Below are 42,459 nucleotides of genomic sequence, written 5' to 3'. Positions count from 1 at the left end.
GACAAGCTCAAGCATAATGGCTGCAAGGTCTGTATTGCCTGCGAGACGTCGAATTCGGTGCAGGGGCAGGACGTGCCACTGAGCGAGAAGGCTGTTCTGAGCGCGGTCGAGATGGTGGCGTTCGGGGCGAAGATCGAGGAACTGGCGGCGTTCACCGCCGGGCAGGGCGTCGATCTGGTCTATCACCACCACATGGGCACTGTCGTCGAGACGCCTGTCGAGATCGACGCGTTCATGGCGGCGACCGGGCCTGCGACGAAGCTGCTGTTCGATGCGGGGCATTGCTATTTCGGCGGCGACGGGGTCGATCCCGCGCCGATGCTGCGCAAATATGTCGACCGCGTGCGCCATTTTCACGCCAAGAACGTTCGCCCCGAGGTGATGCGGCAGGTCCGCGACACCGGCATGAGTTTCATGGACGGGGTGCGCGCAGGTGTCTTCACCGTGCCGGGTGATCCCGAGGGCGGCGTGGAGTTCGGACCGCTCCTGCGGATTCTGAAAGAGGCGGGCTATGACGGCTGGATCGTGATCGAGGCCGAGCAGGATCCCGACCAGCGCAACCCGTTTGAGTATCAGTCCTTGGGGCTGAAGACGTTGAAAGGCGCGGCTGCCGAGGTGGGGTTGATCGCGGGTTGAGACCGGGAGGGGGCTCTGCCCCCGCTCCCTGACGGGAGCCCCCCGGGATATTTTGAGCAGTTGGAAGGAGAGAGACATGGCGGATCTGTTGCGCAAACCCTTTGGGACCCATGGCAAGGTGCATGAGATCACCCCGCAATCGGCGGGCTGGCGCTATGTCGGCTTCTCGCTCTACCGGCTGAGGGCGGGCGAGCGTGCGGCGGAGGCCACCGGTTCGAACGAGGCGATCCTCGTGATGGTTGAGGGCAAGGCGCAGATAACGGCCGCCGGGCAGGATTGGGGCGTGTTGGGCGAGCGGATGGATGTCTTCGAGAAGACGCCTCCGCATTGCCTCTATGTGCCCAACGATCAGGACTGGGAGGCCGTGGCCGAGACGGATTGCACGATTGCGGTCTGCCTCGCACCGGGTAAAGGCGGGCATGAGGCGCGCCGTATCGGGCCCGACGGGATCAGCCTGACCGAGCGCGGCACCGGCACCAACACGCGCTACATCAACAATATTGCGATGGAGGGGGAGGATTACTGCGACAGTCTGCTGGTCACGGAAGTCTTCACGCCTGCGGGCCATTGGTCGAGCTATCCCAGCCACCGCCATGACGAGGATGACTTCCCGCGCATCACCTATCTCGAAGAGACCTATTACCACCGCCTGAATCCCGCGCAGGGCTTCGGCATCCAGCGCGTCTATACCGAGGACGGCACGCTCGACGAGACGATGGCGGTCTCGGATGGCGACGTCGTGCTGGTCCCGCGCGGGCATCACCCCTGTGGCGCGCCCTACGGGTTCGAAATGTATTACCTCAACGTGATGGCCGGGCCGCGTCGTAACTGGCGGTTCCAGGCGGATCCGGCCGTGCAGTGGATCATGGAGCGCGATGCCTGAGGGCATCCCGGTGGAGAAGATGATGGAACAACCGTTTCAACTGGCGGCCTGCGCCGAGATGCTCTGGCGCGACCGACCGATCGAATGGCGCGCAGCGCGGCTGACCGAGATGGGCTTCGGCGTGGGGTTGTGGAACTGGCCGGATCACGACCTCGATAAGCTCGAGGCGGTGGGGGCGAATTACACGATCATGAACGGCTATCTGGAGGGGCGGCTGAGTGACCCAGAGGGGGCGGAGATACTGCTGCGCTCGGCGCGTGAGACCGCGGCGGTTGGCAAGCGGCTCGGCGTGGACCGGCTCAACCTGCATGGCACGGGGCTTGGGGACGGCGGCCTGCCGATCCCGCATTCTGGCAGCTTCGCGCCGGGCAGCTTCCAGCGGGCCTGCGATACGCTGAACCGGATTTGCGATCTGGCCGAGGAAGAGGGGGTGGTCTTCACGCTCGAGAACCTCAACCCGATCGATCATCCGGGCTGTCCCTTCGGCTCTACCGCGGATGTGCTGGCGCTGGTCTCCACCGTCGATCGTCCACAGCTGCGGATCAATCTCGACCTCTATCATACGCAGATCGGCGAAGGGGATCTGATCCGCTGGTGCAAGGCGAGCCTGCCCTGGATCGGCGAGGTTCAGGTGGCCGACAATCCGGGGCGCTTCGAGCCGGGCACGGGTGAGATCAACTATGCCGGTGTGGCGAAAGCGCTGCAGCAGATGGGCTATCGCGGTCCGGTCGCCATGGAGGCCTTCGCGCAGGGCGATGAGGAGGCGGCACTCGAGGCGTTTCGCGCGGCCTTTACGCTCTGAGACCCGTCGATATGCAAAGCGGTGTGCTGGTCGCGCTTCCGATCCGCATACTGTTCCGTTCCGCCACTGAAGTGGACCGTCGCGCCAGTGGCACGACGACACCAAAGACCACACGGTGCTTTGGGCTAACGTCCACCGGCCCCGGAATCCCTTGTCCCGATGGACCAGGGCCAGTCATGCCCTAACTGTCAAACCCGACCACTCAGGTGGGGCTGATCACCGGCCCGACCAAGTCGCTGGAACTGGGGCAGACCGAGACGCTGGAGAGCGGTCTCGTCTGGCTTCGGCATCGCGTGACCAAGGAACACTGAAATGCCCGTTACCTCCAAAGCCCCGCTCGCCATCGTGGCGCTTGCGACACTCCTGTCCCTCGTCGTTTTCACCCTGCCGCTGACCACGCTCGAGGCGATGACCGCCGCGCTCGGGCTTGGCCCGGCGCAGCAGGCGTGGATCATGTCGGGGATGCCATTGGGGGCGGCCTGCGGGCTTCTGATCGCCGGAGCCTTCGGCGATACGCTGGGGCGGCGGCGGACCTTCGTGGGCGGGCTGTGGCTTGCCGCGCTCGCTTCCGTTGCCGCTGCACTCGCGCCGACCGGTCTGTTCCTGATCGTCGCGCGTGTCGTGCAGGGCCTCGGCAGCGCCGGGATCATGGCCTGCGGCCTCGGGCTTCTGGGCCAGATCTACGAGGGCGAGCCGCGCCGCCGCGATCTGGGCCGCGGGCCTTGGCGCGGGCGTGGCGCTGGGGCCGATCCTCGCCGCGGCGCTGCTGCCGATTGGCGGATGGCCCGCAGGGCATTGGGCGATCGCGCTTGCCGCGACCATCCTTGCGCTGAGCGCCTCGGCCCGCCTGCCCGAGAGCCCGCGCAGCCCGCATAGGGTCGACCTCACGGGGGGCCTGCTTCTGATGCTCGGCCTCGGCTGCCTGCTCTCGGCGCTCATCGAGTTGCGGTTGAGAGCTTTCGGCGTGGTGGGCTTGCTCGCATTGGTCGCGCTGGCCTTTCTGGCTCTCTTTTTGCGCACCGAACGCCGGGCTCCGAACCCGATCCTGCGGCTCGATCTCTTTGCCCATGCGCCCTTCACCGGCGCAACACTCGCGGCTTTCGCCTCGGGCGCGGGCGTGCTCGCGCTGATGTCTCTGGTGCCAACCGTGCTGGTGCGCGGTATGGGGCAGACGCCACTTACGGCCGCTTTCGTTCTCCTCGCATGGTCGGCTTTGACCGCGATCGCCGCGCTCAACGCGCATCGCTTGCCCGCGCGCTGGACCTCGCGCCAGCGCGTGATCGGCGGGATCGTCGGCTGCGGGGTCGGACAGGCCCTTATGCTGCTTGCGACGCCTGCGGCGAGTTGGGCGATCCTCGTGCCGGGGCTGCTGATTGCCGGGGTCTCGAACGGTATCCTGAACGCCGCGCTAGGGCATGAGGCGGTGCAATCCGTCCCGCCCGAGCGCGCGGCGATGGGGTCGGCTGCCAATAATACCGCGCGCTACCTCGGCTCCGCCCTCGGGATCGCCTTGATCTCGATCCTGATTGCCGGACGCGATGGCGAGCGCTTCTTCGCGGGCTGGCACGACGCCGTGGTGATGAGCGCCTTGTTCAGCGGACTGGCAGTGTTTGCGATGCTCGGTCTCGCACGCGAGCGCGGTTCCCTCGGTGCGCGATGAGCGCAGTCCCGTGTCAGGCGTCGCCGCCGCATCGTCGGACCGCTCGCTGAGGATCCAGTGGCCGCACCCTGAACGTGCTGCGGCGTGCGACTACTGCCGGGTCAGCCTCACCGTGAACCCACCGCCACTCATGCTGAATGTAGCAAGCTTGCGTGCGTCATAGGCGGCATGCACATCGAACGACTTGAAGTAAAACGGCCAGACATATCCGGGCCCCAAGACAACGCGATAGGAAATGTCGCAGATTACCGTGTCGCCGTTTTGCTTCTTGGCTGTCGTTGCCATCTGCACCACGCGTCGACCATCATACATGGCCATTGGCGAAGGGCAGGTTTCACCGTTTGCCAGCTTTGCGAAGAATTCCGTGGGGAAGATCACACCGGCGGGGACTTTTCCGGCGTCCGTCATCTCGGTCATCTCAGAGCGCGGTGTAATCTTAACGGCCGTCACGGTGTCCGCGTCTCGGACGATCGCGATATCGCGCGTTTCGCTGCCCCGGCTCGTCCCGAGGTAATCGACCTCATGACCTTTGGCCTGCGTCACCGCCTCGAAGGTTCCGTCGTCCAAGCCGAACGGCGTGTTGTCGAGCGAGAGCAACAGTTTCGCATTTCTGCCTTGCCCCTCGAACTGCAGCATGCCCAGGGATCGGTGGCCCAGCGTGACCTTGTAGATTTGCTTTTCGGCCGCTGCCGGTCCCGCCAGCAGGCCGGAAAAAGTCGCAACGAGAAGGAGAATGCGTGTCATGAAAAATCCGTAGGCCAATGCTTTTTGTTATGCCTACTTCCTCCCACATAGCTGTGCGATATCCAACTCCGTGAAGGAGGGCCGACAACTGGACAAAATTGCAAAGATCTTTCCGGAAACAGGGTATTTGCGCGGTTCGACTTCTGCGTGGCCACAGGGCCTGTGGGGCGGCGCGCAATGTTGCGTGCTGTACGCTGAATTCGGTAGTAGATTCTGGCGAGCTCCAAGCAAAGCTTCGGGGGTCTTTTGCGCATAGGTTTGCGCAAATTTCGCGTAACTTTTCGTTTTAATTCAGCGTCTTACGAAGCGAATTCTTTCCGAGTCGACCCTAGCTTTTTCCTGTTTTTTGGAAAGAAAAACGAGCCCATATTCTTAGCAACTTTTTGAAACTGGGAAACTCGGCGGCTCCGATTCCGAGATTATTTTTCGCGCCAATTCCGAGAACGCCTGAAATCAAGATCGCTTGGTCAGCATTGCCGCGGAGGCACAGCTCACTGGAGATGCTGTCGGCCTCAAACCGGCCAATTCGCCCTGTCGCAGCTACCTACTGCTTGGGCTACGTTTCTGAAGGAGGCTCCTGCTGCCTTCCCTCCGAAGCATTGTAGGTGCCTTCACTTGTGTTCTCAGTCATGAAACGCTGGCTCACGGGTCGTTGGTTAGTTAAAGAGGCCAAATCCGGTTCGCGAATTTGCCATTACGGACAAGGAGCAGATTTGCCTGTAACTCTGTCGGGCACACTTCTGGCTCATCGTCGTCAAGGTCTGCCTTCGGAGGATTCCCCACGGGGTGGGTGCGGGCATAGGTAGCAGCGCCCTCGAATGCTTCTCTTGGAATCGAGGGATGCTCTTCACAGAGATCATCCAAGGTATCGCCGTCGCTAAGCCTGCCAAGCACAGATCGGCAAGTCATCCGCGTGCCTTTGATCAACGGGTTTGGGCGATACTGCGCCGCAGACATGGCTCTCAGATGGGCAGTCTGCACCGCTCCGCTTAGAAGGTGGCTGAGGTCTTCCAGAGGCCGAAAGGGAATGGTGGCCAACACTCTATCTTGGCGCACAGTACCCTAATACGCTCCCGGCGCGCGAAACAGGTGTGTCAGGGAGAGCGGATGCAATGCTTGCGAACCGCGTCCAGCGCCGCCGCAGTTGGGAGATAATCGCGGGCGACTGGAAGCTCAGGTCCGGTTCAGCCGCACGAACAGGAGCCAGAACATCGCGCTGAGAAGCGGCAGCGTCACCAGCAGAACGAGGGAGGACAGGGCGAAGATGATCGGCACCTGACTTTGCTGGGCTGCCGCCTGCACCCAGTTCCATACCGGCATGGTTTCCGATGTGCCACGCAGGAAGATCGTCCGCATGACCTCGTTGAAGGACATCAGGAAGCCGAAGAGGCCCGCACTGACGATGCCCGGCATGAGGATCGGAAATTCGATATCCTTGAAGACGCGCCAGTCGCTCGCTCCGAGGTCGCGTCCCGCCTCGATCAGGGTATGGTCGAAGCGCAGGGTCACGACGAGCACGATCAGGAGTGCGAAGGGCAGGGCCCAGACATAGTGCCCCACGGCGATCGACCAGAAGCCCAGATCTAGACCGAGCACGGACTGGCTGAAGATGAAGAGGGCCGCGCCCATCGACATCCCGGGCACGAAGAGCGGCAGGACGAAAACGAGGAGCATCGGGCCGGGGCTGGCCATGCGCGGTACTTCACGCCCGATCACTGTGGCGGTGACTGCGCTGACCAATCCGACGATCAGGCCAATCACGATGCTGGCGACGAAGGGCATGTGCCAGTCGCTGCTCGCGAACAGTGCCTGATAGTGGCGCAGAGAGAATGCGCCGGGGATGCCGGAGAGCGGGTCGCTCGAGATCGACAGCAGGACGAGCCAAAGCAGCGGGAAGTAGATCAGCGCGAGCATCGCGATGCCCATCCATTTGCCGAGCCGCTTCCAATTCGGGTTGTAGCTGGTTTCGAGCGAAACGGGGCCTGTCGTGGCGGTCATGTCGGTCATTGGTCTTTCCTTGTGCCCGTGGTCATCGGCGCAGCGCGAGTCTCGCGCCGCCGAGGTGGCGCAGGATGAGGGCCATCACCGCGAGGATCAGCAGCAGGAGGCCGATCACGAAAGCGGAGAGGGCGGCGACGACGGGATAGCGCAGGGCGGTGTAGGCGCTCTCGATCGAGCTCGATAGCAGGTTCACGAAGCCGCCGCCCAGCATTCCCGGCTCGACCCAAGCAGCCAGCGCGGGTCCGAGCGTGAAGACGAAGCCGGCCATGACGCCGGGCAGGGAGAGGGGCACGATCACCTTCCACAGGGTCTGTGCCGGGGTCGCCCCGAGGTCGTTGGAGGCTTCGATCAGGGTGTCGTCGATGAGGATGATGGCCATGTAGATCGGCAGGACCATCGGGGGGAACAGGGCCGGGATCATCCCGAAATGCACCGAGAATTCCGAGTAGAGCAGCCAGTCGAGCGGCGCATCCGTGATCCCGGTCGACATGAGGACGGTGTTGATCAGGCCGTTCTGGCCAAGGATCGCGCGCCAGACGATCGTGCGCGACGAAAGGTCGAGGAAGAACGGAATGGTCAGCAGCGCGAGGAACACGGCACGGGCCATCTGGCTGCGCGCTCCCTTGGCGAGCCAGAGCGCGAAGGGGAAGCCGATGGCGAGCTCGATCAGCGTCACGGTCAGCGCGATGCGCAGCGTGCGTAGCGTGACCTCCCAGCGCCCCGAGGCGAAGAGGCCCTTCCACGTCTCGAGGCTCGGCTCGTAGATCGTCTGGAAATACTCGGTCGAAAAGAAGCTGTAGACGAACAGGATGAGGAGCGGAACGATCACCAGCACGGTCCAGGCCGCGCAGATCACCCATAGCGCCACGGTTGCGACGGGGATTCTCATAGCGGGCTTGCGGCCTTTGTCCTTCGGTCTGGTCTGCGTCATGGGCGCATCCAATTCGGCGTTCATGGTCATCTATCTTCCTGTGGTGTTCGGCCCTTTGGCGAGGCCGGGTAGCGTCCCCCGCAGGCGCGGAGGACGCGAAGGGATCAGGCGTTGAGGAACCGCTGCCACTGCTCCTCGATGTCGGACGCGTTCTGCGGCGTCGTGGTCGAGGTGAAGGGCTTCTCGAACTTGCGGTTCACCTTGGCTTCGGTGGCGCGCAGGGCTTCGATTTCCGCGTCGCTCCAGCCGTTCTCTTCGGCATAGGCCACGCCGAGGTCCATGTTCGGGCCGGCATAGCCGCGATCGCGGGCCTGAAGCGCACGGTATTCGCCGCCGAGGAAGTAGTTCAGCATCTTGTAGATGTTGTCGACATTGTCGCGTTCCATCGCGGGGGCGGCGACATAGGCGCCGTGGCCCCATTTGAAGTAGCCCTCGACGGTGTAGGCGTAACGCGTCGCGTTCTCGCCCAGCACGTTGTTGGCTTCACGCACTGCCGGTTCCCAGCAGTTGATCACGTCGACTTCCTTGTTGGTCAGAAGCTGGATCTGCTCCTCGAAGGCACCGTAGAGCGTGCGGAACTGACCCGCTTTCTTGCGCTCGATGAGGAAGTCCGCGACCACCGCCGCTTCTTCGGCGGTCATATCCGAGACATTCTTAATGTCGGCTTTGCCGGTTTCCTTCAGGTAGAGCGCGGCGGAGGGCATCGAGTAGCTCCAGCCCTGCCCGTAGGCGACGCGGCCGCGGGTGGCTTCGTCTTCGAACATCAGCGACCACGAGAGTTCTTCCTCGCTTGCGGGATCGACGCCGATGGCCTCGGGCACATAGCCGAAGCTGTCGGCGTTGCCGATGACCGGAACGCCCCACTGGTTGCCCTCTTCGTCGGTGACGACAGGCGAGCGTTTCCAAGCATCCGACGTGCGCTCCCACAGGGTGAGTTCGGGGTGGTCCGTCTCGATCTTGGCATACATGCCGCGCGGGCCGAGAATGTCTTCGGTGCCGCTCTCGAAGATGTAGATGTCGGTGCTGTCACCGAGGTTCGACGCCATGATGTCGCGCATGAAAACACCGACATCGTTCGAGGTGCCGTTGAGTTCGCACTTGATGCCGAGGCTGGCTTCGAGCGGCGACCAATCCTTGAGCGCGGCGGTCGGAACGCCGTAAGCCCGCACGACGGGCATATCCTGTGCCATCGCACCACGGGGTGCGAGACCGGTAGCCGCGAGGGCTGCCGTGCCAGCAACCGCGCCCATGCCGCGAAGCATGTTGCGCCGGGTCAGTTCGATCTGATCGAACGTAGAGAACTTGTCCTTCATTTTTCCTTCTCCTGTTGGGGCTTCGCGCCGTCTCGAGCGGCTGCGTAAGCCAGTTTTCCCGAAGGTGGACCGATCGACGCGATCAGCCCTTGTGTTCGGGGAAAATCACGGCGTCCGAGAGCTTCCAGCCGACCCGCGAGATGGCGCCCTTCTCGTTGGGCGCACCGTGCCAGGACCGAAGACGCAGCGTGCCCGCTTTCGTCTCGACCATCATGTCGGTGTATTTCCCGCGATAGACGCGGTTGGACAGGGTGGCATCGAGCCCGTCCTCGTCGGCTGCGACCGGTCCGATCCGTTCGGCCCGGATGGCAAGGTTGATGGCGCCGCCCGGCTGAATGTCAGAGGTGGCGAGAGTGCCGCGCACGACTGCGCCGCCGACCAGTTCCACCTCGCCGATCTCGCCGTCCTTGCGCAGAAGCTTGCCGTCGAGAATGTTCTCGTAGCCCATGAAATCCGCAGCGAACCGCGTCACCGGGCGGTCGAACAGGTCGAGCGGCGCGCCGCTTTGCTCGATCCGGCCGTGCTTCATCAGAACGACGCGGTCGCTCATGGTCAGCGCTTCTTCCTGAGAATGGGTGATGTAGATGAAGGTCATGCCAAGCTTGCGCTGAAGCTCCATGAGTTCCAGTTGCATGTCCTGACGCAGGCGTTCGTCCAGAGCGCCGAGCGGTTCGTCGAGAAGCAGGATCGCGGGGCGGGTGACGACCGCGCGCGCAAGCGCCACACGCTGGCGTTCCCCGCCGGAGAGTTGCCCGATGGAGCGGTCGGCCTTGGCCCCGAGTTGCACCATCTCGAGCGCACGCTTCGCCTCGGCGGTCGAGTCCTGGGCCGTACGGCCGCGGATGCGCAGGCCGTAGGCCACGTTCTCGATCACGTTCATATGCGGGAACAGCGCGTAGTTCTGGAACACCGTGGTGCAGTTGCGCTTGGCCGCGGGCAGCCCCACGACATCTTCGCCCCCGATGCGCAGACGGTCGACCGAATAGGGAGTTTCCAGCCCGGAGATCACGCGCAGCATCGTCGTCTTGCCCGAGCCGCTGGAGCCGAGGATCGTCAGGAATTCGCCCTTCGCCGCTGACAGCGACACATCGGACAGCGCGGTGACCCTGCCGTACTTGTGGACGACATTGCTGACCTCGAGCATGGGTTCGCTGTGCATATCCTTCATTTCATGTCCTCAAGTCAGTCGATTAGTGAGAGTGATGGGGCGTGCGCAGCACGGCCGTCTCAAGTGTCAGAATGCGCAATGCGAGCGACAGCGCGAGGTCGAGCACGTCGCGCGAAAGCCGGGCCGGGTCCCGCACAGAGTCGGCAGGAAGGACGCCGTCGAGGGGCTCCAGTCCGGCGTTGCGTCGCAAGGCGCGTCCGGTCGCGCGCAGAGCCTCGCCAACAAGGGCCCGGGCGGCGCGATCGGTAGGGTCGGACGTACGTTCGGCCTCTAGGCGCGCGGCAATTTCGGTCAGGCCGACGCCTCCACCTGTCAGGGTACCGCCAGTTCGCGCCGAGCGGACCGAAGCAAGCGCACGTGCCATCCGTGCGCGCAAATCGGGTTCGGTCCTGTGCGGACCGATGAAAAGCTCGACCCAGCGTCCCGAGAGGCGGGCGTAGCGCCGTTGAGCATGTTCGCGGTCGAGTGCGAGATAGCGGTTGCGTTCGATTTCGTGGGCGATGTCTTGAAGCCGCAGCGCGATGGCCGCGGCGTCGCCGGCGGGGGCGGAGAAGGTCACGTGATCTCCGCTGCGCCGGAACGCCTCTGCCGCACCGAGATGCTCGGGCGTGAGTGTGTCGAGTGTCTGGCCGGTCTCGTCATCCACGAGGGCCGCGCCGGTCGCGACCGCGAGGTCCCGCAGGATTTCGGCGGCGCGCGGGCCCTTGTCGCGCGGCGTGATCGCGGCCACGCGCAGAACGCCGGCCTGCCGGTTGCGCTCCAGAAGCTGCTTGGCGGCGCCCTCGAGCCCCCGCGCCGCGATCAGCAGCGACTTGCCGCTCTGCGCGAAACCTTCGATCACGGGGGCGAGGCGTTTGAAATCGGTCAGGATGTCGTTGACCACCAGAACGTGGACCGCATCCATATGCGTCAGCACCCCCGACAGGAGCGGCTCCATATCGGCGGAAAAACCTTCGACATGATCGAGGCGCAGTCCGGGTTCCGGCTGGTCGCTCAGCTCGACATGACCCTCGGACCCTGCGAGTTCGAGCGCGCGGTGCAGGGCATCCGTCGCGTCGGGGGGAAGGGCTGCAGCGGCGAGGATGCCTTCGTTATCATCGACGTCTTCCGTGACGGCCTCGAAATGGCGCGTAATCTCGGGGCGCAACGCATCGACAGAGCGGATAAGGCGCGAAGGATGCACACCCGCGGCGACGGACCGACGTCCGGTCGCCAGCGCGGCGCCGGTCATCACGGCCATGCGCGCGGTGCCGTCGCCCAGATCGCGGTCCGCCGACACCAGCGCTTCCCGCAGAAGCACCTCGCTCGTCCCGTCCGCGCAGAAATGACGGGCGATTTCCGTGCCGGTGGTGGCGCGTCGCACGCGCGCGCCCAATGTGTAGAGCGCCGCGCGCCCGTCGGGGCCGAGCTTGGCTGCAATCGCGCGCAGAACCGGCGCGAGATCGTCCGTCAGCTCCGCCTGAAGCGAATTGCCCGATATGATGCGCACGGCGGTCATGCGGTGGTCAGCCTCGCCTCATCCATAAGAACCTGATGAACCGCCTTCGCGACGGCGATCGCGTTCGGGGTGTCGGAATGGACGCAGATGCTTTCGGCGACGACCGACACGTCCTTGCCGCTCACGGCGGTGGTCATGCCTTCGAGCACGGCGCGGCGGACCTTCTCGGCGACGGCCTCAGGCGCGACGCTCTCATGCTCGCGCGAAATGATCTGGCGTCCGTCGTCACCATAGTCGAGGTCAGCATAGAACTCGCAGCTGAAAGGGATTCCGCGGCGGGTGAACACCTCCGACATACAGCAGTCGGAATAGGCGATCACTGGCAGGCCGAGCGCTTCGGCCGCATCCGCAACACCTTCCGCCACGTGCATCTCGTTCTGAGCCATGCCGAAGAGCGCGCCGTGCGGCTTGATGTGCGAGAGCGCAAGACCTTCGGCCGCGGCCAGCGCCTGCAGCGCGCCGGTCTGATACATGATGAGCGCGTAGATCTCGTCGCGCCGCATCTGCATCCGCCGCCGTCCGAAGCCCTCACGGTCGGGCAGGCCGGGGTGGGAGCCGACATTGATGCCGGCGGCCTTCGCCTTGCGCAGGGTGTCGCGCATGACCACGGGATCGGAGGCGTGAAAGCCGCAGGCGATGTTGGCGTGGGTGACGAAGGGCATGCAGGCCGCGTCGTCGCCGAACGCGTAAATCCCGAAGGACTCGCCCATATCGCAATTGATCGTCACCATCTTCGCCTCCAAATGATATATCATGTATCCTATAACGACGATATCGCCACCTTGTGTCAAGATAATCTTTCCCAAGGGGAAGCAGGTCGGGGCCGAAAACGTATGGCGCCTCTTTGCGTCGCAAACGAAAATCGCGTGACGAAAGCGAATCTGGGCGGGTGGCTGTTTTTTTGGGCAGGGCAAGGATGTCGGCAGCGAGGCGGGTGAGGCGCGGTTTGGTCGCCGGGTGCTGCCGGGGCATTTTGCGCAGGGCCTGCTGCGCAAAAAAGAAGGGCGGCAAGGTGCCGCCCCGGTGGGTGTCTACTTGAGTTCTGGCCGGTGTCGCGCTCAGGCCCCCTCAGTCAGCGGCATCAGCGGAAGCAATGCTTTCGCGGCAATGTCGATATCCTGCCGCATGAACCGACCCGCTGCTTCCGCGTCGCGCCGCTCGATTGCTGCGAGGATATTGCGGTGTTCGTCATTGGCGTGGTGTTTGAAGTGCTCATCGTCGAAAAGGCCGGTAAAAACGGGGCCAACCTTTAGCCATAAGTCATTGATAAGAAGGAGGAGTTCCGGATTGTTCGCGCGGCGGTAGACGGTGAAGTGGAATTCGCGGTTGAGGGTCAGATAGCCCGCGGAATCATGTCGTTTCGCGACCTCTTCCACTCGCGCGGTCAGTTCTGAGAGCTGCGCGATTTCCTCCTCGGTGAACTTGTCGACGGCCAGTTCCGCCGCCATTCCTTCAAGCGCTGCTCGGATTGGCATGAGCTCGCGAAATCGTCTCTGGGTCATGCGGGGCACCACGATCGACCGATTCGGCAGCACCGTCAGAAGGCGCTCGGCGACGAGCCGTTGAAGCGCTTCGCGGATCGGGGTGGCGGAGATTCCGTAGTTCGCCGCGAGCGTGCGGATGACCAGCGGCTCCATCGGGATAAAAAGGCCCTCCTGCATCCCGTCCCGGATCGCGTGATACGCCTGGTCGCTCAATGACTGGTGCTCAATCTTCTTCACTCGAATGCCTTTCGCTGCGCTTGGTCCGCTTCCCAACTTGGTATCTTACTTTGTATCGACGGGTAAAGGCCGTTGACGCTAATTGATATATCATATACTCCAACTGAGGAAGATCCAGCGGCAAAGTCGCGCGGATGCGTCGGAAAATAGCCGAGAGGAGAACAGGTCGAATGCTTCACGAAGCTCTGCGATTCTATCCCGGAGGAGATCGCGCGATCGAGGTCGAGCTGGGTGACGGGATGGATTTCACCATCAACTTCATCGTTCACCGACTTGTCGCTGCCGTACGAGAGGCGCGGATCGCGGGCGTTGTCGATCTGATCCCCGAGCTGGCCTCGTTCCAGGTGAACTACGATCCCGACCGTATCTCCTACGAAGACCTGTGCCACGAGATCGAAGCGCTTTATGCGGAGATGGGGCGCGGGGTGACGGGAACGCTCGCAAGCCGGCTGATCACCATTCCTGTGCTCTATTTCGATGAGAAGACGGAAGCCTGCGTCGAAGACTACCGCAAGGACTATCCCGAGAAGACGCCCGATCCCGAGTTGATCTGCGAGTTGAACGGGTTGCCGGATCGTGCCGCGCTGCGCCGCCGTCACGCCTCGACCGAATACTGGGTTGCGGCGCTCGGCTTCTGGCCCGGTCTGTGCTCGCTTCTCGCGCTCAATCCTACCGCGCGGATCATCGCGCCGAAATACAATCCGCCGCGCACTCATACCCCGAAAGGGGCGGTCGGTCTCGGTGGTGCGTTGACCTGTATCTATCCGGATGCGACGCCGGGCGGCTATCAGCTTATCGGTCATACGCCGGCGCCGACCTATGATGGAGCGCAGCGGCTTCCCGACTTCACGGACAGTCTCGCGCTGTTCCGGGCTGGCGACCGGGTTCGGTTCAAGCCCGTCGAACGCGATGAATACAGCGAGATCGAAGCGCGCGTCGCCGAGGGGACGTTCCGTCACGACATCGTCGATTACCAAGTCTTCTCGGTCGACCGCTATCTCGACTGGGCCAAGGCGCAAGAGGAGGCCTCCAAATGAGCCGCACCATCACCACGGTGAAGCCGGGTCTTCAGACCTGTGTGCAGGAGCTTCCGGGGCGCGAGGGCTTTCTGGAGCAGGGGTTCCCGCTCTCGGGTCCCTTCGACGCTTGGTCGTTCAGGCAGGCGAATATCCTTGTCGGCAATGACCGAGATACCGCTGCGCTGGAGTGCCAGTTCATGGGGCCGACCCTGACCTTCGATGCCGACATGCTGATCGCCGTCACCGGCGCGGACATGTCGCCCGCGCTCGACGGCGAGCCGATCCCGATGTACGCGACCGTCGCGGTCTCGGCGGGCCAGACGCTGACAATGGGCTTCGCCAAGACCGGCGCGCGGGCCTATCTCGCGGTGTCCGGCGGGATCGCGACCGAGCCGGTTCTGGGTTCGCGCGCCGTGTTCCATCAGGCGGGCGTCGGCGGTCATGCCCTCATTGCCGGTCAGGCGCTGCCGGTCGGCGCCTCGGAGGCGAGCGCCCTCTACGTTCTCCCCGAATCCGCGCGCCCGGTGATCGGCGCCGACCGCATTTGGGAGGTCGAGGCGCTGTGCGGGCCGAATGACGACTGGCTCGACGAGGCGACGATCGAGATGTTCTTTTCGACCGACTGGCAGATCCAGACAAAGAGCAGTCGCACCGGCATTCGCCTGACCGGCCCGGATTTCGGGTTTTCCGACAAGGCTTTGAACAAATCCCCGGATCACGGGCAGGACCCGTCGAACATCATCGACCACGGCTATCCGATGGGGGCTGTGAACCTTGCCGGTCAGACGCCGATCATCCTCGTCAATGACGCGCCGAGCACCGGCGGCTTCATCAACCCCTTCACCATCGCGAGCGCCGCCTTCTGGAAGCTGGCGCAGGCCAAGCCGAACGAGACCCTGCGTTTCCGCCGTGTGGACCGCGACGGCGCAGCGGCGCTGCGGGCCGAAATCGATGCAAAAACCAAACCCGAGATCCTGGAAAATGCCTGAAGCGATGATGACAGACGGCTCTGCGGTCGACCAAGACTCCCTTCTGGCTGGGCTGTTGGCCAGCGCGCCGCCGCGGCTGACGCCGGATCAGGCCCAGACGCTTTTGCACGATCACTGGGGGATCGACGGTTCCGCACATGAAATCGCCTGCGAGCGAGACCAGAATTTCCGCATCGTGACCGGGACTGGGCAGGACTACATCCTGAAGATCTCGAATGCGGTCGAGGACCCGCTCAACACGGAGTTCCAGACCGCGGCGCTGCGCTGGGTTGCCCGGGTCGATCCCGAGCTTCCACTTCCGCGCGCGGTGGCTGCGCTCGACGGTGCGTTCACGCAGCGGCTAAAGCTGCCGTCGGGGCGCACCAGCGTGGTGCGGGTTCTGTCCTGGCTTGACGGCACGCCGCTGCATCACGTGCCGATGACGGCGCGGATGCAGTCCGGGATCGGCGCGATGACGGCGCGGCTGGGCCGGGCGCTCGAAGGGTTCGACCATCCGGGTGCGCGCCATGAACTGCTGTGGGACATCCAGCATCTCCCGCGCCTGCGCCCACTGACCGAGAGCCTCGGCGAGGATGCGGTGGCGGATGCGGTGCGGCGCGAGCTCGATCATTTCGAGGCGCAGGTTGCCCCTGCGCTCGGCGGTCTGCGCCGTCAGGTGATCCATAACGACATGAACCACCACAACATCCTCGTGGATGCGAGCGAGCAGGACCGGATCACCGGCATTCTCGATTTCGGCGACATGGTGAACACTTATCTCGCCATCGATGTGGCCGTCGCCGCCTCCTATCTGGCGAGCGAAGACGATCCGCTCGACGCAATCGCGCGTCTCGTGGCCTCCTATCACGCCGTCCTGCCGCTCGAGCGCGAGGAGGTGGAGCTGCTACGCGATCTGACGGTGGCGCGCCTCGTAGCTTCGATCACGATCACCAACTGGCGTGCAGCGCGCTACCCTGAGAACGCTGCCTACATCCTGCGCAACAACGGGCCAGCCCGCACGGCCATGGCCCGTTTCGCGACCCTTCCCACCCAAGACGTGACCCGGGCTTTGCTCAGCGCGTGCGATATGGAGTGAACGCATGAATATTGACACCGGCATGGTCAATGCCTTCCAAGAAGGCGCCACGGATCTCGACCCAGAAACGCGCGAGATGATCGAACGGCGCAAGGCGCTGCTTGGCCCGGCGTATCGTCTCTTCTACGACAAGCCGTTGCATCTCGTGCGCGGCGAGGGGGCCTGGCTCTTCGATCAAGAAGATAACGCTTATCTCGATGCCTATAACAACGTGACCTCCATCGGCCATTGTCATCCCAAGGTGGTCGAGGCGATCGCGACGCAGGCCGGCATCCTCGCGACCAACACCCGCTATATCCACGGCAGTATCCTCGATTATGCCGAACGGCTTCTGAAAACGATGCCGGACGAGATCGGGCACATGATGTTCACCTGCACCGGGTCCGATGCCAACGACCTCGCCGTGCGCATCGCGCAGGCCTATACCGGGGGGCTCGGGATCGTCGTGACGGAGACGGCCTATCATGGCATCACCCAGTCGGTATCCGAGTTTTCTCCCTCGCTCGGCGCGAATGTCGACCTTGGTCCGCATGTGCGTACCGTGCCCGCGCCGGATGCCTATCGTCAGGGCGAGGACATGGCGGCGAATTTCGCCGCCGCCGTCGAGGCCGCCTTCGCCGATCTGAAGCGGCACGGCATCAAGCCCGCACTCTTCATCTGCGACGGTATCTTCGCCAGCGACGGGGTCTTCGACGGGCCGCGCGGTTTCCTCAAGGGGGCGGTCGACGCGGCACATGCGGCTGGTGCTGTCTACATCGCCGACGAAGTGCAGTCGGGCTTCGGACGGACCGGCGATGCGCTCTGGGGGTTCCAGCGTCATGACGTGGTCCCCGACCTTGTCACCATGGGCAAGCCGATGGGCAATGGCTACCCGGTCGCGGGCGTTGCCGTGCGCCCGGAGCTGGTCGAGGAATTCGGGCGCAAGGCGCGGTATTTCAACACTTTCGGGGGCAACGCGGTCGCGATCGCCGCCGCGACCGCCGTGCTCGACGTGATCGAGGGCGAGGGGCTGACCGAGAACGCGCGCGAGATCGGTGCCTATCTTCAGGACGGGATCCGCGCTCGGGCGGAGGCCCATCCTTGCGTCGGAGACGTCCGGGGCGCGGGGCTGTTCCTCGGGGTCGAGATCGTGTCTGACCGCGCCGCCAAGGCGCCGGATGCGGCCGCGACGTCGGCCATCGTAAACGGTCTGCGGGAGGAACGTGTCCTGATCTCGGCCTGCTCGAAAACGCATAACGTTCTCAAAATACGCCCGCCGCTCGTCTTCACCCGAGAGAATGCCGACCAGTTCCTGGCCGCCTTCGACCGGGTTCTCGCCCGCATCAAGTAACACGAGACCAACAGGAGGCCCGATATGGCCATCACGCAAATCGAAGCTGCACTTCCGGGGCTCGTCTTTCACCGCCCGTCGCCTGAAGCCGAGCCGTTCAAGGCGCCCGGCGATGCCGTGGCTGTGGGGGATACTCTCGCGCTCGTGGAGGTCATGAAGTCCTACATTCCGATCGAGGCCGAGGTGGCGGGAACCTTCAAGGGTTACGCAGCGCCCGATGGCGAAAGTATCGAGCCGGGCGATGCGCTGTGCGAGATCGAGGTGTCCGAATGACGTCGCAGGGTTCCGGCATTAAGAAGCTTCTGATCGCGAACCGCGGCGAGATCGCCGTGCGCATCATCCGAGCAGCGCGAGATCTGGGTATTCGAACCGTACAGGTCGTGTCGGAAGCCGACCGCGAGATGCTGGCCGCCCGGCTGGCGGACGAAGTGATGGTGATCGGCCCGGCGCAGGCGGCGAAGTCCTATCTCGACATCGACGCGGTCCTGAAAGCGGTGTCGGAGAGCGGTGCGGATGCGGTGCATCCCGGTTACGGCTTCCTCTCCGAGAGCGCCGAGTTCGCCCGCCGCGTAAGCGAGTTGGGCGTGACATTCTGCGGCCCCGACGCGGCCACGATCGAGCGGATGGGCGACAAGGTGAACGCGCGCAGCGCCGCGATCGAGGCAGGCGTGCCAGTGGTCCCGGGCAGCGACGGACGTGTCGACGGTCTCGACGCGGCGGTCGAGGTGGCTGAACGGATCGGCTACCCGGTGATGATCAAGGCTGCCGCTGGCGGTGGCGGGCGCGGTATCCGTATCGCCAATACCCGAGAAGAGCTGATCGCCGCACTCCCCACGGCGATGAACGAGGCACGGGCCGGGTTCGGCGATGACGGGGTCTATATCGAGGCCTTCATTCGCAACGCGCGTCATATCGAAGTGCAGATTCTCGGCGACGGCACCCGTGCGGTCCATTTGTTCGAGCGGGAATGCTCACTCCAACGCCGCCGTCAGAAGGTCTGGGAAGAAGCGCCCGCCGTGGCCCTTCCGGACGCGGTGCGCGCCGATCTTTGCGCCGCTGCGGTGCGCCTGGCCGAGGGCGTTTCCTATCGCGGGGCAGGGACGCTGGAATATCTCTACGACATGGACCGAGAGGCGTTCTATTTCATCGAGATGAATACGCGCATCCAGGTCGAGCACCCGATCACCGAGATGATCACCGGCGTCGATCTCCTGCGCGAGATGCTTCTGATTATGGGCGGCGAGCCGCTGTCGCTCAAGCAAGAGGATATCACCGCGCGCGGTCATGCCATCGAAGTTCGCATCAACGCCGAGAATCCTGACAAGAATTTCTTCCCCGCCCCCGGTGTTCTCGAAACTTTAAAGGTTCCGGGCGGGCCGGGCGTGCGCTTCGACACCGGCGTCTGCGAGGGTGACACGATCCCTCCTTATTACGATTCACTCCTTGGAAAGCTCATCGTTTGGGACCGTACTCGCGACGGCGCCTTGGCGAAGCTGGCAGGCGCGCTCGGCGAACTTCAGATCGGTCCGAAACCGACCACAGCGAGTCTTCATGCCGCCTTGTTGATGGCGCCGGACGTCATCTCTGGCTCGGTGTCGACGCTTTGGCTCGAAGACTGGCTGGCGATGCGGGCTGAGGACATTCGCAAATCCGCCTGACGACCGGGCGGATCGCGGCCCCCGAGGAAGGAACCCTCCGATCGGTCGCGGTGATCGGGGCGCTCTCTTGAGGGTCATTCGCCCGTGCATCCGGCCTTGCACGCGGCGACCTGAAAGCCATCGCCACAAGCCGTATCGTCAGCTTTGAAGATGAGGCGATAATCGGCGCTGCTGAAGCTGCGCGCGCGTATCAATTTGCCTCACGTTTCGGAAGTGTCGGACATGGCGCGCACGCCAAGCACTTCAAGGCGTTTTGGGAGTAGGTCCCCGAGCTCACCCAGAGGTGATACACAAAACCGCCAATCGACGCGCTATTCCATTTCCGGCGCGTTTGACCTGAACGGACAGCTTCGCATAGCAGACATTGTGGTAAAGCGCAGCGAATTTCCATTTCCCGCCCATCGCCGTCGGAGCGTCGCAGTTGGCCCTTTGCTGTCATTCATGTCCTGCGAGACCGATGTCCGCATTCAATTTTTTCTTTAACGATTGCCAGAAATCGCTTCACCCGAACATCGAATCCGGGATCAGCGTCGCGATTTGCGGGAAGATGATGATCAGCAGCAGCGCGAGGATCATCGCGAAGAGGAAGGGCAGCACGCCTTTGAAGACGGTGGTCATCGGCACATCCTGCGCCACTCCCTTTACCACGAAGACGTTTAGCCCGACCGGCGGGGTGATCATCCCCATCTCGATCACGATCACCGCGACGACGCCGAACCAGATCGGATCGAAGCCCAGCTCCTGGATCACCGGGAAGACGATCGGGATCGTCACCACCAGCATCGACAGCCCGTCGAGGAACATGCCCAGCACCACATAGGCCGCGATGATCATGACGAGCGTCCCATAGGGCCCGAGACCAAGCCCGACCATCGCATTGCCCAGCGTTTCCGGAATATGCGTAACCGCGAGGAAGGGGTTCAGCACATTCGCCCCGATCACGATCATATAGAGCATCGCCGAGGTCTTCAGCGTCTCCAGCACGGCGGATTTGAACCCCGTCCAGTCGATCGCACGTATCGCAATCGCCAGCAGCAGCACGAGGCCCGCGCCGATGGCCGAGGCTTCGACCGGGGTGAAGACGCCTGCGTAGATGCCGCCGATCGAGACCGCGATGATCCCCATCAGCGGGCCTGCACGCCCCAAAAGACGGAACTTCTCGCCTGCGGATACCGGTTCGCCGCGCGGGCCGGCCTTGGGGTTCAGCGTCGCGATCAGCCAGATAGTCGCCATGAACATCCCCATCAGCAGCAGGCCCGGCAGTATGCCCGCCATGAACAGCCGCCCGATCGATTCCTCGGTCAGGATCGCGTAGAGGACGAAGCCTGTCGACGGCGGGATCAGGAAGCCAAGCGTGCCGCCTGCCGCGATGGCGCCGGTGGACAGCGCATCGCCATAGCCCAGACGCTTCATCTCGGGCAGGGCGACCTTGCCGATGGTGACGGCGGTCGCGACCGACGAGCCCGACACGGCGGAGAATACCGCACAGCCCAGCACCGAGGAGGCGGCGAGCCCGCCCTTGAACCGTCCGACCCATGCGAAGGCCGCGTCATAAAGTGCGCGCGAGAACCCTGCGACCGAGGCGATATTGCCCAGCAGGATGAACATCGGCACGACGATCAGGTTGTAATTCGACACCGCCGAATAGCTCTCGGTCAGCATCACGGCGCCTGCCGCGCGGGTCCCTTCCAGAATCCACAGCCCGAAATAGCCCACCAGCAGCATGGCAAAGGCGACGGGCGTGCGCAGGATCATCAGCACGAAGAGCGCGCCGATCCCGGTCAAACCGGCTTCCAGAGGCGTCATGGACGGCCCTTTCCGATAGCGATGATGAGGAATTGCACTGCAAGCACGATCACGCAGAGGGTCATGCCAGCGGCGATGAAGGCGTAGAACGGCCAGAGCGGAATGCCGAGCATGTTGGTGGTGTCGCCGAATTCACGCGCATCGAGCATCTTGAGCCACGCCCGCTGCACCAGCACGCTCAGCACCCAGGCCGACAGCGCGCGCGACATCAGGTCGCCGAAAAAGCGGCCCCAGCGGCCAATCACCCCGTCGAGCACGTCGACACGAACATGGCCCTCATAGGAAGTGCAATAGGGCAGGGCGAGCATCACCACACCCACCGAGGCAAGCTGCACCACCTCGTTGATCCCGAGGATCGGCATGGCGAGCGCATAGCGCGTGAAGACCCCGACAAAGACCAACCCCAGCACGAGCATCAGGAACATCCCCGACAGCGTGGCCAGCAGGAGGTTGGCCCGGTTGAACCATATCAACCAGGCCGGGAGCTTCGTATGTTCGGAAGTGACGCTCACTTGTCCGCCTTCAGAGTGTCGACGATTTTCTGTGCGTCGCCGCCGGTCTTTTCGACGACGTCGGAGACGATACCGGCCGAGAGCTCATCAAAGGCTTTTGCCTCATCCGTACTCAGCTCGATCACTTCCTTGCCCTCGGTATTCTTGAAGCCCTCGATGCCCTTCTGCGCAACGGCGAGCTGGCTTTGCTGACCGTGCATCGCGGTATCCTTGCCGGCGGCGTCGATCGCGGCCTTGTCTTCGTCGGAGAGCGAGGCGTAGGCGTCACGGTTCATCAGGATGAAGAAGGGCGAGTTCGTCGTCTTCATGCCCATCGTGATGTAATTGGCGACTTCGCCCAGCTTGAAAGCGTTGATGCCGGTGCCGTCGATCATCGCGCCGTCGATCACGCCGGTCTGCATCGCGTTGTAGATTTCCGAGACCGGCATCGAAACCGGCGTGCCACCCCAGGCTTCGACCAGCAGGCCGGTGTTGCGCGAGGGCACGCGGATCTTCATCCCCTTGAGGTCGTCGGGGCTGCGCACGGCCTTGTCGCGGGTGAACAGCAGGTTCTCCGCGCTCGACCACAGCGCCACCAGATGGGTGCGGCGATATTCGGAGCTGAAGAGATCAAGATGCTTGTCGAGATCCGCAGTGCCGGTCTGTTCGTCCAGAACGCCCGGAAGCTCTGCCAGCAGCGTGAGCGGGAATTGCGACGCGGTATAGCCCGGCAGGGACACCGCGAATTCCGCGACGCCATCGACGACACGGCTATATTGCTCGACCGGGCCCGCGCCCAGCTCGCCGCCATTGTAGAGCTTCACCGTGACATCGCCATCGGTCTTGGCCGCGACCTCATCCGCGAAGGGCTGGAAGGTCGAGCCTACATAGGGATGCCCCGCCGGCATAAAGTTGGCGAATTTCATTTCCTCGGCCGATGCGCTGCCCGCAACGAGTGCTGCGCCCAGGGCCAAAGCCGCGACTTTGCTGCGAATGGTCATAATTTCCTCCCGGTGGATGGACGTGGCGAGGCTCTCCTCCACCCGTCACGTTTCATGCCTCTTCCATCGCGCGAGCGGGCCGGCATGACCAATAGAAACGATCCGATCAGGCATAAGGGGAGGCTATAGCCGCCTCAGGTCGAGCGGACCGCCATCAGCATCTGCGCCTGCGCGGGCGTAGGTGCCCAGCCGTCGCGAAGGGTCAGCCCGATGGGGCGGCGAGTGCCGCTGAAGTTGTCGGTAAGGACTTCGACGAGCCCGCGTTCGATCTCGCCCTCGGCTTGCGCGCGCGAGACGCAAGCGAGGTGGCGGCCGTCCTGCACCATTTCGCGCATCAAGATCACCGAGCCGGTCTCGATCAGCCCGTGCGGCAGGCTCGCCCCGGCATCGGCAAAGACGGCTTCGAACTGTGCGCGGGTCGGCGTGCCTTCGCGGGTCACGAGCCAGGGCCAATTGGCGAGTTCGTCCGCCGAGGGAAGCGGTTGGCCGAGAAGCGGATGATCGCGCCCCGCCAGGACGACCAGCGTGTCGTCGAAGAGTTTTTCCTGCACGATATCCCCGATCGGGGCCGGATCGCGCAGCGCGCCGATCAGGAAGTCGATCTCGCCGCGGCGCAGACCGCCGAGCAGCTCGTCATAGCTCCCTTCAAGCACCTTCACCGCCATGTTCGGGCGCGTCTTCCGGAAGGCCACGATGGCCTTCGGCAGGACATGACTGCGCGAAAGCGGCATGGCCCCGATCACGATCTGGCCGACCTCGCGTCCACTCAAATCTCCCAGTTCCGCGCGGGCCTGCTCCAGTTCGACAAAGGCCAGCCGCGCGATGCGCGCAAGATTGGCGCAGCCGCGCGTCGGCACGATCCCGAAGGGGCTGCGCTGAAACAGCGCGCGTCCCGCTTCTTTCTCGAGCTGGGTGATCGCGCGATGGACGGTGGGTTGGGAGACGCCCAAGCGTCGCGCGGCGAGCGAGAAGTTCTGCGCCTCCGCCGCCGCGATGAGCGCCTGCAATTGCGCGCGGGTCGCGGTGAGCTTCAGACGCGGCGCGAACTCGGTCAGTTGCGTATCGAGCGCGTCGAGCGCGCGCGAGGTCCGGTGGCGTAGCACCTCGCCCGCCTCGGTTGCGAACAGCCCGTGCGTCGTGCGGGTGAAGAGCGCGGTGCCCGCTTCCGCCTCGAGCTTGGCGATGGCCTGCGTGACGGCGGGCTGCGAGACGTGACAGAGCTCCGCCGCGCGGGTGATCGAGCCGCCTTCCGCAACCGCGAGGAACACCCGAAGGTGGCGAAGGTTGGCGTCGATCATAGTCGCTCCAAGATCTCCCGCGCGCGGGTATCGAGGTCACCGTCGCGCCCTTTCAGCCCCATCTCGCCGATCCGATCATGCCATTCGGATACCGCCGCGGTCAGGTCTGAGGGAAGCCCCAGCCCGTCGAGTGTGCGCACCACTTCGCGCATCTCCGCTGCACGGCGAATGCCATGCTCCATCATCCGCTCGAGGTTATAGGCGGCGCGGCTGTCCCAGCTCATTTCAGGGTTGGATGCCATGAGCGACCCAAGCACTTCGTCCGCGACACCCGCCTTACGTGCAGCGAGAAAGCACTCCGCCGTCAGCGCCTCCAACCCCTTGATCATCACCGAGCGGATCATCTTGATCGAGGAGGCGGATCCGACCTGATCGTCGATCCGGCGTGCTTCCATGTCCAGCCTGCCGAGCCAGGAAAGTGCTTCTGTGGCACCCGGGCCAGAGAGCAAAAGCGGCGTGCGATGCAACTTCGGATGAACAGGCGACATGACCGCGACATCGACATAGAGGCCGCCGGCCTCGGCAATCACCTCCGCCGCCGCGCGCTTGCTTTCGGGCGCGCAGGAATTGCAGTCGAGCCAAAGCGCCCCGTCCGGCAGGTGGGGGGCGCATTCCCGCGCCGCCGTCACCGCCTGATCCGCCGTCACGAGGCAGAACACCGTTCGCGCATGGGCTAACGTCTCTGCCCGGTTCGCCGACGGATGCAAGCCGAGCGCCGTGGCGGCGTCCCAAATCGGGGCGGCGGTCTCGGGCGTGTCGAGCTTGAGGTCATAGCAGGTTGCACGGGCGCAGGTTTTGCGCCCCCAACCCGTGGCGAATGCGCGCCCCGCCTCGCCGAAGCCGATCACCGCGATTTCCTGCATCGAATTTTCCTTCATGCGCGAAGCCCTCCCTGCTTGGGGAATACCTCGCGCAAACGGGGTCGAATTCAAAGCCAGTATAGCCTTAGCTTATACCCGGGCAAGGCTTTCCAATTTGCGATTTTCGCGCCGTCGCGCCTTATCTCGGGCCAACGCATTTCTCGAGAGGTTCCCATGTCGGAGAAGAAAACCGCCCTCGTCATTTCTGCCCATGCCGCCGATTTCGTCTGGCGCTGCGGTGGCGCAATCGCGCTGCATGCCGAGATGGGCTACGAGGTGACGGTCGCCTGCCTGTCCTTTGGCGAGCGTGGCGAAAGCGCGCGGCTCTGGAAGGAAGGTAAATCGCTTCAGGAGGTCAAGAACATCCGCCACGCGGAGGCCGATGCCGCCGCCAAGGCGCTTGGCGTGCATGATCTGGTGACCTTCGATCTGGGCGACTATCCCCTGCATCTGAGCCAGGACGACAAGATGAAGCTGGTGGACGTGATCCGGAAGGTTCAGCCGCGCTTCATGCTGAGCCATTCGCAATACGACCCCTATAACACCGACCACATGTATACGACGCAGATCGCGCTGGAGGCGCGGATGATCGCGCAGGCATGGGGGCACAATCCGGGCGAGAAGGTGCTCGGCGCGCCGCAGCTTTACCTGTTTGAGCCGCACCAGACCGAGCAGATGGGCTGGAAGCCAGACACATTCCTCGACATCACCTCGGTCTGGGAGAAGAAGCGCGCCGCGATGGAGTGCATGAACGGGCAGGTCCATTTGTGGGACTATTACACCCGGGTCGCCCAACAGCGCGCCAACCACTTCAAGAGGAATTCCGGCGGCATGTCAGGCGGACGTGCCTGCAAATATGCCGAAGGCTTCCAGTCGATCTTCCCGCGACCGGTCGACGAGCTGTGAAGTTTGTGCCCCGGCCCGGGTGCACGGGCCGGGACGGGATCAATGCCACGCGTTGCCGCGGCCTTGCCGGGCGGGCGTGAGAGGAGGAAGACGATGAGCCAACCCCAAGAGCCCTGTTACGACATCGCCCATCTGGGCCATGTCGAGATGCTGACCGACAAGTTCGAAGAGAGCCTCGATTTCTTCACCCGGGTTTACGGGCTGACCGTCTCGGGACAGGACGAGACCTCGGCCTATCTGCGCGCTTGGGACGATTACGAATTCGCGACGCTGAAGCTCACCCGGTCGAACAACACCGGGGTCGGTCATATCGCCTACCGCGCCAGTTCGCAGGCCGCGCTGGAGCGCCGGGTTGCCGCGATCGAAGCCTCGGATTTCAAGGTGATCGGTTGGAACGACGGCGATCTGAGCCACGGGCGCGCTTTCCGGTTTGAGGACCCGTTCGGCCATGTGTTCGAGATTTATTTCGACACGGTGAAATACCAGCATGGCGAAGCTGACAAGCCCGCGCTGAAGAACAACGCTTCGCGCTTCCACCATACCGGTGCCGCGCCGCGCAGGCTCGATCACCTGAACCTGCTCTCCGAAGACGTGACCGAATTCCGGCGCTTCATGGAAACCTGTCTCGGCTCGCGCGTGACGGAGATGATCCAACTCGATAACGGACGTCTCGGCGGCTGCTGGTTCACCGTGAACAACAAGGGTTACGACCTCGCCTGCACCGAAGAGCATGGTGGCGGGCAGGGCCGGTTCCACCATGTCACCTATGCCGCGGATCAGCGCGAGGACATCCTGCGCGCCGCCGACATCTTCCTCGAGAACGGTGTCCATATCGAGACCGGACCGCACAAGCACGCAATCCAGAACACGTTCTTCCTTTATGTCTGGGAGCCCGCCGGTAATCGCGTCGAGATAGCCAATGCTGGCGCGCGATTGATCCTCGATCCCGACTGGGAGCCGATCGTCTGGACCGAGGCCGACCGCAAGAAGGGGCAGGCCTGGGGCCTCAAGACGATCGAGACCTTCCACACCCACGGCACCCCGCCGGTCAAAAAATAAGGAGAGGCGAATGCCCGTTGTTGTTCAGAACATCGCCCGTGCCGATCAGGCGGTCATCGACGCGCTCGGCGAGGCTGGCGTGGCTACCGTTCACGAAGCGCAGGGCCGCGTCGGCTGCTTGCACAGCTACATGCGCCCGATTTATCCGGGCGCGCGCATCGCGGGCTCGGCAGTCACCATCTCCGCGCCGCCGGGCGACAACTGGATGATCCACGTCGCGATCGAGCAGTTGCAGGCGGGCGATGTGCTGGTGCTGGCACCGACCTCGCCATGCGATAACGGCTATTTCGGCGATCTGCTCGCCACTTCGGCGCAAGCGCGCGGCTGTCGCGGGCTGATCATCGACGGTGGCGTGCGAGACGTGCGCGATCTCAAGGAAATGGATTTCCCGGTCTGGTCGAAGGCGATCTCCGCGCAGGGCACCGTCAAAGAGACGCTCGGATCGGTCAACGTCCCGATCGTCTGCGCCGGACAAACGATCGAAGCGAGCGATATCGTTGTGGCCGATGACGACGGGGTCTGCGTCGTCAAGCGCGCCGATGCCGATGCCGTCCTCGCCGCAACGCAAAAGCGTCTCGACGCCGAGGAGGCCAAACGCAAACGTCTTGCTGCGGGCGAGCTGGGGCTCGACATTTACGACATGCGCCCGCGGCTCGAGGCGAAGGGGCTGAAATACGTCTGAGCGGGGCCGGGGGCGCTGCCCCCTCTTCGCGTTCCGCGAATTCACCCCCGGGATATTTGGACCAAGTCGAAGGGAGACAGGTATGAACGACGAGGGTATTCCCTGCCTGTGGATGCGGGGCGGCACGTCGAAAGGCGCCTATTTCCTCGCCGCCGATCTTCCCTCTGATCCTGCGGCCCGCGACGATCTCTTGCTGCGGATCATGGGCTCTCCCGATCCCAACCAGATCGACGGGATCGGCGGGGCCGATCCGCTGACCTCGAAGGTCGCGGTGCTATCCCGGTCCACGCGCGACGATGCCGATGTCGATTACCTTTTCCTGCAGGTCTTTGTCGATCGTGCGCTGGTGTCGGATGCTCAGGCCTGCGGCAATATCCTCGCCGGGGTCGGGCCCGCCGCGATCGAGCGCGGATTGGTTGCGGCGACCGACGGCGAGACGCAGGTGCGCATCCACATGATGAACACCGGAGAAGTGGCGGTCGCGACGATCCAGACGCCGGTCGGTCGCGTGCGCTACGAAGGTGATGCGGCGATCGACGGCGTGCCCGGCACGGCCGCTCCGGTGCCGCTGATGTTCGAAGGGCTCGCGGGCTCGATGTGTGGTGCGCTGCTACCGACGGGGCGCACATGTGACACGGTGCAGGGCATTGATTGCACTCTCATCGACAACGGAATGCCCGTCGTGGTGATGCGCGCCTCCGATTTCGGTCTGACAGGCGAGGAAAGCCGTGACGAGATCGAGGCGCTGGATGAGGTCAAAGCGCGGATCGAGGCGATCCGCCGAGAAGTTGGCCCGATGATGAACCTTGGTGATGTCACCGAGAAATCCGTGCCGAAGATGACGCTGGTTTCTGCTCCCCGAACAGGAGGCGCGATTTCGACCCGCAGCCTCATCCCGCATCGCGTCCACGCGACGATCGGGGTTTTCGCGGCCGTGTCGGTCGCGACCGCTTGCACGTTGGAGGGCTCGCCAGCCGCGGAGCTCGCAATATTGCCTGCCGGTGGCAGCTTCAGAATCGAACACCCTTCAGGCGCGGCAGAGGTTTTGATTGCACAGGATGAGACCGGACGCGTTACCAATGCAGGCACATTGCGCACGGCGCGCAAGTTGATGGACGGTCGGGTCTTTCCGAGGTTTTAGCCGCACAAACTTTTACGCGCATAAGTGCGCCGAAATCTTGCTTTGGTCTGAATGATCTCTGAACAGGGGCCGAGTTTCATGCACCGGCGCCAAAACCCCGGTGCATGTTCTCAGCTTGAGTCTAAGCTCTCTCTGCCGTCGCACGGTTCGCCAACGCGAAGGCCAAAGGGGTGGTGACTTGCGTGAAGATGAAGGCGATTGGCCACGCGATGAGCGCCTGCCGCGGCCAGTTCGCGAGCCATTCCGCAGTCGGCCCAATGGCGATGAGGGACATGGTGCCAGACATCAGGAAAGCCATCATGAAGGTGATCAGTAATTGCGCAAGAACGAGAGTCTTTCGTTTCATTTCCGTCTTTTCCAAGTTGTGGTCGGACGGGGCAGACGCAACTCCCCCGACACCGACCAATGATAGGTCGATGCCGCGGGTTCGCAGACTGGTGCGACTGGATCTCTGTTTGACAGAGGGCCGGAATAACCACACCGGCCTCGAAATCTTCTCGGCTCATGTGAGATACTACTGCAGATCACGCCCCGCAAGCCCAGCGAGAGTTCTTCTCGAAGCGATCATTACTCTTTATGAAACTGATCCAAGACTTTGCTGCGTTCTGGAATACGCCGACAGACTCTCGGCCAGCGCGCAACGCGTATCGGCTGGCCGCTCTTATAGTTTGATTATCAGCTGACAGCCCGAACCGGACGGCAGTGCCAAGCGCAACGAATGTCGGCTTCCCGTCATGGAAACTGATGGGACGTGTCAGCTTTCACGGTCATCCTCGAGGCTTTCGAAACGCGCGCCCGCTACACCAAGGCGACACCAGCGAAATACTCATGCAGATGCAGCAGCGCCAAGTAGGCCACGAGGCCAAGCGCCGCACGCCCGAGATCGGCCAGCGTGAGGCCCGCGAAGGGGGGCGCCGCTTTCGTCCGGCGCAGCGTTTGGGTCCAGACCTCCGGCCCCATCTCCCGGCGGCGCTTGCGGTCGATCAGGCGCATGCCGAGCAGCGCGAAGCCTCCGAGCGCCCCGAACAGCAGCACATGCGCCAGATCGCCGTTCGGCATCAGGTGCAGCCCGGCCCAGCTCGCGAGGCCCAGCAGCATCGGGTGGCGCGTGAGGCGCACGGGGCCGGGGCGGTCGGGGTCGAACTCCTTGCGGCGACTGCCGCCGAAGGAGAACGGGTTCGGGTGGCCGAGCGCGACGGCGAACCATATGCAGACCAGCGCCATCCCGGCCCGGGTCGCCTCCATCGCCCAAAGGGTGGGCGGCCAGAGGTAGATCGGGTCCGGCCATGCGGCGGCGCGGATCAGGATCAGCAGCATCGCCGCGGAGAGAGCCGAATAGCCAAGGGTGAAACCGGACGCGCCGAGCGCCGCCACCAGCCGCGCCTTCACCGACGGACGCGTCGGGATCGAATGCGTCGCGAGGAAGGCCGCGAACACCCCGCCATAAGCCAGCCACATCATTGCGCCCTCCGTCTGGGTTGCCACAGCACCGGAGCATAGAGGATAGCGAAGCCGAGGAAAGCCGCGCACCAAGCCACGCCGGAGACCGAATAAAGCGCGCTCAGGCCAAGCCATCCCGCGAGGAGCCGCGCGACCATTGCGACGAAGAGGGCGGCATAGACCGCGACGGTTCCGGGGCTGGCCTCCAACGGGCGGCCTGTATGGCCGAGCGAGGCACGGCTCATCACCGCCAGCGTCATCCCGCCAAGCGCGCCCGCCGTCCACAGATGCAGCGCGGTCGCGGGGGTGAGGGCGGCGGGGAACAGGATCGCAACCCCAAGCGCCAGCGCCCCGAGCGGCAGGCAGACATAGGCCAGATGCAGCACGAACAGGATCGGCGCGCGCAGCGTCAGCCCGCCTTTCCAGCGCCAGAGCCGCACGAGATGCAGCAGCCCGGTCGCGAGCAGTAGCGCCGCGGTCAGCTGCGCCTCGGGCAAGGTGACCCAAGCCAGCAGCGCCGCACCCGCAGCGACCATGGCGATCTTGTCGAAGCGTTGCATCGGCGGGGCAGGGCGCGCGGGGTGGTTCTCCTTGACCAGCCAGTTGCGCGTGAAGGAGGGGATGATCCGCCCCCCGATCAGCGCGACCATCATCAGCACGGCGGCAAGGCCGAGCCGCATCCCAAGCCCGTCGGCGGCATAACCGCCACGCGCGGCTTCGATAAGGAACAGAAGGTCCGCGAGGGTGAAGATGCTCAGCAATCCCAGAACCGGCAGGTTGCGCCAGTTTTTCCCTGCCACGATCTCCCGCAGCACGACGCCTCCAAGCGCGAGCGGGAAGGCGAGATCGACGCTCGCGACCAATGCGAAGGGCAGATGCGCCGAGGCGAGCAGCCCCAGCCGCCCGAGCCCCCAGAGCGTGACGAGGCCGAGGAGCGGCCAGCCCACGACCGGCAGCCGTCCGGTCCAGTTTGGCACCGCCGTCAGCAGAAAACCCGCGATTGCCGCGCCGAGATAGCCGAAGAGGAACGCGTGGGCGTGCCAGCTGACCGGGTCGAGCCGTGTCGGTAGCTCGATCAGCCCGGCAAGCGCGGGCACCCAGAGCGCCATCGCCAGCGCGGCCCAGACGGCGCCGAAAAAGAAGAACGGGCGAAACCCGCCCGACAGCAGCGCCGGGCCCTGCCAGCGGCGTATCTGCTCTGCGGAAGATAGGGCCATGATAGGCTCCTTTCAGCTTTCGGCGGCGTCCATCAGCCGCCGGATGTGACATGCGAAGGCGTAGGTCGCAGGCACGGCGACCACCGCGCCCAGACCCAGCGAGACGACCGGGGTCGCGACAGGCAGCCCGACCCACGACCCGATCAGCGAGGCGAAGAACACGTTGACCGCGAAGGCGCCCCAGCCGAACGGGTAGAGCAGCAGCGCGATCCGGGCGGGGGACCAGCGCGCGTTCATCGCCGGGCGACCACCCGCGCCACCACCGCCAGCGCCGCGATAAGCGCCAGCGTGGCCAATGCGAACCAGAACTCGGCTGTGGCCGATTGCGCCTGCGGGATCGGGCGATCGAAGCTTGCCGCCTGTGCGGTGAGCGGGGCGAGGGCGAGAAGAAGGGTCAGTTTGCGCATGTCAGGTCTCCTGTGTGAGCGAGCGGTAGATGTCGGGTAGGGCGCGCAGCAGCCTCTCGGGCCGGGGCAGCAGCGTGAAGCCGCCGCGCCCGAATATCCGTGCGAACCAGTCCTGCCCGTCCTCGTCGATGATGACGCCGTGCAGGCTCTGGCCCGCGCGGCGGGCCTCGCGCACGGCCATGTGGCTGTCCTCGATGCCGTGCTGGCCTTCGTAATGGTCCAGATCGTTGGGCTTGCCGTCGGTCAGCACGATCAGCAGTTTGCGGCTGGCGCTCTCCTGCGCGAGCTGTGCCGAGACGTGGCGGATCGCGGCGCCGAGCCGCGTGTAATGGCCCGGGCGCAGCGCCGCGATATTGGCGTGGATCGGCGGCGCCATCGGGGCCTTGAAACCTTTGACCCGCGTCAGGAACACCCGGTCGCGGCGTAGCGAAGAGAAGCCCCAGATCGCGAAGCGGTCCCCCGCCGCGTCCAGCCCTTCGGCCAGCGCGGACATCGCCTCGCGTGCGATGTCGATCACGCAGCTGTCGCCGATCGCGGCCTCGGTGGAGCGCGAGGTGTCGATCAGGAAGGCCACGGCGAGGTCGCGCTCGACCTTGCGCAGGCTTTGCCAGATCCGGTCGCTGCCCCGCCCGGTCGCGGCGAGATCGGCGCGGGTGGCGATGACGGCGTCGAGATCCAGCTCGGTCCCGTCGATCTGGCGCGGGCGCAGGATGCGGCGCGGTTGCAGCGCCTCGAACTGGCGGCGCACGGCGCGGATATAGCGCGGATCGGCGTGGAACGTTTGGGTGGCCTCGGGCCGCGCGGGCGCATCGAGCACCCGGCAATGGCCCTCCATATAGGCGCGCCTGCGGTGGTTCCATTCGGGGTAGACATGCGCGCCTGCCAGCGCCTCGTGCTCCGCCTCGGCGGGCGAGAGGTCGAGATGCAGCCGCAGCCGCGTCGCGGCTTTGCGGTCGTGGCGGGTCAGGGTGATCTGGTCCTGATCCTCGGCGGCCTTGGCGGCGTTGTCCTCGTCATCGTCGTCGACCGAGCGATTGACGTTCAGCGCCTCGACCCAGGACAGGATCGACTCGAAGCGGTGAATGATGAAGCTGTCGCGGCGGCGCGCCTGATCGAGGTGGCGACGTTCCCCATGTTTGCGCTGCGTGCTTGCCATCGCGGTCGGGGCGGAGGCGGGGGCGTCGGCCTCTTCCGAGGCGGCGCTGCGGCCCGCGGTGTTGGGGGCAAAGCGTAGCCAGATCGGCACCGGGGCGAGCGGCATGTAACCGCGCGCGCTCTCCGCCGTCTCGAGCAGCGGGGCGCGGTTGCCATCGGCGGAAAGCTGGTCGCAAAGCGCCGCTTCCAGCGCAGCCTCCGCCGCCGGGCGCGACAATCTGCGGCGACGTGCAAGGGTGAGCGCCGCCATCTCGCGGTAGGGCGCGCGCAGCCCGATGCAGCGGTGATAGGCCAGATCGCAGGCCTGCGCATTGGCGCGGATCTGCGCGCAATCCATCGCCGGTCCGTCGGTCTCGTCGGGCAGCTCGGGCATCGCATCGCGGCTGAGCGCTGCCAGCGCGGTCAGCCAGAAATAGGCGGCGCGGTTGAGATCGGGCCGGGGGAAGACGTCCATCATCGGCGGCAGGCGCAGCCGCGCGCCGTCGAAGCGGGCGACGCGCTCGGTCTCGCGCCCGGCGCCAAGGCGGCGCCGGACGGGTTGGCGGTGACGGACCGGCGTGACCGGGGCCTCGACGATCTCGACATCCGCACCGCCGCCAAGCGCGCGCAGCAGGAGCGCGAGCGAGGGTCGCAATGCGGCCAGCTCGACCGCGGCGTCGGGATGGCGATCGTCCTGACCGATATCCTTGGCCAGATCGTGCCAGATCTCGCCTACGGTTTCCTCGGGCTCCATCAGGTCCATCAGTCTCATGACGTGCTCCTCAGCCGTAGATCGTGGCGATCAAGTCGCGCAGCGCCTGCTGCACGTCCGGCTCGTCGCTGAGCGCCTGAACCACGGCGGTCTCCAGCGCCTCCTCGATCGCGATGCCCGCGCCGATCAGCCGCGCGGCGTAGACCAGAAGCCGGGTCGAGACGCCTTCCTCCAGATCCATGCCCGAGAGCTTGCGGATATGCCCGGCGAGGCGCACCAGCGGCACCACCTGCGCCACCGGCAGGCCGGTCTCGGCGGTGATCACGCGTGTCTCCGCTTCGGGTTCGGGGAAGTCGAAGGCGATCGACAGGAACCGCTGCCGCGTCGAGGGTTTGAGCCGTTTGAGCACGCTCTGATAGCCCGGGTTGTAGGAGGCCACGAGCATGAACCCCTCCGGCGCGTCCAGCTCCTCGCCGGTGCGGTCGATGATTAGGCGACGCCGCGAGTCGGTGAGCGGGTGCAGCACCACGGTCACGTCTTTGCGCGCCTCCACCACCTCGTCGAGATAGCAGATCGCCCCTTCGCGCACCGCCCGAGTGAGCGGCCCGTCGACCCATTCGGTCTCGCCGCCCTTGAGCAGGTAGCGCCCGATCAGGTCTGCCGCCGACAGGTCGTCATGGCAGGCGACGGTGTAGACCGGCTTGTTCAGCCGCGCCGCCATATGCTCCACGAAGCGGGTTTTGCCGCAGCCGGTCGGCCCCTTCAGAAGAAGGGGCAAACCGTTGTCATGGGCGCGCTCGAACAGGGCGCATTCGCGACCGGTGGGGTGGTAGTAGGGGATCTGTGCATTCGTCATGTCGAGAGACATCGTCATTCTCCTGCCACGGGGGTTGCGGGACCGGGGGCGATGACTTCACGCCGGCGCACCACGACGAGCGAGTAGATGAACAGCAGCGCCCCCAGCACGACCGCCGCCCCTGCGCCGAAGCGCATCAGGTAGAAGATCGACAGGCTGTCCTGCACGTCCATGTAGTAGTCGCCCACGACCCGCTGCATGTGGGTCTGGATCGTTCCTGCGAAGGTCAGCACGAAGGTCATGAAGGCCATGCCCCCGGTCATCAGCCAGAACGCCCCCATGTTGAGCACCTGGTTGTAGGGATCGCGCCCGCGCAGCATCGGCATCGCATAGGTGAAGACCGCGAGGTTGAGCGCCACATAGGCCCCGTAGAAGGCGAGGTGCCCGTGCGCGGCGGTGATCTGCGTGCCGTGGGAGTAGAAGTTCACCCCGTGAAGCGTGTGCAGGAAGCCCCAGACGCCCGCGCCGAAGAAGGCCACGGTCGACGAGCCCAGCGACCACAGGAGTGCGGCCTTGTTGGGGTGGTTCTTGCGGCCTTTCCAGACCATCACGAAGGCAAACGACATCATCAGGAAGAACGGGATCACCTCGAAGGTCGAGAAGATCGAGCCCACCCATTGCCAGTAGCCCGGCGTGCCGATCCAATAGAAGTGGTGCCCGGTGCCGAGGATGCCGGAGAACAGCGCGGTCGCGACGATGACATAGAGCCATTTCTCGACCACCTCGCGGTCGACGCCGGTCAGCTTGAGCATCAGGAAGCCGAGGATCGCGGCCATCACCAGCTCCCAGGTCGCCTCGACCCAGAGGTGGACAACCATCCACCAATACATCTTGTCGAGCGACAGGTTGTCGGGGTTGATGAAGGCGAAGATCCACAGCAGGCACAGCAGCCACAGACCCATCAGCAGCACATTGGTGATCGCGGTCTTGCGGCCCGCCAGCACCGTCAGCGAGATGTTGATCAGGAAGATTACGGCGGCGACGAGAATGCCGAATTTCACCCAGAGGGGCTGTTCGAGGAACTCGCGCCCGCCATGGATGCCGACGAGATAGGAGCCGACCGCACCCAGCGTCCCGATCATCAGGATCGCGAGCTGCAGATAGGCGAGCTTGACCGAGAAAATCTCGCGCTCGCTTTCCTCGGGCACGAGAAAATAGGCCGCACCGAAGAAGCCCAGCAACAGCCAGACGATCAGCGCATTGGTGTGGATCATCCGGATCACGTTGAAGGGCAGGATCTCGGAGAGCGTGTTGGGCGAGACGTAGATCCAGCCGGCCAGAAGACCGCCCAGAACCTGCACGCCGAACAGCAGCATCGCGCAGTAGAAATAGGCTTTCGCCACGGATTGGGATTGGTATTTCATCGGGTGTTCTCCTCAGCCCGCATCATTGGGCGGCCAGCCCTGCGTGTCGGTTTGATCGGCCCAGCGGAGGAATTCCGCGAGCGCGCGCATGTCCTCTTCGCTGATCTCGAAATGCGGCATCTGGCGGCGGCCCTCGATGCCGGAGGGCTGGGCCGCGATCCAGGCGTCGAGCGTCTCGTAGGCGCCCTGCGGATCGTCGGCGACGCCCCAGCGGGTCATCACGTTGCCGACTTCGGGCGCGAAATAGGCGCCCTCGCCATGCAGGGTGTGACAGTTGATGCAGGAATTGCGTTCCCAAACGCCCTTGCCGCGCGCGACCTGTTCGGTCAGCGGGGCGGAGGCGGTGGAGTGGTTCACGATATAGAAGTGGCTCTGCGCGGTCAGTGCGATGAACACCAGCACGAAGAAAATGGATCCTCCGTAAAAGATGTTTCGCGCCCGCGACTTGGTCAGGATTTCAGCCATTGGGGCCTCCCTTGGGGGTCAGTCGATGGCCCGAGGGATAGCGGCGTTCGCAGTTGGGAAGTTTGCGCCAGCACAACGTTTGACTGGATTGCCGGGATTAGCTTGGTCGGCAGAGAGGTCCACCATGTCAAAAGCCAGCTGGAAGAACCCCGATGCCACGCTCGATGCGCTGATGCGCGATTGGCCTGCTACGATCGAGGTGTTCATGCGTCACAAGATGCTCTGTGTGGGCTGCCTCGTGAACCCGTTCCACACGATCGACGATGCCTGCACCGAGTATCGGCTGGATATCGACGACTTCATCGCCGAGCTGGACGCGGCTATCGCGGCACCTATCGAGACGGCGGAGCCTCGCCCCGGCAAATCAGCACCAGACGGTGCGGATCGGTCACGGTGATCCGCTTGCGGCGGCTCGCGACCACCCCCTGCTTTTCCCACGCGCTCATCAGCCGCGAGACCGTGTGCAGCGTCGTCGCGGTCATCTCCGAGAGATCCTGCCGAGTGATCGGGAAGTCGATCTCGATCCCGGTCTCCACCTTGCGCCCGGTCTGATTGATCAGGCGCAAGAGCGAATTGGCCACCCGCTGCTCGACCTGCTGGGTCGCCATTTCGACGATGCGGGTGTTCATCTCACCGATGCGCTGACCGACAGTCTTGTAGGTCTCGGAAGCGAAGCCGTCATATTGCGCCACGAACTGATCCCAGAGCCGCATCGGCCAGCCGAGCACGATCGCCTCCGAGGCGGTGACGGAGGTCGCGGGATAGGTCGTGCGCCCAAGCGCCTGCGCGATCCCGAAGAGCTGCCCCGAGGGGATATGCAGCGCGATCACCTGCTCGCCCGTCGGCGTGATCCGCATCACCCGGATATAGCCGTCGAGCAGCATGTAGAACCGCTCTGCCGGAGCGCCTTCCTCGAAGACCGCCACGCCCTCGTCGAAGCGGCGCACGCTCGCAAGGTCGAGAATCTCGCGGATCTGCCTTTTCTCCAGACGGGAGAAAGGCGGCATCGGCGTCAGCAGGCTCTCGTCCAGCCGCGGCATAGTTTTACGGGGGATTGGCGCGCTCATGTCCTCTCTAAGCATAGGCCTCCCGGCGCGTTCAATATCAAACATCACGCAGCCGCGAGCGCGCCGTCAAAAATTCTCGCGACGTTGTGAGAAAGCGCCGAGAAGTTTGCGCCAGAACAAAAAGCCGCGCACCGAACCTCGTTAGACAGGGGGCAATCCAAGGATCCACGAAAGGACGAAAAGATGATCCGCACCCTGATTTCCGCCCTCGCGATGACCGCTCTTCTGAGCGGCGCGGCGAGCGCCGAGACCCACGAAGTCCATATGCTCAACAAGGGCGAAAAGGGCGTGATGGTCTTCGAGCCCGCCCTCGTGAAAGCCGCTCCCGGCGATACGATCCGCTTCATCCCGACCGACAAGGGGCACAACGCCGAAAGCATCGATGGGATGATCCCGGACGGGGCCGAGGGCTTCGCCGGCAAGGTCAACAAAGATGTCGAAGTGACGCTCGACACCGAGGGGCTCTACGCCGTGCGCTGCAAGCCGCATTACGCGATGGGCATGGTGATGGTGATCGCGGTGGGCGACGCAACCACCCCCGACAATTTCTTCGAAGGCCGCGTGCCGAAGAAAGCCAAGGAACGCTTTGAAGAGGAATTGGGCGCGCTGTGAGCGTCCGCGGCAGGAAACGCGCGACAACTTCCTGCTACGTTTAACCAGTGGAGGCTAAAATGCCGAAATATGTCAATCCAGCTCTCGTGAAAACCAACCGCCGCAATGTGCTGCGCGGCTCGCTCTTGGCAGGTGCCGCGGCGATGACCGCGGGGGCCGGGATGGCCGGAACCGCGTCGAAGCGTATGGCACCCCATGTCGCGCCGCGCCCTGCCGCGCCGAAATTCATCCTTGCCGAAGCCGAGGCGCAGGTGGCCGCGCCCAAGGTGGACCTGTCGGGCTATACCCGCGTCCGGCAGGAGCTGGTGGCACCTCCCTTCGCGCCCAAGCACGAGCAGGTCGCGACCGGTGGTCCGAAGATCGTCGAGATCCGGATGGAGACCAAGGAGGTCCTGCTGACGGTGGACGAGGATACCGGCGCCAGCATCTGGGCGCTGACATATAACGGCTCGGTTCCCGGCCCGCTGATCATCGTGCATCAGGACGACTATGTCGAACTGACCCTGAGCAACCCCGCCGCGTCGCAGATGGAGCACAATATCGACTTCCACGCCTCCTCGGGCGCTCTGGGAGGCGGTGGCCTGACCCATGTCTATCCCGGCGAGGAAACGGTGCTGCGCTTCAAGGCGACGCGGCCGGGCGTGTTCACCTATCACTGCGCGCCGGGCGGAGCGATGATCCCCTATCACGTCACCCACGGCATGAACGGCACGCTGATGGTGCTGCCGCGTGACGGGCTCAAGGATGCCGAGGGCAACCCGCTGCGCTACGACACGATCGCCTATATCGGCGAGCAGGACTTCTACCTGCCGATGGACGAGAACGGTGATTACAAGACCTACGAGGTCGCCGGTGAGGACTTCGCCGACAGCGTCGAGGCGATGCGGACGCTCACGCCGACCCACTCTGTCTTCAACGGTTCGGTCGGCGCGCTCACGGGCGAGAACGCCTTCAAGGCCAAGGTCGGCGACACGGTTCTGATGGTCCATAATCAGGCCAACCGCGACAGCCGTCCGCACCTGATCGGCGGTCATGGCGACCATGTCTGGGAGAACGGCAAATTCGCCAATCCCCCGCAAAAGGATCAGGAGACCTGGTTCATCCGCGGCGGCAGCGCAGGGGCCGCGATGTATACCTTCCTGCAGCCGGGCGTCTACGCCTACGTCAACCACAACCTGATCGAGGCGGCCTTGCTGGGTGCCACGGCCCACTTCGTCGTGGACGGCGCTTGGGACAACGCTCTGATGGAGCAGGTGACGCCGCCCCATGTGGTGGAAACCTGAGGCAGGGAGACCGGAGATGATCGCCAGACTCGCTTTCCTCGCGCCCCGTCTTTCCCTTCGGATGGTGCTTGCGGCGGGGGCGGCGATCATCGCCCTCGGGGCCGCGTGGGGTTTCCTTCGCGGCCCCGATCTCGATTACGTGCCGCAAATGGCCGAGCGAGCGGTTAGCTTGCCTGACGGCCATGCGATCTACGTTCAGAAATACGAAGTGACAGTTGCCGAGTGGAACCGGTGCCACGCGGATGGCGCCTGCGAGCTTGCCTTACGCGCGCCGCCCGGCAGCGAGGCGGCGACGACGCCGGCCACCGGGCTGAGCCATGTCGATGTCGAGCAGTATCTCGGCTGGATCAATAGCAAGGCGCGCCACGACTTCCGGCTGCCGACGATTGCCGAATGGCAGTTCATGGCCAAGGACGTGCTGCCCGAGAAGGAAGATCCGATCTTCACCGATCCCGATCTGACATGGGCTTCGACCTACCTCACGAGCGGCCTCGCGCCGCGCAAGCTCTCGCCGCGGGGCAGCTTCTCGACCAGCGCCGAGGGGATCGTGGATCTCGACGGCTCGGTCTGGGAATGGACGCAGGATTGTTATGGCGGGGAGGGCGGCGGCCCCGTCGATCCGAAGAAATGCGCGGCCTTCTTCGCAGGCGGCGAGCATGTCGCTGCGATCCCGTTTCTCGTCCGCGACCCGGCGCGCGGCGGCTGCGCTGTCGGAAGCCCGCCCGCGCATCTCGGCCTGCGTCTGGTCAGTGAAACCCGGATATGATGAGAACCGGCTACAGTTCTGCGGAGCTAGGCCGAATGGCTGTTCCCAGTTGGCCAAAGTCGACACACTCTCTCCAGTCAACCTCGCATGCCTGGACCTTGGGCTCTCGCGCAGCGAACGACCGCTTCCCGCCCTTTGTCGCGCCGAGATCAATAACTGCCGATCGAGTCTCTTACAGAGTAAGCGCCAAACAGAGTGTCCTCCCAGGGTGAAGCCAACCTGTTGCTCAGGAACCGAAACGGGGCCTGAAACCCTTCAAAAGAGACTGATCAGAAGCCGAGAATCTCTCGTGCCCGCCTTGTAGGCCGAAACGCCAGAAACGAAGCCTAATGGGCGTTTCGCGAAAACTTATGGGCAGCGCGAAGCATTATGCGCTGCCCTACAGAGCGTGTAGGATTGCGCGCAACGTTGCGGGCTGTACGCTGAATTCGTTAGTAGATTCTGGCGAGTTTCAAGCAAAGCTTTGCGGTTCTTTTGCGCATAGGTTTGCGCAAATTTCGCATAATTTTGCGTTTTAATTCAGTATCTTGCGAAGCGAATTCTTTCCGAGTCGACCTTAGCTTTTTTCTGTTTTGATGGAAAGAAAAACGAGCCCATATTCTTAGCATTTTTTGGAAATGGGAAACTCGGTGGCTCCGATTTCGAGATCATTTTTCGCGCCAACTCCGAGAACGCGCGAAATCAAGATCGCTTGGTAAGCATTTCCGCGGAGGAACTTCTTACGGGGGGCTGTCGGCCTCAAACCGGCCATTTTGCCCTGCCGCAGCTACCTACATCTTGGGCTACGAATCTGAAGGAGGCTCCTGCTGCAGGCCCTCCGAAGCATTGTATGGGCCTTGGGGCTTCACTTGTGTTCTCAGTAGTGAAACGCCGGTTCACGATCAGGTTCACGGGGCATTGGTTAGTGAAGGATGCCAATTTCGGTTCGCGAATTTTCTATTGCCGAAAAGGAGCAGATTTGTCTCTAACTCTACCGGGCACACTTCTGGCTCATCGTCGCCAAGGTTTGCCTTCGGAGGATTTCCCACGGGGTGGGTGGGTGCGGGCGTAGGTAGCAGCGCCCTCGAATGCTTCTCTTGGAATCGAGGGATGCTCTTCACAGAGGTCATCCAAAGTATCGCCGTCGCTAAGCCTGCCAAGCACAGATCGGCAAGTGATCCGCGTGCCTTTAATCACCGGCTCTCCACCCAGTATCTCATCGCGAGACTCTCGGTGATCGCTAAGCAAAGATGGGTGGCTTGTCGGACGACTCGGCTGGGTCATTTCAAACCTGTTCAGTTACAGATCTCTTAACTCTTCGGCGAGAGAGCATGAAAAGCAATGCTTGCTGCCTACTTACTTGAGAGCAGGTAAGTCCACTATACAGTGGATCACGGCGAACATCCGGCGAAAGACCGCCCAGGATCAGCGCGATCACGATCGTGACCGGCAGGGCGATCACGTTGCGCAGGAATAGGATCTGCAGGGGAGAATAGCTGGCGGTCAGCGCTTTCGCGAAGGCGTCATTGGCGCTCAGACAGGCCACCTCCCACGCACATCAGGAATATGCCTTGCATGTAAGGTCTCGGTACGATGGAACTCGCAGAGTTCATCGTCATCACCCTGATTGGACCAGCCCCACACTGTCCGAGGTAGCGCGGAAAGCGCGACATGGATTTTGGGGGTCGCCTTCGGGCTTGGCGGAAGCCGCGACCGCTCAAGGCCGGGGCAAACGTGGTTCGATTATGCTGATGCAGGGTGAGGTGCTTTCCCACTCCGGATGCAGCGTGTGACAGGGCCCATCCTACCCGGATCGACCGGGAAGCCCGTCGAGCCTATCGATCGAGGCCAGGTCATCGTCCCAATTCGCGCGACTGGAGACGCAAATATGCGCGGTGGGTCGTATGTCGATCGGGCTATCGAGTGAGCCTGCTGGGACGACGAGGGAGCCATCATGCGCTTGAGAGAACGGCAGTGCCGACCCGCAGTCTGCACAGAAGCTCTTCACGTGCTGTGTCCCGGGAACGCGGAATACCCTGATGTTTCCCGTCCCGGACATCCAGGTGATCTCAGCTGTCGATGAAAACAGGTTCGCAGAATGAGCCGTGCCGCTATCTTTGCGGCAGCGCCCGCAATGGCACAGGAAGAAGCTCTCGAACTCTCCCGATATGCGAAACCTTACGGCTCCACACAGGCACTTTCCGTTCACCTCATTATTCATTTGCAGTCCCCCTCGACACGCCCCGACCGGGCCGTCATCCGACGCAAAGCCTCACAAGGAGCAACGCGAGCGTCAACTGCTCACGCAATCCGAAACGCCGATGCGCGACATGTCGACGGTCGCATTCAGCGTCAAACGGGATAGCGCTGTGAAAGCTGACGCCTATTGCGAATTCACCCAACTCTTTAGGGTGATCGCGCCAGCTTTTTCGGCCCTGCCTTGGCTACAGCCTCAGATATCCTCGATCCACTTTCTTGGACCGGT

General features: G+C 63.8%; 43 protein-coding genes and 1 pseudogene. 19 read left to right on the top strand and 25 right to left on the bottom strand.

Translation table 11 applies throughout. From position 1 onward, the window contains the following. The 5 genes and pseudogenes from BMI85_RS20680 to BMI85_RS21740 all read left to right on the top strand — a co-directional run. Positions 1-636 (top strand): TIM barrel protein (locus BMI85_RS20680; protein ID WP_078602654.1); only part of this gene is annotated, 636 nt, incomplete at its 5' end. Between the two features lie 76 nt (positions 637-712). Continuing rightward, complete coding sequence (gene iolB, locus BMI85_RS20675; protein ID WP_078602653.1) at positions 713-1,519, top strand: 5-deoxy-glucuronate isomerase; 807 nt, start codon at positions 713-715, stop codon at positions 1,517-1,519. 22 nt (positions 1,520-1,541) lie between these two features. Beyond that, entirely contained in the window at positions 1,542-2,321 is a 780-nt protein-coding gene (locus tag BMI85_RS20670; protein WP_078602658.1) for a TIM barrel protein, read from the top strand. Positions 2,322-2,633: 312 nt separating this feature from the next. Then, positions 2,634-3,008, top strand: a pseudogene (locus tag BMI85_RS21745) (MFS transporter); the annotation flags it as partial. Further along, on the top strand, positions 2,938-3,981 hold the full coding sequence (locus BMI85_RS21740; RefSeq protein ID WP_078602651.1) for an MFS transporter: 1,044 nt from the start codon (positions 2,938-2,940) through the stop codon (positions 3,979-3,981). The pseudogene BMI85_RS21745 and the gene BMI85_RS21740, both read left to right, overlap by 71 nt. Before the next feature lie 90 nt (positions 3,982-4,071). Here the strand turns inward: BMI85_RS21740 and BMI85_RS20655 are convergent, their stop codons facing one another. The 8 genes from BMI85_RS20655 to BMI85_RS20615 form a co-directional block, all read right to left on the bottom strand. Then, positions 4,072-4,725: a hypothetical protein gene (locus BMI85_RS20655; RefSeq protein ID WP_143595234.1), complete on the bottom strand. Its 654-nt coding sequence runs from the start codon at positions 4,723-4,725 to the stop codon at positions 4,072-4,074. A 1,173-nt stretch (positions 4,726-5,898) separates the two neighbouring features. Beyond that, positions 5,899-6,732, bottom strand: a complete 834-nt coding sequence (locus BMI85_RS20645; RefSeq protein ID WP_078542418.1) for an ABC transporter permease subunit — start codon at positions 6,730-6,732, stop codon at positions 5,899-5,901. A 22-nt stretch (positions 6,733-6,754) separates the two neighbouring features. Beyond that, positions 6,755-7,657: an ABC transporter permease gene (locus tag BMI85_RS20640; protein WP_158522149.1), complete on the bottom strand. Its 903-nt coding sequence runs from the start codon at positions 7,655-7,657 to the stop codon at positions 6,755-6,757. A 104-nt stretch (positions 7,658-7,761) separates the two neighbouring features. Further along, a complete protein-coding gene (locus tag BMI85_RS20635) occupies positions 7,762-8,970 on the bottom strand; it encodes a hypothetical protein (protein WP_078602648.1) in 1,209 nt (402 codons plus the stop codon). An 82-nt stretch (positions 8,971-9,052) separates the two neighbouring features. Beyond that, on the bottom strand, positions 9,053-10,138 hold the full coding sequence (locus tag BMI85_RS20630) for an ABC transporter ATP-binding protein (RefSeq protein ID WP_078542421.1): 1,086 nt from the start codon (positions 10,136-10,138) through the stop codon (positions 9,053-9,055). Between the two features lie 22 nt (positions 10,139-10,160). Next, positions 10,161-11,636 (bottom strand): TCP-1/cpn60 chaperonin family protein, encoded by a 1,476-nt coding sequence (locus tag BMI85_RS20625; protein ID WP_078602647.1) that lies wholly within the window; start codon positions 11,634-11,636, stop codon positions 10,161-10,163. Beyond that, on the bottom strand, positions 11,633-12,391 hold the full coding sequence (gene pxpA, locus BMI85_RS20620; RefSeq protein WP_246832612.1) for a 5-oxoprolinase subunit PxpA: 759 nt from the start codon (positions 12,389-12,391) through the stop codon (positions 11,633-11,635). Before pxpA ends, BMI85_RS20625 begins: the two co-directional genes overlap by 4 nt. Positions 12,392-12,694: 303 nt before the next feature. Beyond that, complete coding sequence (locus BMI85_RS20615) at positions 12,695-13,357, bottom strand: GntR family transcriptional regulator (RefSeq protein WP_143595232.1); 663 nt, start codon at positions 13,355-13,357, stop codon at positions 12,695-12,697. 170 nt (positions 13,358-13,527) lie between these two features. On the opposite strand from BMI85_RS20615, the gene BMI85_RS20610 reads away from it, so the two are divergent. The 6 genes from BMI85_RS20610 to BMI85_RS20585 are packed head-to-tail and all read left to right on the top strand — an operon-like array spanning position 13,528 to position 19,428. Further along, positions 13,528-14,394 (top strand): allophanate hydrolase subunit 1, encoded by an 867-nt coding sequence (locus tag BMI85_RS20610; RefSeq protein ID WP_168174836.1) that lies wholly within the window; start codon positions 13,528-13,530, stop codon positions 14,392-14,394. Next, positions 14,391-15,365, top strand: a complete 975-nt coding sequence (locus BMI85_RS20605; protein ID WP_078602644.1) for a biotin-dependent carboxyltransferase family protein — start codon at positions 14,391-14,393, stop codon at positions 15,363-15,365. Before BMI85_RS20610 ends, BMI85_RS20605 begins: the two co-directional genes overlap by 4 nt. 7 nt (positions 15,366-15,372) lie before the next feature. Continuing rightward, positions 15,373-16,440, top strand: a complete 1,068-nt coding sequence (locus tag BMI85_RS20600; RefSeq protein WP_210402392.1) for a phosphotransferase — start codon at positions 15,373-15,375, stop codon at positions 16,438-16,440. A 4-nt stretch (positions 16,441-16,444) separates the two neighbouring features. Further along, positions 16,445-17,770, top strand: a complete 1,326-nt coding sequence (locus tag BMI85_RS20595; protein WP_078602642.1) for an aminotransferase class III-fold pyridoxal phosphate-dependent enzyme — start codon at positions 16,445-16,447, stop codon at positions 17,768-17,770. Between the two features lie 24 nt (positions 17,771-17,794). Beyond that, positions 17,795-18,043: a biotin/lipoyl-containing protein gene (locus BMI85_RS20590; RefSeq protein WP_246831758.1), complete on the top strand. Its 249-nt coding sequence runs from the start codon at positions 17,795-17,797 to the stop codon at positions 18,041-18,043. Continuing rightward, entirely contained in the window at positions 18,040-19,428 is a 1,389-nt protein-coding gene (locus tag BMI85_RS20585; protein WP_078549612.1) for an acetyl-CoA carboxylase biotin carboxylase subunit, read from the top strand. The genes BMI85_RS20590 and BMI85_RS20585 overlap by 4 nt, the downstream gene beginning before the upstream one ends. Positions 19,429-19,929: 501 nt before the next feature. On the opposite strand, the gene BMI85_RS20580 is transcribed toward BMI85_RS20585, so the two are convergent. The 5 genes from BMI85_RS20580 to BMI85_RS20560 form a co-directional block, all read right to left on the bottom strand. Continuing rightward, complete coding sequence (locus BMI85_RS20580) at positions 19,930-21,234, bottom strand: TRAP transporter large permease (protein ID WP_078602641.1); 1,305 nt, start codon at positions 21,232-21,234, stop codon at positions 19,930-19,932. Then, complete coding sequence (locus tag BMI85_RS20575) at positions 21,231-21,746, bottom strand: TRAP transporter small permease (protein ID WP_246832611.1); 516 nt, start codon at positions 21,744-21,746, stop codon at positions 21,231-21,233. Before BMI85_RS20575 ends, BMI85_RS20580 begins: the two co-directional genes overlap by 4 nt. Next, entirely contained in the window at positions 21,743-22,726 is a 984-nt protein-coding gene (locus BMI85_RS20570; RefSeq protein ID WP_078602640.1) for a TRAP transporter substrate-binding protein, read from the bottom strand. The genes BMI85_RS20575 and BMI85_RS20570 overlap by 4 nt, the downstream gene beginning before the upstream one ends. 134 nt (positions 22,727-22,860) lie before the next feature. Then, on the bottom strand, positions 22,861-24,024 hold the full coding sequence (locus BMI85_RS20565) for a LysR family transcriptional regulator (RefSeq protein ID WP_078602639.1): 1,164 nt from the start codon (positions 24,022-24,024) through the stop codon (positions 22,861-22,863). Then, positions 24,021-24,902 carry a DUF1932 domain-containing protein gene (locus tag BMI85_RS20560; RefSeq protein WP_210402391.1) on the bottom strand — a complete coding sequence of 294 codons (882 nt, stop codon included), beginning with the start codon at positions 24,900-24,902 and terminating at the stop codon, positions 24,021-24,023. The genes BMI85_RS20565 and BMI85_RS20560 overlap by 4 nt, the downstream gene beginning before the upstream one ends. A 156-nt stretch (positions 24,903-25,058) precedes the next feature. Here BMI85_RS20560 and BMI85_RS20555 point away from each other — a divergent pair, with 156 nt between their 5' ends. The 4 genes from BMI85_RS20555 (at position 25,059) to BMI85_RS20540 (ending at position 28,672) form a co-directional block, all read left to right on the top strand. Further along, positions 25,059-25,790, top strand: coding sequence for a PIG-L deacetylase family protein (locus BMI85_RS20555; protein WP_078602638.1), 732 nt, complete (start codon positions 25,059-25,061; stop codon positions 25,788-25,790). Between the two features lie 93 nt (positions 25,791-25,883). Further along, positions 25,884-26,849, top strand: coding sequence for a VOC family protein (locus BMI85_RS20550; RefSeq protein ID WP_078602637.1), 966 nt, complete (start codon positions 25,884-25,886; stop codon positions 26,847-26,849). A 10-nt stretch (positions 26,850-26,859) separates the two neighbouring features. Further along, positions 26,860-27,531, top strand: a complete 672-nt coding sequence (locus BMI85_RS20545; RefSeq protein ID WP_078602636.1) for a 4-carboxy-4-hydroxy-2-oxoadipate aldolase/oxaloacetate decarboxylase — start codon at positions 26,860-26,862, stop codon at positions 27,529-27,531. Positions 27,532-27,613: 82 nt separating this feature from the next. After that, positions 27,614-28,672, top strand: coding sequence for a 4-oxalomesaconate tautomerase (locus tag BMI85_RS20540; protein WP_078602635.1), 1,059 nt, complete (start codon positions 27,614-27,616; stop codon positions 28,670-28,672). 121 nt (positions 28,673-28,793) lie between these two features. On the opposite strand, the gene BMI85_RS20535 is transcribed toward BMI85_RS20540, so the two are convergent. From BMI85_RS20535 to BMI85_RS20495, 9 genes are all read right to left on the bottom strand, one after another. After that, the gene (locus BMI85_RS20535; protein ID WP_078542437.1) at positions 28,794-29,018 is read right to left on the bottom strand and encodes a DUF2798 domain-containing protein; all 225 of its coding nucleotides are present in this window, start codon (positions 29,016-29,018) and stop codon (positions 28,794-28,796) included. A gap of 452 nt (positions 29,019-29,470) precedes the next feature. Next, entirely contained in the window at positions 29,471-30,133 is a 663-nt protein-coding gene (locus tag BMI85_RS20530; protein WP_078602634.1) for an NnrU family protein, read from the bottom strand. Next, positions 30,130-31,329, bottom strand: a complete 1,200-nt coding sequence (locus tag BMI85_RS20525; protein WP_078602633.1) for an NnrS family protein — start codon at positions 31,327-31,329, stop codon at positions 30,130-30,132. The genes BMI85_RS20530 and BMI85_RS20525 overlap by 4 nt, the downstream gene beginning before the upstream one ends. Before the next feature lie 12 nt (positions 31,330-31,341). Beyond that, positions 31,342-31,566: an NnrT protein gene (locus tag BMI85_RS20520; RefSeq protein ID WP_078602632.1), complete on the bottom strand. Its 225-nt coding sequence runs from the start codon at positions 31,564-31,566 to the stop codon at positions 31,342-31,344. Continuing rightward, a complete protein-coding gene (locus BMI85_RS20515) occupies positions 31,563-31,736 on the bottom strand; it encodes a protein NnrT (RefSeq protein ID WP_078602631.1) in 174 nt (57 codons plus the stop codon). The genes BMI85_RS20520 and BMI85_RS20515 overlap by 4 nt, the downstream gene beginning before the upstream one ends. Position 31,737: 1 nt before the next feature. Beyond that, the gene (locus BMI85_RS20510; protein WP_078602630.1) at positions 31,738-33,642 is read right to left on the bottom strand and encodes a VWA domain-containing protein; all 1,905 of its coding nucleotides are present in this window, start codon (positions 33,640-33,642) and stop codon (positions 31,738-31,740) included. 10 nt (positions 33,643-33,652) lie between these two features. Next, positions 33,653-34,450 carry a CbbQ/NirQ/NorQ/GpvN family protein gene (locus BMI85_RS20505; RefSeq protein WP_078602629.1) on the bottom strand — a complete coding sequence of 266 codons (798 nt, stop codon included), beginning with the start codon at positions 34,448-34,450 and terminating at the stop codon, positions 33,653-33,655. Between the two features lie 2 nt (positions 34,451-34,452). Further along, positions 34,453-35,802 (bottom strand): cbb3-type cytochrome c oxidase subunit I, encoded by a 1,350-nt coding sequence (locus tag BMI85_RS20500; protein ID WP_078549583.1) that lies wholly within the window; start codon positions 35,800-35,802, stop codon positions 34,453-34,455. A gap of 12 nt (positions 35,803-35,814) precedes the next feature. Continuing rightward, positions 35,815-36,267 carry a cytochrome c gene (locus BMI85_RS20495; protein WP_078602628.1) on the bottom strand — a complete coding sequence of 151 codons (453 nt, stop codon included), beginning with the start codon at positions 36,265-36,267 and terminating at the stop codon, positions 35,815-35,817. A gap of 124 nt (positions 36,268-36,391) precedes the next feature. On the opposite strand from BMI85_RS20495, the gene BMI85_RS20490 reads away from it, so the two are divergent. Beyond that, positions 36,392-36,664 (top strand): DUF1858 domain-containing protein, encoded by a 273-nt coding sequence (locus tag BMI85_RS20490; RefSeq protein WP_078602627.1) that lies wholly within the window; start codon positions 36,392-36,394, stop codon positions 36,662-36,664. Here the strand turns inward: BMI85_RS20490 and BMI85_RS20485 are convergent. Beyond that, a complete protein-coding gene (locus BMI85_RS20485; RefSeq protein ID WP_078602626.1) occupies positions 36,600-37,307 on the bottom strand; it encodes a Crp/Fnr family transcriptional regulator in 708 nt (235 codons plus the stop codon). The genes BMI85_RS20490 and BMI85_RS20485 overlap by 65 nt on opposite strands. A 210-nt stretch (positions 37,308-37,517) precedes the next feature. Between BMI85_RS20485 and BMI85_RS20480 the strand changes: the two genes are divergently transcribed. The 3 genes from BMI85_RS20480 to BMI85_RS20470 are packed head-to-tail and all read left to right on the top strand — an operon-like array spanning position 37,518 to position 39,995. Beyond that, positions 37,518-37,946 (top strand): pseudoazurin, encoded by a 429-nt coding sequence (locus BMI85_RS20480; protein WP_078602625.1) that lies wholly within the window; start codon positions 37,518-37,520, stop codon positions 37,944-37,946. Positions 37,947-38,005: 59 nt separating this feature from the next. Continuing rightward, the gene (nirK, locus tag BMI85_RS20475; protein ID WP_078602624.1) at positions 38,006-39,229 is read left to right on the top strand and encodes a copper-containing nitrite reductase; all 1,224 of its coding nucleotides are present in this window, start codon (positions 38,006-38,008) and stop codon (positions 39,227-39,229) included. A 16-nt stretch (positions 39,230-39,245) separates the two neighbouring features. After that, positions 39,246-39,995, top strand: coding sequence for an SUMF1/EgtB/PvdO family nonheme iron enzyme (locus BMI85_RS20470; RefSeq protein ID WP_078602623.1), 750 nt, complete (start codon positions 39,246-39,248; stop codon positions 39,993-39,995). Positions 39,996-40,985: 990 nt separating this feature from the next. On the opposite strand, the gene BMI85_RS20465 is transcribed toward BMI85_RS20470, so the two are convergent. Both BMI85_RS20465 and BMI85_RS21590 read right to left on the bottom strand, forming a co-directional pair. Continuing rightward, complete coding sequence (locus BMI85_RS20465) at positions 40,986-41,258, bottom strand: DUF433 domain-containing protein (protein ID WP_078602622.1); 273 nt, start codon at positions 41,256-41,258, stop codon at positions 40,986-40,988. A gap of 1 nt (position 41,259) precedes the next feature. Then, positions 41,260-41,520 carry a hypothetical protein gene (locus tag BMI85_RS21590; RefSeq protein ID WP_210402390.1) on the bottom strand — a complete coding sequence of 87 codons (261 nt, stop codon included), beginning with the start codon at positions 41,518-41,520 and terminating at the stop codon, positions 41,260-41,262. Between the last annotated feature and the right edge of the window lie 939 nt (positions 41,521-42,459).

The organism is Thioclava sp. DLFJ4-1 (assembly GCF_002020145.1).
Lineage (GTDB): Bacteria > Pseudomonadota > Alphaproteobacteria > Rhodobacterales > Rhodobacteraceae > Thioclava > Thioclava sediminum.
This window is presented reverse-complemented; position numbering and strand designations above follow the sequence as displayed.

Excerpts from the sequence above, each read along its gene's own strand:
- iolB (WP_078602653.1), top strand. The coding sequence starts at position 713 with ATGGCGGATCTGTTGCGCAAACCCTTTGGGACCCATGGCAAGGTGCAT.
- BMI85_RS20670 (WP_078602658.1), top strand. The coding sequence starts at position 1,542 with ATGGAACAACCGTTTCAACTGGCGGCCTGCGCCGAGATGCTCTGGCGC.
- BMI85_RS20655 (WP_143595234.1), bottom strand. The coding sequence starts at position 4,725 with ATGACACGCATTCTCCTTCTCGTTGCGACTTTTTCCGGCCTGCTGGCG.
- BMI85_RS20645 (WP_078542418.1), bottom strand. The coding sequence starts at position 6,732 with ATGACCGACATGACCGCCACGACAGGCCCCGTTTCGCTCGAAACCAGC.
- BMI85_RS20640 (WP_158522149.1), bottom strand. The coding sequence starts at position 7,657 with ATGACGCAGACCAGACCGAAGGACAAAGGCCGCAAGCCCGCTATGAGA.
- BMI85_RS20635 (WP_078602648.1), bottom strand. The coding sequence starts at position 8,970 with ATGAAGGACAAGTTCTCTACGTTCGATCAGATCGAACTGACCCGGCGC.
- BMI85_RS20630 (WP_078542421.1), bottom strand. The coding sequence starts at position 10,138 with ATGAAGGATATGCACAGCGAACCCATGCTCGAGGTCAGCAATGTCGTC.
- BMI85_RS20625 (WP_078602647.1), bottom strand. The coding sequence starts at position 11,636 with ATGACCGCCGTGCGCATCATATCGGGCAATTCGCTTCAGGCGGAGCTG.
- pxpA (WP_246832612.1), bottom strand. The coding sequence starts at position 12,391 with ATGATATATCATTTGGAGGCGAAGATGGTGACGATCAATTGCGATATG.
- BMI85_RS20610 (WP_168174836.1), top strand. The coding sequence starts at position 13,528 with ATGCTTCACGAAGCTCTGCGATTCTATCCCGGAGGAGATCGCGCGATC.
- BMI85_RS20605 (WP_078602644.1), top strand. The coding sequence starts at position 14,391 with ATGAGCCGCACCATCACCACGGTGAAGCCGGGTCTTCAGACCTGTGTG.
- BMI85_RS20600 (WP_210402392.1), top strand. The coding sequence starts at position 15,373 with ATGACAGACGGCTCTGCGGTCGACCAAGACTCCCTTCTGGCTGGGCTG.
- BMI85_RS20595 (WP_078602642.1), top strand. The coding sequence starts at position 16,445 with ATGAATATTGACACCGGCATGGTCAATGCCTTCCAAGAAGGCGCCACG.
- BMI85_RS20590 (WP_246831758.1), top strand. The coding sequence starts at position 17,795 with ATGGCCATCACGCAAATCGAAGCTGCACTTCCGGGGCTCGTCTTTCAC.
- BMI85_RS20585 (WP_078549612.1), top strand. The coding sequence starts at position 18,040 with ATGACGTCGCAGGGTTCCGGCATTAAGAAGCTTCTGATCGCGAACCGC.
- BMI85_RS20580 (WP_078602641.1), bottom strand. The coding sequence starts at position 21,234 with ATGACGCCTCTGGAAGCCGGTTTGACCGGGATCGGCGCGCTCTTCGTG.
- BMI85_RS20570 (WP_078602640.1), bottom strand. The coding sequence starts at position 22,726 with ATGACCATTCGCAGCAAAGTCGCGGCTTTGGCCCTGGGCGCAGCACTC.
- BMI85_RS20565 (WP_078602639.1), bottom strand. The coding sequence starts at position 24,024 with ATGATCGACGCCAACCTTCGCCACCTTCGGGTGTTCCTCGCGGTTGCG.
- BMI85_RS20560 (WP_210402391.1), bottom strand. The coding sequence starts at position 24,902 with ATGAAGGAAAATTCGATGCAGGAAATCGCGGTGATCGGCTTCGGCGAG.
- BMI85_RS20555 (WP_078602638.1), top strand. The coding sequence starts at position 25,059 with ATGTCGGAGAAGAAAACCGCCCTCGTCATTTCTGCCCATGCCGCCGAT.
- BMI85_RS20550 (WP_078602637.1), top strand. The coding sequence starts at position 25,884 with ATGAGCCAACCCCAAGAGCCCTGTTACGACATCGCCCATCTGGGCCAT.
- BMI85_RS20545 (WP_078602636.1), top strand. The coding sequence starts at position 26,860 with ATGCCCGTTGTTGTTCAGAACATCGCCCGTGCCGATCAGGCGGTCATC.
- BMI85_RS20540 (WP_078602635.1), top strand. The coding sequence starts at position 27,614 with ATGAACGACGAGGGTATTCCCTGCCTGTGGATGCGGGGCGGCACGTCG.
- BMI85_RS20535 (WP_078542437.1), bottom strand. The coding sequence starts at position 29,018 with ATGAAACGAAAGACTCTCGTTCTTGCGCAATTACTGATCACCTTCATG.
- BMI85_RS20530 (WP_078602634.1), bottom strand. The coding sequence starts at position 30,133 with ATGATGTGGCTGGCTTATGGCGGGGTGTTCGCGGCCTTCCTCGCGACG.
- BMI85_RS20525 (WP_078602633.1), bottom strand. The coding sequence starts at position 31,329 with ATGGCCCTATCTTCCGCAGAGCAGATACGCCGCTGGCAGGGCCCGGCG.
- BMI85_RS20520 (WP_078602632.1), bottom strand. The coding sequence starts at position 31,566 with ATGAACGCGCGCTGGTCCCCCGCCCGGATCGCGCTGCTGCTCTACCCG.
- BMI85_RS20515 (WP_078602631.1), bottom strand. The coding sequence starts at position 31,736 with ATGCGCAAACTGACCCTTCTTCTCGCCCTCGCCCCGCTCACCGCACAG.
- BMI85_RS20510 (WP_078602630.1), bottom strand. The coding sequence starts at position 33,642 with ATGAGACTGATGGACCTGATGGAGCCCGAGGAAACCGTAGGCGAGATC.
- BMI85_RS20505 (WP_078602629.1), bottom strand. The coding sequence starts at position 34,450 with ATGTCTCTCGACATGACGAATGCACAGATCCCCTACTACCACCCCACC.
- BMI85_RS20500 (WP_078549583.1), bottom strand. The coding sequence starts at position 35,802 with ATGAAATACCAATCCCAATCCGTGGCGAAAGCCTATTTCTACTGCGCG.
- BMI85_RS20495 (WP_078602628.1), bottom strand. The coding sequence starts at position 36,267 with ATGGCTGAAATCCTGACCAAGTCGCGGGCGCGAAACATCTTTTACGGA.
- BMI85_RS20490 (WP_078602627.1), top strand. The coding sequence starts at position 36,392 with ATGTCAAAAGCCAGCTGGAAGAACCCCGATGCCACGCTCGATGCGCTG.
- BMI85_RS20485 (WP_078602626.1), bottom strand. The coding sequence starts at position 37,307 with ATGCCGCGGCTGGACGAGAGCCTGCTGACGCCGATGCCGCCTTTCTCC.
- BMI85_RS20480 (WP_078602625.1), top strand. The coding sequence starts at position 37,518 with ATGATCCGCACCCTGATTTCCGCCCTCGCGATGACCGCTCTTCTGAGC.
- nirK (WP_078602624.1), top strand. The coding sequence starts at position 38,006 with ATGCCGAAATATGTCAATCCAGCTCTCGTGAAAACCAACCGCCGCAAT.
- BMI85_RS20470 (WP_078602623.1), top strand. The coding sequence starts at position 39,246 with ATGATCGCCAGACTCGCTTTCCTCGCGCCCCGTCTTTCCCTTCGGATG.
- BMI85_RS20465 (WP_078602622.1), bottom strand. The coding sequence starts at position 41,258 with ATGACCCAGCCGAGTCGTCCGACAAGCCACCCATCTTTGCTTAGCGAT.